This window comes from Mesorhizobium sp. M1428 (genome assembly GCF_040317515.1).
Lineage (GTDB): Bacteria > Pseudomonadota > Alphaproteobacteria > Rhizobiales > Rhizobiaceae > Mesorhizobium.
The window spans coordinates 281,149-337,014 of the sequence record NZ_JAMYKT010000001.1 but is presented as its reverse complement, the minus strand read 5'-3'; the positions used below and the strand labels follow the sequence as shown (position 1 = coordinate 337,014).

Below are 55,866 nucleotides of genomic sequence, written 5' to 3'. Positions count from 1 at the left end.
CGCTGCCGTAACGCGCAAGCGCATGGTCTTCGAATATTGGGCGCACGAAGCCTCGTTCCTGCCGGTCGAGACCTATCCGCTGATGCGCTGGCGCATGCAGCGGGCCGAGCGCGGCGACGAAATGTACAGCGGACTGGCCAAATGGGGCCGCGAGCACCCCGCCTATATCGAGGAGATCTATCGCCAGGTCGTCGATCACGGCCCGATCGCCGCTTCAGCCCTCGAAGGCCAAAAGGGCAATGGTGGCTGGTGGGGCTGGAGCCATGCCAAGCACGCCTTCGAATGGCTGTTCTGGGCCGGCCGTATCACCACAGCGCATCGCCGCGGCTTCGAGCGGTTCTACGATCTGCCGGAGCGCGTACTGCCGCCGGCGGTACTCACTCTGCCGGTTCCCTGCCCCGAGGATGCGCACCGCGAATTGCTGCGTATCTCCGCCCGCGCCCACGGCGTCGCCACGGCAGGCGATCTGCGCGACTATTTCCGCCTCTCGCCCGCCGATATCAAGGGCCGCCTCGAGGAGCTGGTCGAGGCCGGCGAGCTGTTACCGGTGAGCGTCGAAGGCTGGAACAAGCCGGCCTATCTCCACAAGGACGCCCGTTTGCCGCGCAGGATCGAGGCGCGCGCCTTGCTCGCGCCGTTCGATCCCGTCGTCTTCGAGCGGTCGCGCACCGAGCGGTTGTTCGACTTCCACTACCGCATCGAGATCTACACGCCGGCCAAAAAGCGCCAGTATGGCTATTATGTGCTGCCGTTCCTGCTCGGCGACAGCATCGTCGGGCGCGTCGACCTCAGGGCCGACCGTCCGGCCGGCGTATTGCGCGTCCATGCCGCCTATGCGGAGCCCGGCGCCCCGCCGCAAACTGCCGCCGAACTCTTCGAGGAATTGAAGCAGATGCAGGGCTGGCTCGGGCTTGAGCGCATCGAGGTGACGGCTGCCGGTGATCTTGGGCCGGCGCTGGCCAGTCAGATAGATGGCCAACCCCCACAGCGTCTGTCATAGACGCTCCAAGAAACCTGGTAGGTTTGTAATGGCATCGCACGAAGTGCTCGACATGATCCATGGTGCGCTGATTGCACATGGAATAGATGCAATACGTAGAGAGCAGGACGTCACGCTCCAGTCGAGGCAACTTCGGTTTGAGGCTGAGGTGTTCGAGACGGGTTCTAACGGTCGGCTCGTTCTTGAAATCTACATATTCTCTCCGCTGCTTGATGTTCAGCCGGTCATTGAATCATTTGCTGGCTTCGGCGACACGCGCGAAGAAGAATTGAATCAGGCGTTTGAAAAATTTATCCGTGGTGTTTTCCACGTGGCCATTGAGGGGCTGGCTGATCATGTCTGCGACGACATACAGGCCGAGGTAGAGATTTGGCAGCGAAGCAGCGCCCGTTGGAACATCTGGCGCAACAATGCCCGTTGGAAAATCTATGGCGGACCCGTCATTTCCCAAGCCACTACCGAGCTATGCTCGCTAAGCCGAGGCTACCAGCATTCTATGCCAAGCTGGAAAAGCTGTTCACAGCTTCGGTACCCCCCGGAGGCCATTTTGTACGGACCTTTCTGGCAGGCTTGAACGGCACGCTTATTAGTGGCGAAGTCCTTCTGGACAACGCGGTTTGGCAAGAAGGTCAAAATCTGGCGATCAGTCATGATTGGGACTATGGCGATGGCTATCAAGCAATCCGGCAAGTTATCCTGGCACTGCCGGAAGGCGGGACATGACAGCCTTTGGCCGACATTGCCGCGTCGTAGACGTGCGTTGACACGACTGCCTCCACAAGCCTAAATCCATTCCAGACGGTCCCCTGCCCGCAACGGCAGGGGCCAAGAGGGAATGCGGTGCGAAATCTCGATTTCAAATCCGCGGCTGTCCCCGCAACTGTAAGCGACGAGCCAAGGCCGAAAACCACTGGGATATTCCCGGGAAGGCGGCACCCAGGCGATGACGCGCGAGCCAGGAGACCTGCCGTCTAGGACATAAGAATCCGATCGCCTGGCGGGTTTTCCGGGCAAGGAGCCTGATTTGGAACGCGACAGCAGTTTCCCGGCTGAGACAGCGGATTTATTGTCCGGCCATGGTGATTCCCCGGCCGGCGTTACCGTCATCGTCTGCTCGTCCTGCCGTGACGAGACCGGTTCGGACGCTCGTCCGCGCGCCGGCGAACTGCTCGCCGAGGACACGCGCCGCGCCGCTTCCAGCGAAAACATTAAAATCCGCACCGTCGAATGCCTCGGCAATTGCAAGCGCCGGCTCAGCGCCGCGATTTTGCGCGACGGCTGCTGGAGCTACGTCTTCGGCGACCTGACCGCGACCAGCGGCGCCGATCTCGTGACCGGCGCAAAGCTGTTCGCCACCTCGACGGATGGGCTCATTCCGTGGCGCGGCCGTCCCGATTGCCTGAAGCGCGGCCTGGTTGCCCGCATCCCTCCCCTTGACCTTTTGAAGGACCTGATATGACCACTGCCTCCCTTTCGCGCGTTCCCTGCACCGTCGTTACCGGCTTTCTCGGCGCCGGCAAGACGACGTTGATCCGCCATTTGCTCGAAAACGCCGGGGGCAAGCGGCTGGCCATCATCGTCAACGAGTTCGGCGACATCGGCATCGACGGCGAGATCCTGAAGGGCTGCGGCATCGACAGCTGCCCCGACGAAAACATCGTCGAGCTGGCCAATGGCTGCATCTGTTGCACAGTGGCCGACGATTTCGTCCCGGCGCTCGACCAGATCCTGTCGCTGACGCCGAGGGTCGACCACATCCTGATCGAAACATCCGGCCTCGCTTTGCCCAAGCCGCTGGTCCAGGCCTTCCAGTGGCCGTCGGTGAAAAGCCGCGTGACGGTCGACGGCGTCATCGCCGTGGTCGACGGACCGGCGCTGGCTGATGGCCGCGTCGCCAACGACATGGACGCCCTGCAGGCGCAGCGCGCGCAGGACGAGACGCTCGAACACGACGATCCGGTCGAGGAAGTATTCGAGGACCAGCTCGCTTGCGCCGACCTGATTATCCTGTCGAAGAGCGACCTGATGGACGCAGCCGGCTCGGCCCGCGCCAATGCCGTCATCGGCAAGCATGTTGCGCGGGCGGTGAAGATCGTGCCGACTTCGCAAGGCAAGGTCGACCCGTCGGTGCTGCTCGGCCTCGGCCTCGCCGTCGAGGACGACATCGAGAACCGCAAGACCCACCACGACGACGAGCTCGACCACGAGCATGACGATTTTGACTCGTTCGTCATCGACATCGCGTCCGTGTCCAACCCGGACGAGCTCGCACGACGCGTCGCCACGGCGGCGGAGGAGGAAAACGTGTTGCGCGTCAAGGGTTTCGTCGAAGTCGGCGGCAAGCCGATGCGGCTCCTGCTGCAGGCCGTCGGTCCGCGCGTCAACCACTATTACGATCGCGCCTGGACCGCCGAAGACGATCGCCGCTCGCGCCTTGTCGTCATCGGCCTGAAGGGGCTGAACCGCCCGGCGATCGAGCGTATCCTCGCCGGCTGACCCCAGGTACGAGCCGCGATGCACATCCTCACCACCACATCCGCCTCGCTCGACGATCTCGCCGAGCCTGTCGATCTCAGGCAAACGCCTGCGGATGTCGTGGCGCTGTCCTTCACCGACAGCGACCTGGCCGGGCTGGCGACGGCGTGGAAGGCAGATGCGCACCACCTGCCATCGATGCGGCTCGCCGCCTTGCGCGACCTGCGCCATCCGATGTCCGTCGATCTCTGGATTGACAGCGTCGCCCGCCACGCCAAGGTCATTCTGGTCCGCATCCTCGGCGGCTATGACTGGTGGCGCTATGGCTGCGATCAGCTCGCCGTTATCGCGCGAAATCGCGGTATCAAGCTCGCGCTCCTACCAGGCGAGAGCCACGACGAGGACTTGCGACTGATCGAAGGCTCGACGCTGCCGCGCGAGGAGTTGGACAGCTTGCTCGACTATTTCCGCGAAGGCGGTCCGGCAAATATGGCGGCGCTGGTGCAGAGGTTGGCAAGTCTCGCTGGATCGGGTGTGGCGGTCGCTGAACCGGTCAGCGTGCCAAAGGCGGGATTTTACGAGCCGGGACTGGGGGTCGTAGAACGCGGCGTCCCCCTCCCCCTTGAGGGGAGGGTCCGGCCGCAGGCCGGGGGTGGGGTCCTCTCCGAAGCGCGCCAACACTTTGAAGCGCACCAACAGGAAACGTCGAGCACTGCCGCGACGACCCCACCCGGCCCTTCGGGCCACCCTCCCCTCGAGGGGGAGGGGGACGTCGTGCCAATTCTGTTCTACCGCTCGATGCTGCTCGCCGCCGATGTCGCGCCGATCGACGCGCTTTTCGAAGCCCTGCGCCAACGCGGCATCACCCCCGTCCCCATCTTCGTCTCCAGCCTGAAGGACCCAACATCCCTCGCCTTTGTCGAAACTGCGCTTGCAACCCTGAAGCCTGCCGCCATCATCACCACCACTGCTTTCGCCTCCGGGGCCGAGCCTGGCATCGAAACCCTCTTCGACCGCGCCGGCGTACCGGTGTTCCAGGTCATCGTCGCGACCACCCGCCGCGACATCTGGCAACGTAACCAGCGCGGCCTGGCGCCCGCCGACCTTGCCATGCATGTCGTCCTGCCCGAGCTCGACGGCCGCATCCTGGCCGGCGCCATTTCCTTCAAGGATGAAAGCGAAACCGATCCCGCATTGGCCTTTCGCGCCTTCGCCAACCGGCCTGAGCCCGCCCGCGTGGCGCAAGTGGCGAACCGTGTCGAGGCCTTCGTGCGCCTGCAGCGGACGCCCCGCGCGGAACGCAAGCTGGCCATCCTGATCCCCGACTATCCGAGCGCCCCCGGTCGCACCGGCTACGCAGTCGGCCTCGACGTCCCGTCCAGCGTGCTGGCAATGCTGCATGACCTGAGGGAACAGGGCTACGCCGTTGAGGGGATTCCGCAAACGCCGCGCGAGTTGCTGGAGAGGTTAGAGCGCGGTGATAACGGGTTGACCTTGCACGATTACATCGCATTTTCGGCAGAATTGCCGACGGCGGCAATTGCTGCGGTGGAGGCGGCATGGGGTAAGGCGGAAGATGAGACAGGTTCGCGCGAGGCACCCCCCTCTGTCCTGGCGGGGGGCTGTGGGCCGGGCGGGGGGGGGGGGTGGAGCGCCGCCGGCCCGCCAATAGGCGGGGCCGCGCCCCCCCCCGGCCGCCCCCCCCCCCCCCCCCCCGCGGCCCCCCGCTACTTGGCCCCCCCCAAATAGGGGGGTGTTCAAGCGCCTGCCGCCGCAAAATTCGCCTTCCGCGCAGCCACCTTCGGCAACGTCACCGTGACACTCGCGCCTGACCGCGGGCGCTCAGTTGACCGCCGCGCCGACTATCACGACCCGACGCTGCCGCCGCGGCATGCGCTGGTTGCCTTTGGCCTCTGGCTGCGCAAGTCGCTCGGCATCCATGCAATTGTCCATGTCGGCGCCCACGGCACGCTGGAATGGCTGCCCGGCAAGACCGTCGCGCTCAGCGAAAACTGCTTTCCCGAAATCGTCACCGGCGCCCTGCCCGTCATTTATCCGTTCATCGTCTCCAACCCCGGCGAGGCAGCACAAGCCAAGCGGCGCATTGCCGCCGTCACGCTTGGCCATCTGCCGCCACCGCTGACCGGCGCCGGGCTGGACGAAAACCAGCACAGGCTTGAACGACTGGTCGACGAATATGCCCAAGCCGACGGGCTCGACCGCCGCCGCCGCGACCGCCTGGCCAAGCTGATCGTCGAAACCGCGCAAAAGACCGGGCTCGCCTTTGAGGCGGGCGTCGCCAGGACCGACGCAGCCGACGAGGCTTTGCGCCGCATCGACGCCTGGCTCTGCGATCTCAAGGATTTCGCCATCAAGGACGGCCTGCACATTTACGGTCGCTCGCCGGAAGGTGAAACCGATCCGTTGCGCCGGCAAAGCGCGGCAGCTGAAAAGGCCGCACTGCTTGCGGCTCTCGACGGCCGTCACGTCGCCGCCGGTCCGGCCGGTGCACCAGCGCGGGGCCGGCGCGATGTGCTGCCAACCGGCCGCAATTTGTTTACCGCCGACCCGCGCACCATGCCGACGCCGACCGCCTATGATCTGGGCAAGGTGGCAGCGGAAGAAGTCGTCCGCGCCTACATGCAATCGCATGGCGACTGGCCGCGCTCGCTGGTTATCGACCTCTGGGGCTCGGCCTCGCTGCGCACCGGCGGCGAGGAGATCGCGCAAGGCCTGGCGCTGATGGGCTGCCGGCCGCAATGGGATTCCGCCACCGGCCGCATCACCGGCATCGAGGTGCTGCCGCCGGCAACGCTCGGCCGTCCGCGCGTCGACGTCACCTGGCGCATATCAGGCCTGTTCCGCGACATGTTCCCGACCCAGATCGCGCTGATCGATGCCGCGGCCAACGCGGTCGCCGCCCGCGAAGAGGACGATTCGGAAAACCCGCTCGCGGCGAGAACCCGTGAAGACGGCAAGATCAGCCCGCGCATTTTCGGCACCTCACCGGGCACTTACGGCGCCGGCGTCGAGGATTTGTTGTCGAGCGGCGACTGGGCCGCGCGCGAAGAGATCGGCCGCACCTATCTCGCCGCCACCTCGCACGCCTATGGCGGCTCCGAGGGCGAAGGTGTCTCGGCGCCCGGCGCTTTTGAGGGCCGCATCGCTGAGGCCGACCTTCTGGTTCATACCGGCGACGACCCCGGCCGCGACATCCTCGAAGGCTCGGCCGACGTCGCCTTCATCGGCGGCTTTTCGGCAGCACTTGCCGCGCTCGGCAAAAACGCCGATGTCATCGTGCTCGACACCACGGACCCGCAAAAGCCGAAGCCGCGCTCGGTTGGCGACGCCGTATCCCGGGTAGTTCGCGCCCGCGCGGTCAACCCGCGCTTCATTGCCGGCCAGATGCGGCACGGGCCGCGCGGTGCTTCGGAATTCGCCGAGACGGTCGACCGGCTTGTCGGCTTTGCCGAAACTACCCATGCCATATCGGGCACGCTGATCGAGGCCGTGCACGACGCCTATCTTGGCGACCCCTTGGTCCGCGCCTTCATCCTGCGCGAGAACCCGGCAGCGGCGAAGGTGATTGCCGAGCGTTTCCTCTCGGCCCGGCGGCGCGGGCTCTGGCACCCCCTGCGCAATTCGATCGATGACGATCTCGCCGCACTGATTGCCGAAGCCCAGGCGCTTGGAGTGGCGGCATGAACGCCTTCTCCCGACGCGGCGCCTGCCCTGCTTTGTCCGCGCCGATGCAGACCGGCGACGGGCTGCTGGTGCGGCTCAATCCGGTCGCTGGAGGATTGTCGCCAAAGTCGTTGATCGGACTCGGCGAATCCGCCCTGCGGCATGGCAACGGCATCATGGAAGTGACCGCGCGTGGCAGCCTGCAGATACGCGGCCTGACGGCGGAGAGCGCGCGGCTGCTGGCGATGGAGGTCGATGCGCTCGGCATCGCGGTGCGCACCGGCGTGCCGGTCGAGACCGGCCCGCTGGCCGGGCTGGATCCCCAGGAGATCGCCGACCCGCGTCCGCTGGCTGAGCGTATTCGTGCTGCGATTGGAGAAGCCGGGCTGGCGCAGCGCCTCGGTCCGAAGGTTTCGGTGGTTGTCGATGGCGGCGGGCAGTTGGCCATGCATGCGGTGACGGCCGATGTGAGGCTGGCTGCGATGCGGACCGGTGCGCGAACGCAGTGGCAGGTGGCTGTCACTGACGACGGTCAGACTGCGATGCTACTCGTTATGGCCGAGCAAGATGCGGCTTGTGACATCGCCATCGCCATTCTCAGGATGATTGCCGAAAAGGGCCGCGATGCTCATGCGCGGGATTTGACGGAGAGGCAGCTGAGATCTCTGGCAAGCTGGCGTTCCTTCGCACCCCCCTCTGTCCTGCCGGACATCTCCCCCGCAAGGGGGGAGATTGCGCCCTCATCTCGGTTTTCGTCAATTTCTGCCGAGGAAGAGCTGGCGGTGAAGTTGCCGATCTCCCCCCTTGCGGGGGAGATGTCCGGCAGGACAGAGGGGGGTGTGCAGGATCGCCTGCCCCTTAAACTGTCCGAGTCAACGCCTTCGCCGATTGGCCTCTTCCCTCTCAACGGCAGCGCAATCGCCCTCGGCATCGGCCTCCCTTTCGGCAGTATGCCAGCGCAAAAGCTCATCGGCCTGACGCAATACGCCCTCACCCTCGGCGTCACCGAAATCCGCCTGGCGCCAGGTCGCGCGCTGCTTTTGCTTGGCCTCTCCCAAGCCGCATGTCTTTCACTCCAGAAAACCGCCGCAACCGTCGGCTTTGTCACCGACGCAGCTGATCCGCGCACCAGGATCGCCGCCTGCCCCGGCGCACCCGCCTGCGCCTCCGGCCGGATCGCCACCCGCGACATCGCCGAGATCATCGCTACAGAAAACCGCGACCTCCTCGATTCCTCGCTCACATTGCACATCTCCGGCTGTGCCAAGGGCTGCGCCCGTCCCGGCCCGGCGGCGCTGACCCTGGTCGGCGGCGAAAACGGAGCCGGACTTGTCGTGGACGGGACGGCAAAGGCATTGCCCGCCGGATACAGGCCGGGCTACGACGCTGCGCACGGCATCGGCCGCATTGCAGCGGCGATCCGCAGCGCACGACATCCCGGCGAAACTGCTGCTGCTTGCCTCGCAAGGCTCGGCGCGGCCGGCATCACCGAAATCTACCGACAGGAATGAGCATGCCCGCCCAGAACGCCTACGACTACATCCATGATGGCACGGCGATCTACGAGCGCTCCTTCGCCATTATCCGCGCCGAGGCCGACCTGTCGCGCTTTTCCGAAGCCGAGGCCGACGTCGCTATCCGCATGATCCACGCCTGCGGCCAGGTCGAGGCTGCGCGGCATTTCGTTTTCTCGCGCGATTTCATTGCCGCTGCGCGCACGGCGCTGGGCGCCGGCGCGCCGATCTTCTGCGACGCGCAGATGGTCTCGCATGGCGTCACGCGCGCCCGGCTTCCGGCCGGCAACGAGGTGATCTGTACGCTGCGCGATCCGCGGACCGCCGACATCGCGAAAAAGATCGGCAACACCCGCTCGGCCGCGGCGATCGACCTGTGGGGCGAGCGCGTGGCCGGTTCGGTCGTCGCCATCGGCAATGCGCCGACAGCCCTTTTCTATTTGCTGGAAAAGCTGCGCGACGGCGCGCCAAGGCCGGCGGCGATCATCGGCATGCCGGTCGGGTTTGTCGGTGCCGCCGAATCGAAGGATGCGCTGGCCGAAAATTCCTATGGCGTGCCTTACGCCATCGTGCGCGGTCGGCTGGGCGGCAGCGCCATGACCGCCGCCGCACTCAACGCTTTGGCGAGGCCGGGCCTATGAATGCGATCGCAAAAGGTCGGCTGGTCGGCGTCGGCACCGGTCCTGGCGACCCGGAACTTTTGACGCTGAAGGCAGTGCGTGCTCTGGCCGAGGCCGATGTTGTTGCGCATTTCGCTAAGCGCGGCAACAACAGCAACGCCCGGGCCATCGTCGAAACCCATTTTCGCCCCGATTTGATTGAACTGCCGCTGCTCTATCCAGTGACGACCGAAATCGACAAGGATCACAGCGATTACCGCTCGCAGATAACCAATTTCTATGAGCAATCGGCCGAAAAGCTTGCCGAGCACCTCAGCGCCGGCAGGATGGTCGCGGTACTCTCGGAGGGCGACCCGCTTTTCTACGGCTCCTATATGCATCTGCATGTCAGGCTGGCGCACCGCTTTCCGACCGAGGTCATTCCCGGCGTTACCGCCATGTCCGGCTGCTGGTCGGCGACCGGCCTGCCGATCGTCCAGGGCGACGATGTGCTGACGGTGCTGCCGGGCACCATGAGCGAATTCGAGCTGACGCGCCGCCTTGCCGACACCGATGCCGCGGTGATCATGAAAGTCGGGCGCAACCTGCCCAAGATCAGGCGTGCGCTGGAGGCAACCGACAAGCTGGCGCGGGCAATCTATGTCGAGCGCGGCACCATGCCGGGCGGTGTCTCGATGCGGCTTGCCGACAAAAAAGACGACCAGGCGCCCTATTTCGCCATCGTGCTGGTGGCCGGCTGGTCGGGCCGGCCAAATGCATTGAGAGCCGAAGCATGAGCGGCCGCCTGACCGTCATCGGCCTCGGGCCAGGCAATGCCGACCAGGTGACGCCGGAAGCCAGCCGCGCCGTTGCCGAGGCGAAATTCTTCTACGGCTACCAGCCTTATCTTGACCGGCTCGACCTGCGCGCGGACCAGACCCGCATCGCCTCCGACAATCGCGAGGAACTCGCCCGCTCCAGGGACGCGCTGATGAAGGCTGCGGAGGGCCACGATGTCGCCGTCGTGTCGGGCGGCGATCCCGGCGTCTTCGCCATGGCGGCGGCTGTCTGCGAGGCGATCGAGGCTGGCCCGCCCGAATGGCGCGCGGTCGACATCGCTATCGTGCCTGGCATCACCGCCATGCTCGCCGTCGCCGCCCGCATTGGCGCGCCGCTCGGCCATGATTTCTGCGCCATCTCGCTGTCCGACAATCTGAAGCCGTGGGACCTGATCGAGCTGCGCCTGCTGGCGGCAGCCGGCGCCGGCTTCGTCATCGCGCTCTATAACCCGATCAGCAAGGCGCGCCCATGGCAGCTAGGCCGCGCCTTCGAATGCCTTGCTGCGATCCTGCCCGGCACCACGCCGGTGATCTTCGGCCGTGCCGCCGGCCGTCCCGACGAGCGCATCGAGGTTTGTCTACTGGCCGACGCCGATGCCGCGAAGGCCGACATGGCGACCTGCATCATCATCGGCTCGCCGGAAACCAGGATCATCAAGCGGGGTGACAAGGCCGCCCTGGTCTACACGCCGCGTTCGGCAGCGGGCCCAAGAACATGACCGACCAGAAAATGATCGACCATCGCGGCAAGTGCATCGACGGTCTCGGCCGACGCGACGTCCGGCAGCGCCGGCCTGCGGATCATGACCACCTCGATTCCCAGCGCTCGCGCTGCCGCGATCTTGCCGTAGGTCGCCTCGCCGCCGCTGTTTTTGGAAACAACGACATCGATGTGGCGTTGCAGAAGCAGTGCATGTTCGTCGACTTCCCGGAATGGCCCGCGCGCCAAGAGATAGGTCGCGTCGGGCACAGCGAGCCTGGGCTCGACCGGGTCGACACTGCGGATGAGATAATGATGCTGGGGAGCTGCCTCGAAGGCAGCGACCTCCTGCCGCCCGAGCGCCAGGAACACGCAGCGCGGCACCGATCCCAGAGCCGTCACCGCGCTGGCAACACTATCGACCAACATCCAGTGATCACCCTCGACCGCCTCCCATCCGGGGCGCCTGAGCGCAACGATAGGCACGCCGGTCATGCGCGCTGCTTCCGCCGCATTGGCGGAGATTTGCGCCGCATAGGGATGCGTGGCGTCGATCAGCAGGTCGATCTGGTTCTGGCGGAGATACCCCGCCAGCCCGCCGGCACCGCCGAAGCCCCCGGCCCGTACCGGCACCCCTTGCGCGGCCGGGCTTTCGGTGCGGCCGGCCAGCGACAGCATGACCGAAATATCCGCGCGCGCGGCCACCTTTCCGGCCAGTTGCCGGGCTTCGGTGGTTCCGCCGAGGATCAGAATGCGGTGGGTCATCATGCCTGCTGAAGGTCCGCGCGTCGCCGTGCTCACTCCAAAATGGCTCACGATCATCGGCATCGGCGAGGACGGTGTAGCGGGTCTCGGCGACGAGGCCAAGCGGTTGATCGCGGAGGCCGAATTCGTCTTCGGCGGCAAGCGCCACCTTGCCCTCGTCGCGTCGCTCGCCAAAGGTGAAGCGTGCACCTGGCCGACGCCTTTCGATGCCGAGCTGCGCGACGTGCTGGCGCTCTCCGGCAGGCGCGTCTGCGTGCTGGCCTCTGGCGATCCCTTCCACCACGGAGTCGGCGTCACCCTCGCCCGCAAGGTCGCGGCGGAGGATATGCGGGTGATCCCCGCGCCCTCGGCCTTCTCGCTGGCCGCCTCACGCCTTGGCTGGGCGCTGCAGGACGTCGAGACCATTTCGCTGCATGGTCGCTCGCTCGACCTGATCCGGCCGTTGCTGCATCCTTGCACCCGCATTCTCGCGCTGACCTCGGACAGCGATGCGCCGGGAGCGATTGCCAGTCTGTTGACAGAGCTCGGCTTCGGCGCCTCGCGGCTGACGGTTCTGGAGGCGCTTGGCGGCCCGAACGAAAGGCTGCGCTCGGCGAGCGCCGGCACCTTCGACCTCGCAAAGATCAATCCGCTCAACGTGCTCGCGATCGAAGTTGATTCGACTCTGCAAGCACGCATCCTGCCGCTGACAGCGGGACTTGCCGATCATTTGTTCGAGCATGACGGCCAGATCACCAAGCGCGAAGTACGCGCCGTCACCCTGTCCGCTCTCGCGCCAAGGCGCGGCGAACTGCTATGGGACATCGGCGCCGGCTCCGGCTCCATCGGCATCGAATGGATGCTGGCGCATCCGTCGATGCGCGCCATCGCCGTCGAAGCCGATCCGGCCCGCGCCGCGCGCATCCGACGCAACGCCGGGGCCTGCGGCGTTCCCGGTCTCACCGTCGTCGAAGGTTCGGCACCGCAAGCGCTTGCCGGCCTGGAAACGCCGACGGCGATTTTTATCGGCGGCGGCGGCGGCGATGCCGGCGTGCTGGAAAGAGCCCTCGGTGCCTTACCTGCCGGCGGCCGCCTCGTCGCCAACGCGGTGACGCTGGAGATGGAGGCGCTGTTGCTTTCCCGTCACGCTGCGCTCGGCGGTGAACTCAACCGCATCGCTGTATCCCGTGCTTCGCGGGTCGGTTCGATGCAGGCCTGGCGGCCAGCTATGCCGGTTACCCAATGGAGCTGGGTCAAACCATGATGGTCGCGGGCATCGGCAGCCGCAAAGGCGTCAGCGCAACGGACGTGCTTGCCGCGGTAGAAACCGCGCTGGAGGCGCACGGGCTTGCCTTGCCCGCGCTTTCGGCCCTCGCGACCGCGTCTCTCAAGCAGGATGAAGCGGCAATCTTCGCCGCCGGACGCGAACTCCGCCTTCCGGTAATCGTTGTCGAGCAGGACGAACTCAAAGCTGCATCTACGACCAGCCACTCCGACCTATCGCAGGAGCACGCCGGCACCCCGTCGGTTTCCGAAGCCTCGGCGCTTGCCGCCGCCGGCAAAGGCGCAAAACTGCTCGGGCCGCGCACCGTGCTCGGTGCTGTCACCTGCGCCATCGCCATCAGCGGAGATGCGCCATGACCGTCCATTTCATCGGCGCCGGTCCGGGTGCCGCCGACCTGATCACCTTGCGCGGCAGCCGCCTGCTCGGCAGTTGTCCCGTCTGCCTCTATGCGGGATCGATCGTTGCGCCGGAGCTGTTGCAGCACTGCGCGCCCGGAACGAGGTTGATCGACACCGCACCGATGTCGCTCGACGAGATCGAGGCAGAATATCTGGCCGCCCACGCGGCCGGCCATGACGTCGCCCGCCTGCATTCCGGCGATCTTTCGGTCTGGAGCGCCGTTGCCGAGCAGATCCGCCGGTTGGAAAAGCACGGCATCCCTTACACGCTGACGCCTGGAGTGCCGTCTTTCGCCGCTGCGGCGGCAGCGCTGCGCCGCGAGCTGACCATTCCAGAAGTCGCGCAAAGCCTGGTGCTGACCCGCATCTCCGGCCGCGCCTCGAAAATGCCTCCCGGCGAAACCCTGGCCGGCTTCGGCCGCACCGGCGCCACGCTCGCCATCCACCTCGCCATCCATGCCGTCGACCGCGTCGTCGCCGAGCTGACGCCGCATTACGGCGCCGACTGCCCGGTCGCGGTCGTTTTCCGCGCCTCCTGGCCGGACGAGCGCGTGCTGACCGGCACGCTGGCGACAATTGAAGTGCAATTGGCCGCCGATCCGATGGAGCGCACGGCAATCATCTTCGTCGGCCGCTCGCTGGCGGCGGAAGGCTTTGGCGAAAGTTCACTGTATGACGCGCACTACCAGCGGCGCTTTCGCGGACGGGACGGATTGTGAGCGGCAGCAATAGAAACACTACGGTCGAGCAGGCGCTCACCCGGCTGAACTTCAAGCCGCGCCAGCTTGAGCCCGGGCATGTCTGGCTGGCCGGCGCCGGTCCTGGCGATCCCGGCTGCCTGACGCTGGAAGTGCTGGCCGCCCTCGGACAGTGCGACGCGCTGGTCTATGACGCGCTGGTCTCGCCGGAAGTCGTCGCCGTCGCCGAGGGCGCGCAACTGTTCTATGCCGGCAAGCGCGGTGGCAAGCCCTCGATGAAGCAGGACGACATCACCGCCTTGCTGGTCCGGCTGGCGCGCGCGGGCCGGCGCGTCGTCAGGCTGAAGGGCGGCGACCCCTATATTTTCGGGCGTGGCGGCGAAGAGGCGCTGGCGCTGGCCGGGGAAACTATCCCGTTCCGCATCCTGCCCGGCCTGACGTCCGGCCTCAGCGCGCTGGCCGCGACCGGCATTCCCGGCACCATGCGCGGCATCAACAAGGCGCTGATCCTGGCGACCGGCCATGCCGCCGGCACCGATGACGATCTCGACTGGGCGGCCATCGCCCGTACCGGCCAGCCGGTGGTCATCTATATGGGTATGGCCAACCTGTCGCTGATCGCCGCTTCGCTGCTCGAGGGCGGCCTGCCATCTTCGACACCCGCCGCGGTCATCGTTGCCGCGACGACGCCGCAGGAGCGTATCGTCGTCGCCACGCTCGCCACAATTGCCGAGGAAGCGGCGGCAGCCGGCTTGACCTCGCCGGCGTTGATCGTCGTCGGCGGCATCGTCGGGATGCGCGCGGCACTGGCGGGTGAGCCATGACCCGCGCCATCATCATCGGCGCGCCGCGCTCGGGCTCGGGCAAGACCAGCGTCACCATCGGCATCTTGCGCGCGCTCGCCCGGCGCGGGCTGAAAGTGCGCGGTGCCAAATCCGGCCCGGACTATATCGATCCCGGCTTTCACACCGCCGCCACTGGCCTGTCCGGCATCAATCTCGACAGCTGGGCAATGCCACCCGCCCTGCTCAACGCACTGGCCGGCGAAGCGACCGAAGATGCCGATTTTATCTTGCTCGAAAGCGCCATGGGCCTGTTCGACGGGATTCCGGCTGCTCCAGGTCGTTCCGGTTCGGCTGCCGATCTCGCCCGGCTCTACGGCCTGCCAGTGCTGCTTGTACTCGATGTCTCCGGCCAGTCGACCACGGCAGCGGCCGTCGCCAAGGGTTTTGCCACCTATGACCCGGATGTACGCATGGCGGGGGTCGTGCTCAACCGGCTGGGCAGCGAGCGCCACCGCCGGCTATGCGGCGATGCCATCGAAGCACTCGGCTTGCCTGTCGTCGGCGCCATCCTGCGCGATCCCTCGCTCAACCTGCCCGAGCGCCATCTCGGCCTCGTCCAGGCCGGCGAATATGAGAATCTGATGGCGCATCTCGACCGGCTGGCCGACATGGTCGAGCGCTCGCTCGACCTCGACGCGATTATGGCGCTGGCGGCGCCATTCACGCCGGCGCCGGGCAATTTCGGCGACGCGCTGCCGCCGCCCGGCCAGCGCATTGCACTCGCCGAGGACGCCGCCTTCACCTTCCTCTATCCGCATGTCGCCATGCATTGGCGCAAGGCCGGCGCCGAGATCGTTCCGTTCTCGCCGCTCGCCGATGAGGCGCCTGGCGACAATTGCGATGTCTGCTGGCTGCCCGGCGGCTATCCCGAGCTTCATGCAGGCCGCCTCGCGGCCGCGGCGAATTTCAGGGCCGGCATGGCGCGGTTCGCCGCCACGCGGTCGGTGCATGGTGAGTGCGGTGGCTTTATGGTGCTCGGCGAGGCACTCGAGGACGCGTCGGGCGAGACGCATCGGATGCTTGGCCTCCTCGGCCATTCGACCAGCTTCGCCAAGCGCAAGATGAATCTCGGCTACCGCGAGGCGCGGCTGCGGTCCGGCTGTCCGCTCGGCGGCCAAGGCACCCTGATCCGCGGCCATGAATTCCACTACGCGCAGATGATTGCGACCGGCAATGACGAGCCGCTGGCCGATCTCGCCGACGGACAAGGCAATCCGCTCGGCGCCTCTGGCTACCGGCGCGAAAATGTCAGCGGCACCTTCTTCCATGCCATTGCGAGGGGCGAGAGCATGATCCCGAAAAGTGGTAGCCGGTTTTCGGAATAGATCATGCTCAAACTCCAGATCCCCTCGCAACAGCAAATTCTCGATGATATCGCGCTTTGCCTCGTCTTCTTCACCCGGCTGCCGCTGCCGAGAGCCGACTTCCGTGGCCGCAGCCTTGCCGCTGCGATCTGGGCAGCACCCGTTGCCGGTCTCGCCGTCGCTCTGGCCGGTGCGCTGGTCTACGCCGTCGGCACAGGGCTCGGCCTTGCCGCTGGCCCTGCTGCAGCGTTGACCCTTGCCGCAATCTTGCTTGCCACCGGCTGCCTGCATGAGGACGGGCTTTCGGACGTCGCCGACGGCTTTGGCGGCGGAAAGACGCGCGACAGGAAACTGGAGATCATGCGCGACAGCCGCATCGGTGCCTACGGTGCCTGCGCGCTCGGCATCTCGCTGCTGATCCGCTGGAGCGTGCTCTCTGGATTCGCCGGCCCGGCTCATGTCCTCTGGGCCCTCATTGCCGCACAAGCGGCTTCGCGCGGCCTGCCCGGCGCCTTCATGCACCTGCTGCCGCCGGCTCGCAGCGACGGCCTCTCGGTTGATGCAGGCGCAGTCACGGCCGAAACCGCCGGTATCGGTGCCGTACTCGGTGCGATCGCGCTGCTGGCGCTTGGGTTCGGCGCCGCCGTTTTCGCCCTCATCCTGCTTGCGATTTTGTTTGCCGCCTTCCGCACGCTTTGCCTCAACCAGATCGGCGGCCAGACCGGCGACACCGTCGGTGCCCTTCAGCAGCTGGGCGAGATCGCGATCCTGCTCGTCGCTTCCGTTTCCCTTTCTTGACTCTGTTTCGGAGATTTTGCCCCCATGCCTTTCAAATCACTCGATGAACTGCGCGCCGCCTGCCTCGACCTGCCCAGTGGCAGCGACGCCGCGGCCATTGCCGTCGCCCGCCGCCAGGACACGCTGACCAAGCCGCAAGGCAGCCTCGGCCGGCTGGAGGCAACAGCCGCCTGGCTGGCGCGCTGGCAGGGCCGCGACATGCCAAAGCTCGACCGCGTCAAGGTCTTCGTCTTCGCCGGCAACCACGGCGTCACCGCGCAAGGCGTGTCGGCCTTCCCCTCGGAGGTCACCGTGCAGATGGTGGCGAATTTCGCCGGCGGCGGCGCTGCCATCAACCAGCTTGCCCGCATCGCCGGCGCGGAGCTGGACGTCATCCCGCTCGACCTCGACCGTCCGACCGGCGACTTCACGCAAGAGCCGGCGATGGACGACGAGGCCTTCCTCACCGCCGTCTCGGCAGGCTACGACGCGATCAGCAGGGATCTCGACCTAGTCTGTTTCGGCGAAATGGGTATCGGGAACACCACGCCGGCGGCAGCCATCTCGACCGCGCTGTTCGGCGGCGGCGCGGAAAGATGGACTGGGCGCGGCACCGGCGTCGACGACGCCGGCCTCGTGCGCAAGATCGTCGCCATCGAGGCCGGCCTGAAGCGCCACGCCCCGGCGCTGGCCGATCCCCTGAAGATAGCGGCAGCCCTCGGTGGGCGCGAGCTCGCCGCAATACTTGGCGCGACGCTGGCCGCGCGCCATCTCGGCGTGCCGGTGCTGCTCGACGGCTTCGTCTGCACCGCCGCCGCGGCACCCTTGGCCGGGCTGCATCCCGCCGGCCTTGCCCACACCATGGCCGCTCACGTCTCGGCCGAGTCCGGCCACCGCCGCCTGTTGGAGGCGCTCGGCCTGCCGCCGCTGCTCGATCTCGGCATGCGGCTCGGCGAAGGCTCCGGCGCCTGCCTCGCGGTCAACATCGTCCGCTCGGCATTGGAGTGCCATGCCCGCATGGCAAGCTTTGCGGAGGCGGGGGTTTCGGAGAAGTAAGCGCTCGCAAAGTTCGGGCTGCGTCGATGAACCAACCTTCACAAATTTTCGGAGACCCCAAACAGGGGCTTCGCGATATTCTTGCTCGGATTATCGGAGATTTCGACAGCAAGAGCGGAGCTTTTGCCGGGCTGAAATACAATTCGCCGTGGATAGTGGCCACGGAGGATTGGGCAGAGCGATCAGGCCATACGGTCGAAGAGCTGTGCGAGATGATTTCTCGATGGCGGATTTCAGTCCGCTCTGGGAATCCGACGAATCCGCGAATCGTCCAGATTTTTGAAGATCTTCGCAATGCCGCAGAAGAATGGCGAGCAGAAACCGGCTATTACGATCCGCCAACCCATCTAACTCCAGAAATGACGAAATTCCCTAATCGCAAAGAACTGAAAGCCCATACCCTGAAGGCATGGAGTTCTTTGGGATTGGCGAGGCAATGGCATAACTACAATGCCAGGGACCTTGGTTTCTGCGGAATTTTTGAGGACAGATTTGGTCACAATGTTACAGTCAGAATGACCTTCAAGCTTGGATATGGTGGGGCGATTCAGCTGAATTTTCACTTTCCTTACTACGCAGACGATGAACCTACATTCTTTGAACTGGGCGGTCTCTCGGGCGAGGCGCTATTCCATGCACTTCGACTGCCCAGGCATCCTGAACTCGAATGGATCGCTGGCAAAAGCAAAACGAGTTTCGAAGCTGTCGATGGCGTCCTCGCCATAACGCGGGCGATCCTCAGCTATCTGCGGCCAACTATCCAATAAAGGCCGAATGAGTGCAGCCACCGGGTGGCAGCGAAACATCCCGCTTTCAGGGTCTTTTCCACCAAGTCTTTGAAGAATTTGGTGGGTGCGCACAGGATTGAACTGTGGACCCGCTGATTAAGAGTCAGCTGCTCTACCAACTGAGCTACGCACCCACTCGGCCGGAAAAACCGGCGTTGGCGGGCATATAGCCGCCGACATCCGCCATGTCCAGCCCCGTGGGATTCATTTCCCGACAAATCGCCGAAGTGCCGCGCCCGTCAAACAAAAAGCCTGCCTTCCGCCACCTTGACTGCATGGCCGCCGATGCGGGCGGCCGCCAGTTTGCCACCTTCGACATTCAGTTCGAGGCGAATGCGCGAAGGCCGGCCCATCTCCAGCCCCTGCTCGATCCACAGTTGTGAAACGCCGTCGGTCGGGCCGTCGAAATGCATGATCGCGCCGGCGAACGCGGCCGCCGCCGAGCCGGTCGCCGGGTCTTCGTAGGACGGATTGCCGGGCACCATCATGCGGACATGGAAGGCACTGTCGTGGTGCACCGTCTCGCGGCAATAGATGTAGGGGCTGGCGAAGGCCCATTCGCTTTTGCGCGGTGCCAGTTCCGACCACGCTTGGTTGTCCAGCCTGATCCGGGCAGCCGCCTCCAGGTTGGCGACGGGGATGGTCACGTAAGGCACTCCAGCCGACCAGAATGAAACGCGGTGGTTCTCGAAGCCGATCTCGTGCGGCCCAAGGCCAAGGGCCGCGCCGATCGCCTCGGGATCGGCCGACAATTCCAGCTGCGCCGGCAGTTTCGCCAGGTCGAACTCGGCAAAGGTCGAACCATCGTGCTTGCTGACAGCGCAGCGCACCGGGCCGATATTCTCCTCCAGCACGAAGATGCCGGCGGCCTCTCCCGCCATTTCGGCGAGCGCTATCGCGGCGCCGACGGTTGGGTGGCCGGCGAACGGCATTTCATAGTCGGGCGTGAAGATACGGATGCGGGCCCGGTGCTTCGGGTTGTCCGGCGGCAGCACGAAGACGGTTTCGGACAGGTTGAACTCGCGCGCCACCGCCTGCATCGCCGCAACGTCCAGCCCGTCACAGTCGAGCACCACGGCCAGCGGATTGCCGGCCAGCCGGTTGGTGGTGAATACGTCGTAAAGCAAGTAATTCCGCGGCTGCATCTCAGTAAGTCCTCTGCCTCATTCCCAACATGAGCGAAATTTAATTTGAATTTTGAATCATTAAGCCTGATTTGTGCACTGATGGGATATCACTGAACATAGGGGTCCGGCGTGGACCAGATTGTCAATCTGCCAAAGACGGAATCCGCTTCCGCCATCGAGACGGCGCTCGGGCTCGACCACCAGGGCCTGAAGACAAAACGCCGCCGCGGTTGGTTTTACGCAGTGTTCGCACTGCTTGCCGTCGCCGCGAGTGTCGTCGGCTACCAGTGCTATGCGGGCTCGCCCGCCAAGATCGAGTATACCACGACACTGGCCGCCATGGCCGACCTTACCGTCGCGGTTTCGGCTACCGGCACGCTGCAGCCCCTCACCCAGGTCGATATTTCCAGCGAACTCTCCGGCGTCGTCCGCTCGGTCTCGGTCAACGAGAACCAACTGGTGAAGAAGGGCGATGTGCTGGCCGCGCTCGACACTGCCAAGCTGGAGGTGCAGATCGAGCGCGCCCAGGCCTCGGCCAAGGCAGCGGCGGCGAGCGTCGAGGACGCCACCGTGACCCTGGCCGAAAACGAAAAGGCGCTGGTGCGCGCGGCGCAACTGACCAAGCGCGGCATGGCGACGGACCAGTCGCTCGAAGCGGCAACCGCCACGCGCGACCGCTCGAAGGCAGCGATCGATATCGCCAAAGCCAACCTCGCCATGGCCAATGCCGATCTCAAGGCGCAGCAGACGGATCTTGCCAAGAGCACCATCTACGCTCCGATCGACGGCATCATATTGACGCGCTCGGTCGATCCCGGCCAGACGGTCGCCTCGTCGCTGCAGGCGCCGGTGCTGTTCGTCATCGCCGCCGATCTGAAGAACATGGAGCTGAAGGCTGCAGTCGACGAGGCCGACATCGGCGCCGTCAAACCTGGCCAGCATGCGCGCTTCACCGTCGATGCCTTCCCTGAACGGCCATTCGACGCCGAGATCCGCGACATCTCCTATGCCTCGGTCACCACCGACGGCGTCGTCACTTACGATGCAAGGCTGGATGTCGACAATAGCGAGCTTCTGTTGCGGCCCGGCATGACTGCCACCGTCTCGGTCGTCACCAAGCAGGCCAAGAACGTGCTCACGGTGCCATCGATCGCCTTCCGCTACCGGCCGGCGCAGACGGCGGAGCGCGGCTGGAGCCTCACCGACCTGTTCACCGGCCGCATGGGACGCCCCGGCGGCAACCGCCAGCGCCAGGCGGCGACGAAGCCCACCGACGGCTCGCGCACGCTCTACGTGCTGGAGAATGGGCGGCCGCATCCGGTCAACGTCAGGGTCGGCTCGACAGATGGCGAACTGACCGAGATCGTCTCCGGCCTGGAGGAAGGCGCACAAGTCATTACCGCCTCGCAGCAGCGGAGCTGATCGTGGCATCGGGCGCGACCCTCATCGGCTTCGACAAGGTCTGGAAAAGCTATGGCCAGGGCGAAGCCCAAGTGCATGCGCTGGCCGGCGTCGACCTCGCCATCAGGCGCGGCGAATTCGTCGCCATCATGGGCCCGTCCGGTTCTGGCAAATCGACGGCCATGAACATCATTGGCTGCCTCGACACGCCGACCGCCGGGACCTACAGCTTCGAAGGCATCGACGCCGGCCGTCTCGACCGCAACCGCCGCGCTCAGCTGCGCAATCTCTATGTCGGCTTCGTCTTCCAGGGCTATAATCTCTTGCCGCGCACTACGGCCGCGGAGAATGTCGAACTGCCGCTGATCTATCGCGGCGTCGGTGCCCGCGAGCGTCGCGGCCTTGCCATGCAGGCACTTGCCGAGGTCGGCCTTGTCGGCCGCGAGCATCATACGCCGGCCGAGCTGTCCGGCGGCCAGCAGCAGCGCGTGGCGATCGCCCGCGCCATCGTCACCAGGCCGACGCTGCTCGTCGCGGACGAGCCGACCGGCAATCTCGACACCGCCCGCACGCACGAGATCATGGAGCTCCTGACGCAGCTGAACAGCGATCTCGGCCTGACCATCGCCATGGTCACGCACGAAGCCGATGTTGCCGGCTATGCGCAGCGCACGATCCGTTTCCTCGATGGCCATGTCGCCTCCGACACAGCCAATCTGGAGATGGCCTAGCCATGATCTGGGAAACCGTTCGCCTCTCGCTCCGCTCCATCCGCCGCAACGTGCTGCGCTCGTTCCTGACGCTGCTCGGCATCGTCATCGGCGTCGCCGCCGTCATCGCCATGCTGACCATCGGCTCGGGCACCACCGAGAAGGTCAAGTCCGATATTTCCAAGCTCGGCAGCAATCTGCTCGTCATCCGTTCCGGCCGCCCTGCCGGGCCCGGCGGCCCGGGAGGGCTCGATCAGGTGGTCCGAGCGCTGGGCGACAAGGATCTTGCAGCGCTTGCCGCGCATCTGGACGGCGCGCGCGCCATCTCGCCGGCCTCGCAAAAGCAGGTACGCGTCATTTTCGGCACCGAAAGCCTGACTTCGGGCGTCACCGGCACCGACAGCGCCTATCTCGATGCCCGCGACTGGAAGCTGGTTTCCGGCCGCCCGTTCAGCGATTCGGAAACCCGCTCGGGCACCGGCGTCTGCCTCATCGGCGAGACGGTGCGCCAGCAGTTCTTCGGTGCCGGCGATCCCGAAGGCGAGATCATCCGCGTCAATCGCACCTCCTGCAAGATCATCGGCTTGCTCGAACCGAAGGGCTATACCGGTTTCGGCCAGGACCAGGACAATGTCGTGCTGATGCCGCTCGCCGCCTATCAGCGTCGCATTGCCGGCAATCGCGACATCGAATCGATCTATGTCGCCGCCGACGACCGCACGCCAACCACGGTGCTGCAGACGCGCGTCGAGGACATCTTGCGCGACACGCGCCGCATCACGCCCGACCGTGACGATGATTTCTCGATCCGCGACATGACCCAAATCGCCGATGCCATGGCCAGCGCGACCACCACCATGACTGGCATGCTCGGTGCCGTGGCCGGCGTCAGCCTGCTCGTCGGCGGCATCGGCATCATGAACATCATGCTGGTGTCGGTAACCGAACGCACGCGCGAGATCGGCATCAGGCTCGCTATCGGCGCCCATGAAAAGCACATCCTCATCCAGTTCCTGGTCGAGGCGACGGTGCTGTCGCTGCTTGGCGGCGTCATCGGCATCCTGATCGGCCTGGCGCTGGCCGGCCTCGCCTCGGTGACGCTGACGATCCCGTTTGCGCCAAGCCCGGCGGTGATCCTTCTTGCGGTCGGCTTCTCCGCGCTGATCGGCATGGTGTTCGGCTTCTTCCCGGCGCTGCGCGGCGCACGGCTCAACCCGATTGACGCGCTGAGGCATGAGTGAGCAGGTTGCGGAAACGGCTGACCTAATCCTGGCCCCGCGCAAAGTGCCATTCGATCAGCGGTCTCATATGCGGCATCAACCCGTCCGGCAGGTCGGCTGCATTGCGGATGATCACCGGGCCTTCGATTTCTGGCTCTGCCTCGGTGGCGACGAAAGCGCTGATCCGCTGTGCCAGGTCGTCGGCGGAGGCCCTCTCGCGGTAGCGGCGAAAGATCACCGTGCCGCTTGTCGTCGACAGGGCGTAATGGCGCCTGCCGCGTGTCGCGCCCGACAGATCGAGGCCAGTCTCTTCGCGCACCTCGCGGATCATGTTGAAGTCGACGTCGACAAGGCCGTCGCGGAAATCGGTTGGCTCGAACGAACCGGCGGCGAAGTAGATGCGCCCGGCATTGACCGTATGCGGCGCCATTCGGATCGCCACCAGCGCATTGTCGCCGGCGACCAGCATGGCATGCGCATAGGCATGCTCGGCCCCGGCCACCTGCCGATTGCCGCGCCAAAGCATGAAGGTCGAATAACGCACCGCATGGCAGCGGCCGACGAGGCGATTGTCGCGATAGCTGAGCGCGGAAAGCAGCACCACGGTGCCGTCGAAAAGCGCCGGCCTGGCTGCGGTCTCACGCCGCCAGTTCACCGCGATCGCCTCGGCATTGTCGCGCTCGAACGGATGCGGGCCGGGATCGAGCCTGACATCGATGGCATCGACCGGCAGGATGACGTTGCGCGGCAGGTCGAAACTCACGCCGGTCTCACGCCATGTCGAGGGCAATTGCTACCGGGCAATGGTCGGATGCCTTCGGCCGGTCCCACCCGGCGCGTGGGAAGCGCTCGACCTCCTGGCCCGCCGGAAATATGGTCCGCCAGGGCTGGCCATTGCGGATGATATCGGGAACGGCGGTGGCGTTCTGCCTGGCTAGCGCCCTCGACAAAAGGATGTAGTCGAGCTGGCAGAGATGCCGCTCTTCCGGTCCGCGTGTGTGATAGAAAGTCCAGCGGTCCATTTCCGGCCGCCGCTCGACCGCGTTTTCGCAAAAACCGCCGGCAGTGAGCACGTCGATGCAGGACCGGGTCTCGTCGATGACCTCGAAGCGATAGCCGTCGACGGCATCGCCGGTAATCTTCACGCGCTGCCGGTAGTCGTTCATGTCGCCGCAGATTGCCCAGCGCTTGTCGGCGGCATGGTCCTTGCCGAAGCGCTCCTCGATGATCCGGCGCACCGCTTGCGCCTCGGCGATGCGCAGCGGCATTGTTGCTTCACGGCCGTCGAGGCCGTTGCGGGGAGAGCCCATCGATTTGAAATGCACGAGATAGAGCGTCAACGGCGCTCCAGCCACCGTCAGATCGATTTCCAGGCAGTCGCGCCGGAAGATGCGCTCATTGGCCTGATGTCCAAGTGCTGCCAATTCCGCCGTGTGCAGCCCGAATTGCTCGAACGTGACATAGGCGTAGCTGGTCATGCGCACGAATTCGATCGGCTGGCCCTGCGCGGTCTCGTTGCGCATCATCACGGCGACGTCGATGCCGCGCGAATCATTGCCGGCGGTGGTGTATTTCTGCCGGTAGCCTTGCCCCACCATCTTGAATAGATAGCCATATTCGAAGGCCCTCAGCGCCTCGATATTGTCGACCTCCTGCATGCAGATGATGTCGGCGCGGGTGGCCGCGATCGCCAGTGCCGTCAACTGCCGCGTGTCGTCAGACTGCGCGATCGCCCGCGCCTGCTCGAGCATCTTGTATTCGGCCTCGCTCTGGATGTCGAAAAGCGCCAGCGTGCGATCTTCGTTGAGCTGATTGCGGTATCCGGAATAATCAAACCTGTTCATCAGGTTTTCGACGTTGAAGGTGGCAAGGCGCAGCGACATGGCTTTGACCTTTGCCCGCAAGCGCGCCCGAAAACAAGGGTGCCGAAACCGGCTCTGATTGATCGCGCGCTCGCCATGGTTGACGGAACCTTTTTGTTCATCTTCCGTTCAGATGGAAAGTTCCATCAATAGGCCCTTCCCCGGGGTATTCTGGGCGTGGGGCCTGAATCTTCGGAGAGTGCGATGAAACCGCTCTTTTTATCTTCCGTCGGATCCGGGCTCATGGCCCTCGGTCTGATAGCCGGCCTCTCGGTCCCCTCGCTTGCCGGGCCGATGCCCAAACCCCTGCTGCCGGTGGCGGGCAATGCCGCCGACATCGTGCAAATTCGTGAAGATTGGGCAGGCGGCAACGACAGGCAGATCTGGCGATGGCGCAACCACGGCTTCCGGCAATGGCACGGCGGCGACGATTGGAGATGGCGGTCCCACAATTTCCGCGGCCGTCATTTCTCGAGACACTGGGACAATGGCGGCTGGGACGACAGCTGGCGTTGGCGCCACCATCGCCGCCATTACCGCGGCGGCTACTATGATGATAGTGCGGGTGCCGCGATTCTTGGCTTGGGCCTGGGGCTCGGCCTTGGCAGCCTGTACAACAACTACAACTACTACGACGCGCCGCCACCGCGCCGCTACTATCGCGCAGGGCGGCTTTCCAGTGCACATGTCCAATGGTGTTACAATCGCTACCGGTCGTACCGCGCCTGGGACAACACCTTCCAGCCCTATAATGGGCCGCGCCAGCAATGCTATTCGCCCTATAGCTGAGCAGGCCGACAACAAGCATCATTCGGCGCCGTGCTTCGCGGCGCCTTTTTCTTCCCGCCAGGAATCTCGAAAATCGCCAGTCTCACTGGTGATAACGTTATTTTTATCAGGCCGGTCTAATAGTCCTCCCGATCAGAACGCCGAGACGCGAAGATGGCTGGATTGCGTGCAATGGCCGAGGACGAACAGAGGGACAAACGCCGGCAGCGCGTCTTCAAGGGCGCGACGATCCTGACCAGCATGACCAACTCCGAGGTCACATGCACGCTGCGCAACATGCATGCCGGCGGCGCCGAATTGAAGGTCTCGATCGACGCGCGCGTGCCCGATGAGTTCCTGCTCTATGTTCCGACCGACGGAATTGCCTACAAGGCCGTGGTCCGCTGGCGCCGCGAGGATCGAATTGGGGTGATGTTCACCGGCACCGAACCAAAGCCCAGTTGGCACTACGGCTGAGATCCCGGCGTTACCCGGGTGGCAGGACTTGCAGTGTCTGCTCGTCAAACAGCGGCTCTTCCTGGCCGACGCGAACGAATAGAAGCTTTCGCAGGTCGGGTGATTGCACCTCGAAATACTGAATGCCGTCCGGGGCTTCGCCCCATTCGCCGCAAGGCGGTTCGCCGACCTCGTCAGGGTTGGCGACGGTCTTCAATTCCTCACGATAGGCGGCATCGGGACTGAAAACATACCGGAGGATGCGCGCGGGCGTCGCCCCTTCGGTGTAAGGCGTGAGCACGCAACGTGTGCTGATGGCTTTCTCGGTCTTCTGCGTAAAAACGCGCTGCAACGCAGCGTCGGCGGCCTCGCCCGGCAGTATATCGAAGACTTCGACGACGGGATCGGCTGGCCCGCCGTCGCTGTATTTGATGGCAAGAGCATTGCCGCCAAGCTCGAAATGAATCTGGCGAAAACCGAAATCGCACCGCTGCACCCAGGCAGCCAGCCCGACATCCTTGTCCGCCAGCCGTTCCCAGCTGCATTTGTCGATAGGGGGACGCGACGGCTTGCTTTGGTCGGCACGAGCCCCGGTGGCCATGGCCATAAGCACCGGCAGGGCGCAGACGTAGGCCGGCAGTCTCTTGCTATTCATCGCTGCAACCCGACAAGGTAAAGGCATCCCAGGCTGAACCATCGGGATTGGCATTGGCGAAATCGGGCCATTCGGTAAAAATCGCGCCGAAGTCAGGCAACAGCAACCCTGCCGGTGCCGGCGAGGCTTCGCGGGAGCTCAACTGCTCGGCACCGCCTGCATTGAACGCATAGACCTGCCCATCCCACACTCTGCACAGCCCGGTGCCGTCCTCGAGACCCGCCTCACGATCGTCGTCGGTGCAGGTGTGCCGGATCGTGCCCACAGGAAACGAGTACTTGCCATTGGTCCAGGTGATGTCCGACGGCAGACGAAGGTCGGTGTTGGGCACGATCAGCGAAAAGACCTCGGTCGTCAGCGCGGCCGGCTCGTTGTTGATTGGCCGGAACCGTATCGTCGCTCCCGAACCCGGCTCGCGATAGGTCGCATGGCTGAGCGAACATTCTGTTGCGTTCGCTGCTTGCAACAGGCTCAGCATGCCCAGAAAAATAGCTGCTGCTTTGCGGATGATCATTTAAGTCCCTTGGAGCAGCATCATTGTGAAGTTTGATGCTTTAGCATGGCCCAAGGCCACGTCGAAAAGAAAGAATCGATGATGCGAAATCTCTTGATGCTCATTTCGATCCTAGGATTTTCGTGCGGCCACGCCTTCGCCGCGGAACAGTATGTGGGCACATGGTCCGGGAACAGATCGAACTGTACCGCCGTTGCGGATGTTCAACGCCAGACTGTCTACACATTGTATCGCGACGCGCTGTCGGTCCCTGCTCTCGGCTGCGAACACGCAACGTTCCTCAAGACGCCAACGGGCTGGGTGGCGCGGGCCAGCCAATGCTACGGATCCAACCCGTCGGCCGAAGAGCCGTTCTCCCGCGTCATCCATATTGTTGTCGACGGGGCGACGGTGAGATTGACATGGCCTGGCTTCGACAGCGGAATTCTTCTCAGATGCTGACGACAGGTGCCTTCCTCCGCTGGATATGCAGCATAGGACAGCAGCTTCAGATGACGCCTACCAGCAGCGCGGCTCCGCCGAGGAAGCCAGCGGCGCAGACCCACAGGAGCCAAAGCCCGCTCACCCTGCATTCGAGAACCGCTGCAGCCGGATTGGCGGGGTCGTAGCGGACCTCGACCTTGTCGCCCTCGAGATAGCGCTGCGATTGACCGCTGACGAGGCTCGGCAGCGAAGCCGTCACGTTTGCCCCGAAAGCGATGCGATCGGCGGCGTAGCGCTGGCCGGCAACGCTATAGCTGTAGACGATGCGGGATTTGAAGACTGTGTGCCAGGGCCGATAGCCGCCTCCGGACCTGTCGCGGGTCTCGAATTTCTGCAGACCCGAGGCATCGATGCGTCCTGCCGTGATGGGCCATTTGGCCGCCTGTTCGGCCAGTGACTTCTGGGCAAAGCCCATGCGCAGGACAAACAATCCCATGAAAAGCAGCAGGGCAGCGGCGCCGAGGTTCTGCGGCTTGGGCAAAAACGGCCGGATCGCTTCGAGGACGCCGCCGACGGCGAAGACCAATACCAGCGCGCCGACCACCAGCCCGGCCGAAAGCTGGACCATGAACTTGAAGGAGCCATCGGGCATGGTGCGTTCGATCACGGCCTTGGCTGGATCGGCCGGATTGTAGAAGACGGTTACGCCGGCCCCGTTTGGAAATTTCGCAAGGGTTTCCGCCACCGCAAAGTTTCCAAGGTTCTCCTGCACGCTGTAGTGCGAACTGCGAAATGTCTTGCCGTTCACCTTGTATTCGAAGGTGATTGCCGGGAAGTTGCGCATCTCGGTCGACCCTCTGCTGTCCGAACCGGATCCCGAACTGGTCACCTCGCGAGCCTCGACCCGCGACGAGATGATCTTTCCCGGCGTCGGAGACCAGCGGCTGGCCGCCCTTACCTCCCACCACTTCAAGAAGGTGACGAGAGAGAGCATGCCGGCAACCGCGCAGGCAAACCCGACCAACAGAAATTTGAGTTCCAACTCTCACCCCCTTGGCACTTTTGTGCCATGCCCCGCACAGGCATATCACGGTGATGAGGATAGTGCGCCTGTCCAGAAGCCTGGAAACCACACAATCTTGATGCGAAAAGGCCGGCGGATCGCTCCGCCGGCCTTTCTTGATCGGCAATGAAATTGCGATCAGTTCTTGGCCTTGTCGACCAGCTTGTTCTTGGAAATCCACGGCATCATCGCGCGCAGCTTGGCGCCGACTTCCTCGATCTGGTGGCTGTCGTTGTTGCGGCGGATGCCCTTGAAGCGCGACATGCCAGCGCGGTATTCCTGCATCCATTCCGAGGTGAACTTGCCGGTCTGGATATCCTTCAGCACCCGCTTCATCTCGGCCTTGGTTTCGGCGGTGATGATGCGCGGGCCCGAGACGTATTCGCCCCATTCGGCGGTGTTCGAGATCGAATAGTTCATGTTGGCGATGCCGCCTTCGTAGATCAGGTCGACGATCAGCTTGACCTCGTGCAGGCACTCGAAATAGGCCATTTCCGGCGCGTAGCCGGCTTCCACCAGTGTCTCGAAGCCGGCGCGGATCAATTCGACCAGGCCGCCGCACAGCACCACCTGCTCGCCGAACAGGTCGGTCTCGCACTCCTCGCGGAAATTGGTCTCGATAATGCCCGAGCGGCCGCCGCCAACGCCGCAGGCGTAGGAAAGCGCCAGGTCGAGCGCGTTGCCCGAAGCGTCCTGGTTGACCGCGACCAGGCACGGCACGCCGCCGCCCTTCTGGTATTCGCCGCGCACCGTATGGCCGGGTCCCTTCGGCGCGATCATCACGACGTCGACGGAGGCTTTAGGCTCGATCAGGCCAAAATGCACGTTGAGGCCGTGGGCGAAGGCGATTGCCGCGCCATCGCGGATGTTCGGCGCGATCTCGGATTTGTAGATGTCGGCCTGCAGCTCATCCGGCGTCGCCATCATCATCAGGTCGGCCCACTTGGCGGCATCGGCTACGCTCATCACCTTGAGCCCGTCGGCCTCGACCTTCTTGGCGGTCGCCGAGCCGGCCTTAAGGCCGATGGCGATGTCCTTGACGCCGGAATCCTTGAGGTTGAGCGCATGCGCCCTGCCCTGGCTGCCATAGCCGATGATGGCGACCTTCTTGCCCTTGATCAGGTTGAGATCGGCATCGCGATCGTAATAGACACGCATTTTTCTTCCTTCCCGTTTTGAATTCAGAGCATGATGCCGAAAAGTGTGAAGCGGTTTTCGGACGACATCATGCTCCATCGTTTAGTGTAGAGCCGGATTCAGATTTCAGGTCGATTCGACCTGAAATCATCCGGCTCTATGGGCCTTGCTGCCCGGTTTTTGCCCCGTAAAGAGCGAGAAACTGCTGCGTCGCCCGGACGGCATCGCCGCCGATCGCCGCATCAGTCAATTCCAGCCGGTCGCCAAGCAGCAGGCGGATCTGCACGTCACGGGCGACCAGCCCGAAAAAGGTGCGGAACGCCGTCTCAGCGTCGGAAAACTCGAGGAAACCAGCTTCCTTGCCTGCCTCCAGCACCGGCTTAAGGCGCCTGGCCAGCGCGAAGCGGCCATTTTCCAGCACGATGGCGCCGAGATCGTCCTTCCCCGAACTAGCATGGCCGACCGCCACCCGGTTCAGCGCGATCGAGGTGTCGCTCGAAATTACCGTGAGCCAGTCCGAAGCGAAGCGTTCGAGGCTCGCCGCCAGCGAAGCAAGGTCGAGCCCCTTGCGGTCGACCGGCACCACCCGGACCTTGGACGCCTGCCATTGTACCGTCGCGGTCAACAGCCCGTCGCGATCGCCGAACCATTTGTAGAGCGTCTCCTTCGAGCAGCTCGCCCGCCGCGCCACGGCGGTCATGGTCAACTGATCGCCCTCTTCGACCAGCAGGCGAAGGGCGGCGTCGAGCACGTCCTTCTGCCGCTCCGTCAGCGCCTCGCTGGTGTCGATGTCGGTCACAGCATGCAACACAGTCTTTCCTCAGGACGCAAACTCACCCGCAGTTCAGATACGAGCTCGACGGCGTACCGTACGTTACGGTTCGGCTTATGGCGCATTGCCCGACCCGGCGCAAGCCCTTATTTCTGTAGCGCGCTCCATACGGGGCATCACGGGAGACACGCATCATGCTCGCCGGATTGCTTGCCTTGGCCGTTGCCGCAGTGTTCGCGGGCGCGGCTATCTACGTCAGCGTCGCCGAGCAGCCGGCGCGGCTTCGCCTCGATGACAAGGCATTGCTGCAGGAATGGCAGCCTTCCTACAAACGCGGCGCCGCCATGCAGGCCTCGATCGCCGTCATCGCCTGTATTCTGGGCCTCGTCGCGTGGTGGCTGACCGGCAATCTCGCTTATCTGGTCGGCGCCGTGCTGATCATCCTGCCTTGGCCATGGACGCTGCTGGTGATGATGCCGGCAAATAGGTTGCTGGAGGCGATGGACGCGAACACCGTCAATCCTGAAGCTCGGACATTGATCGTCAAATGGGGCAATCTGCATATGGTCCGCGTCGGGCTTGGCGTTCTGGCGACGCTGGCATTCCTCTTGGGCAGTGCCTGACCTCGCCAATCGGCGCCATCTCCGTCATGAGGGCGCGTCACTCCAGGGCGGGCGGATCTCGCAGGCGCCCAAGCAGAGCTGACAGCCCATCGAGCTCATCATTGGAAAGCCGGGAGCCGACCAACTCCGCGATCGACCGGCCGTAGACAGCCCACATGCGGCGGCGCGTCTCGCGTCCCTTGTCTGTGACGCGGATTGTTTGCCCGCGGCCGTCATCGGCAACGGGAAGCTTCTCGACCAGCCCGTCCGCTTCGAGCCGCGCCAGCAGCCGGGAGATGTTGTATTGCGCAAACAGCGTGCGCTCGGTGAGCTGGAACGGCCGCAATCCGCCCTCGCCCGCCTCGGCAAGCTCATGCAGGACGTCGTACCAGGCAAGCGGCGGCAGGCCACTGTCCTTCAGCGCGTCCTCGGCTCGTTCCACCAACTGGCGCGAAACCCGCATCAGGCGGGCCCAGGCCTTGATGGCTGGAGGTGAAGGAATCCCGGTCATGATTGCATCGTAGGCGATAGATGCAATTGCATCAAGCTTGACGATCGATGCAAATGCATCTATATAGATGCAATCGCATCAATCATGAGAGGCAATTCCGATGAAGCATGAAATCTGCAAGATCGCCGACATTCCGGAAACAGGCAGCCTGATCGCTCCGTTTTTCGGCCGCGAGGTCCATGTCTACCGCAGCGGCGAGCGTATCCGCGCCGCCGCCAACGTCTGCCTGCATTTCGGTGGCCCGCTCGACTGCAAGGACGGCAAGCTCGTCTGCCAGTGGCACGGCGCCTCGTTCGACATGGGAAACGGTGATCGCCTCGAAGGCCCGGCGCCGAAGGGCTCCCGCCTGATGTTCCTCTCCACCCGCGTCGAGGACGACGTCTTGAACTATGTCTGGGGAGAGTGAGGTGACCGACAAGCTCATCCTCGTCAGCCATCATCTTTGCCCCTATGTGCAGCGCGCGGCGATTTCACTTCGCGAAAAGGGCGTGCCGTTCGAACGCATCACGGTCGATCTCGCCAACAAGCCTGCCTGGTTCAAGGCAATATCGCCGCTCGGCAAGGTGCCGCTGCTTCGCGTTGAGCATGACGCCCAGGAAACGGTAATCTTCGAATCGGCGATCATCCTCGAATTCCTCGAGGAAACCCAGCCCAATCCGCTGCATCCCACCGACCCCTATGCCCGTGGCCGGCATCGCGCCTGGATCGAGTTCGGCTCGGCAATCCTCAATGCCATCGGCCGCTTCTATTCAGCGCCGACCGAAAGCGCCTTCCGCGCCGAAAGCGGGGCTCTGTCGGCAATGTTCGATCGCCTGGAAGTGGAACTGGCGAACGGCGCGGCCGGGCCATGGTTCGCCGGCGAGCGCTTTTCGCTGGTCGATGCGGTCTACGGGCCGATTTTCCGCTATTTCGACGTCTTCGACCGGATCGGCGATTTCGGCATGCTGGACGGAAAGCCGCATGTCGAGGCCTGGCGCGAGGCATTGCACGAACGCCCATCCGTAAAGGATGCGGTCGCTCCCGACTATGCGCAGCGCCTCCATGCATTCTTGCAGGCCAAGGGTTCGCATCTTTCGGAAATCATCCGTCAAGGCGATTCGACCATAGCGCTTCCGCAAGCCCGATCGGCTTGAACGGATTGATCACCGTTCCTGTGACCATAGAAGCAAGAAACTGCGGCGCCGGCGGGACTTTTGCCAGCGTCGCCACCAGCCTGTCGCGAACGAACGGCATCACATTCGAATCCGATTGATAAAACGGCGTCAGCACCAGCGACAGCGCCTGGAAGACCCGCACATGCCATCGCCGCGCCCGGACGTAGGTTTCCAGCGCAGTATCGATACGGTCCGTTCCTATGAGTGCGTGGTTGAGCGCTGCCGCATCGAGCAGCGCCATGTTCGCGCCCTGGCCGAGCTGCGGGCTCGTTGAATGAGCCGCATCGCCGATAACGGCCAATCGCCGTCCGGCTGGCGTCTTCATCGTGTGATGCCCATAGCGCGCCAGCGAAAGCTGCTCGAAACTGTCGATCTGGTCGATGAAGGCCGCGCATTCAGGCCATAGCCCGACCAATCTCGCCTTCCATGCCTCGAGACCTGCCGCCAATACGCACTCGGCATCCGCCGGCTTCAGGCTCCAGAAGAATGCCGCCATCTTCCCGGCACCGGGCTCGGGCCGGCCGATCGGCAGCACGCGATCATCACGCTCGCGCTGTCGTAGCGCTGCAGCAGCGCGTGCTCGTCGAAACCCTCGCCGCGCCAGCCGAGCGATGCCCAGAACGCGCCATAGGCGAGCGATCGCGGTTCGCCCGGATTGTTCACGCACCGCCGCAGTTTGGAGCGCGAACCACTGGCATCCACTACCAGGTCGAACGGCCCTATCCGTCGTCCGTTGCCGCAGACCAATGTTGCCCGTTCGCCGGTTTCCAGCGTCTCGAGCTCGATACCTGTCTCGATGGTGATCGCTTGGCGCCGGACGGCGCGGAAAAGCACGCCGAACAGAGCCGTGCGGTGCACCGCCAGCCCGAAACGACCGCCCCGCCGCGCATCATAGCGGACGTCGAGTACGGTGCGGCCGGTCTTGGCGTCTGCACCATGCAGGCGATCTATGCGGCTGCCCAGCGCCAGAATGTCATCGAGCAGGCCGAGATCGGCAAGTACCGTCAGCCCGGTCGGCTGCAGGATCAGCCCGGAGCCGACCGGCTTTGGCTGCTCGAAGCGCTCGAAAACGGTAACCCGATGTCCGGCGCGCTTGAGATAGAGCGCGGCGGCAAGTCCAGCCGGCCCGGCGCCGGCAATCGCGATATCCAGAGAATTGCCCATTTGCCCGACCCAGCCCAGGCCGGACAATCCTTCAGCGCTGTCGCTAAATCAAGCCGCCGTCTCGGCCTGGAGGCTCAGCCTTCGGCAGCATCGAAAACCTTCCGCGCCTCGCGTACAGCGCCGTGATTGAGCTCGGCCCATTGGATCAGCTGATGCAAGGGTCCAAACATCGAGCGCCCGAGATCGGTGAGGCTATATTCGACGCTCGGCGGTTTGGTCGGAAACACCTGGCGATGCACATAGCCGTCGCGCTGCAGATCGTGCAACGTCTGGGTGAGCATGCGCTGTGAAATATCGGGCACGAGGCGCCGCAACTCGCCAAAGCGGTACGGCTTCTCGGCCAAGGCCTCCATCAGCAGCGAACTCCATTTATTGCTTATGCCCTGGATCACGTCGCGAACCGGGCAATCCGCAAGGTTTCCGCCACCGCTGCCTGCTTTATATATCTCGAGCTTCGATCTCAGATTGACGATCTTGCCGTCCATGGCTGGTTCCCTGGGTGTGCCTACCTCCCGCAAAACTGCCTTCTTTACGAGGATGGGTCAATTCCTATTTTAGTGCTGGTCTCTTTTTGAGACTAACATATGAACCCGCCGCTCCGGCGCAACGTCAGGACCTTTCATGACCGACACCCTTCTTGTCACCGGCGCCTCCGGCCAGCTTGGCCGCGGCGTCATCAATCATCTGCTTGACACGCTCAAGGTCTCGCCTCAGCGCGTCATCGCCGCTACCCGCAATCCGGAAAATCTGGCCGATCTGGCAGCCCGAGGCGTCACCATCAGGACGGTCGACTTCGACGACACCGCATCGTTGGCCAGTGCATTTACCGGCGCCGACAGGGTTCTGATCATTTCGACGAACGAGCTCGCCGTTCCGGGCAAGCGCCTGAAGCAACATGAGACCGCGGTCGCCGCCGCAAAAAGCGCCGGCGTTTCGCATCTGCTCTACACATCGATGCCCAATCCGGAGCCGGGATCGCCGGTGCTGTTTGCGCCCGATCACCACGGCACCGAGCAGGCGATCAAGGCGAGCGGTATCCCCTACACCATCTTCCGCAACGGCTGGTACCAGGAGAACCTGTTCATGGCGCTGCCGCACGCCGTCGCCTCTGGGCAGTGGTACACATCCGCTGGAGACGGCCGCATTGCCCATGGCGCGCGCGACGACATGGCCGGGGCGATCGCCGCCGGCCTCGCTTCGGGAGCAACCGAAAGCACCACATACACGCTGACCGGTCCGCAGGCCTATACGGTCACCGAGATTGCAGCCCTCGTCACCGAGGTTACCGGCAGACCGATCGAAGTTGTCCATCTTTCGGATGAAGCGCTGACCGAGGGATTGAAGGCAGCCGGCGTTCCCGAGGCTTTCGCTCCCATCGTCGTTTCCTTCGACACCAACACCCGCTCGGGCCGGATCGGCATGGTGACCGACGCGGTCGAGACGCTGTCCGGCAGGAAGCCGCAGCCGCTGAAGCAATTTCTTGAAGCAAACACGGCGGCTCTGGTGAGCTGAGCCTGACAATTGCCGTGCCCTTCGAAGGGCACGGCCGTTTGTTCAGATAGCCACCTGCGTCCCGATCTCGACGACGCGTCCGGTCGGGATCTGGAAATATTCCGTCGCATCTGCCGCCGTGCGCGCCAGCCCGATGAACAGCTTGTCCTGCCAGGCCGGCATGCCGGAATTGGGCGATGCCTTGAGTGAACGCCGCGACAGGAAGAACGACGTCGTCATGATGTCGAACTTCCAGCCCTGCTTGCGGCAGATAGCCAGCGCGCGCGGGATGTTGGGCTGCTCCATATAGCCGAAGGTCAGCGTCACGCGCATGAACAGTTCATTGACCGTCTCCATCTTGACGCGCTCGCTGTCGGGCACGACAGGCTGCGGCGCCGTCACCACCGAAAGGATGACATTCTGTTCGTGCAGCACCTTGTAGTGCTTGAGGCTGTGCATCAGCGCGGTCGGCGCGCTCAGCGGATCGCTGGTCAGGAACACCGCGGTGCCCGACACCAGATGCGGCTTCTTCTTCAGCAGATTGCCGGCAAGGAAATCGAGCGGAATCTCGTTCCGGCGCGTCTTTTCGAACAAATAGCGGCTGCCGCGGATCCAGGTCCACATCGCCAGCACAATGGTGAAGGCCACCGCCAGCGAAGCCCAGCCACCTTCGAACACTTTGACGATGTTCGAGGCAAAGAAGCCGATGTCGATGAACGCGAATACCACTGTCAGGGAGATGGCCAGCCAGAGCTGCCATTTCCAGATGCGGCTCATGATCACGTAGAGCAGCACCGTCGTCACCAGCATGTTGCCGGTCACCGAAATGCCGTAGGCTGAGGCAAGCTTGCTGGATTCGCCAAAGCCGACCACCAGCAGCATCACCACCAGCGCCAGTAGCATGTTGACGCGCGGCATGTAGATCTGGCCGGACTGTCTTTCCGACGTATGCAGGATTTCCAGGCGCGGCAGCATGTTGAGCTGCACCGCTTGCCTGGTCAGCGAGAAAGCGCCGGAGATCACCGCCTGGCTGGCGATAACGGTCGCAGCTGTGGCCAGGACGACCATCGGGATAAGCGTCCAGCCTTCGTTCATTTCGAAGAAGGGATGACCGACCACGCCGTTTTTCGCCAGCACGAATGCGCCCTGCCCGGCATAGTTCAGCAACAGGCAAGGGAACACGATTGCCAGCCAGGCGAGAACGATCGGCTTGCGGCCAAAATGGCCGAGGTCGGCATAGAGCGCTTCGGCGCCGGTGACGGCGAGGAAGATGGCGCCGATCGTCACGAAGGCGACGTCTGGTGAATTGATCAGGAACGCGACGATGTAATGCGGGCTGACTGCCAGCAGGATCTCTGGATCGGCGATGATGTGGTTGAGGCCGGAAAGGCCGATAGCCAGGAACCAGACCGCCGTGATCGGGCCGAAGATCAGGGCGACGCCGCCGGTTCCAAACCGCTGTGCCGAAAACAGAATCGCCAGGATGACCAGCGTCAACGGCACCACATAGGGCTGGAAGGTCGGCGTGACGACGTTCATGCCTTCGACCGCCGACAGCACCGAAATCGCCGGCGTGATGACGGCGTCACCGAAAAACAGCGAGGCGCCGACGATGCCGATGCCGAGGATCACCGCCGAGCGGGTCGGGAAACTGTTGCGCGCCAGCGCCATCAGCGACAGCACCCCGCCCTCGCCGCGATTGTCGGCCCTGAGCACGAACATGATGTATTTGATGGTGACGATGATCGTCAGCGACCAGATGATTAGCGACAGCACGCCGAGGATGTCGCCACGGTTGGCGACTTCGCCCCCCGACGATGCCACCAATGCCTCGCGGAAAGCATAGATCGGGCTGGTGCCGATATCGCCATAAACGACACCGAGTGCGCCCAGCATCAGCACCTTGGTGCTGTGCTGCTCGACCTCAGAATGGCTCGATTGTTCGACGGGTTCTGCCTCGTTACCAGCATTGGTAAGGGCCATGGACGACACTCCGATAAGCGCGCGGTGCTCTACGCTTGCTGCACTGCAATATCAAGTGCCGTCACGTAATGTCTGCGTGTCGGTATTGCGAGTCTTCCCGGCCTGGCAGGCTCGACCCCCTCGACAGACTGCCTGAAACGCTGCAACAGGCACGTTCTAAATAGCCACCTGCGTCCCGATCTCGACGACACGTCCGGTCGGAATCTGGAAATATTCCGTGGCATCGGCCGCCGTGCGCGCCAGCCCGATGAACAGCTTGTCCTGCCAGACCGGCATGCCGGAATTGGGCGATGCCTTGAGTGAACGCCGCGACAGGAAGAACGACGTCGTCATGATGTCGAACTTCCAGCCCTGCTTGCGGCAGATCGCCAGCGCACGCGGGATGTTGGGCTGCTCCATGTAGCCGAAGGTCAGCGTCACCCGCATGAACAGCTCGTTGACCGTTTCCATCTTGACGCGCTCGCTGTCGGGCACGACAGGCTGCGGCGCAGTCACCACCGAAAGGATGACGTTCTGCTCGTGCAGCACCTTGTAGTGCTTGAGGCTGTGCATCAGCGCGGTCGGCGCGCTCAGTGGATCGCTGGTCAGGAACACCGCGGTGCCTGATACCAAATGCGGCTTCTTCTTCAGCAGATTGCCGGCAAGGAAATCCAGCGGGATCTCGTTTCGGCGCGTCTTGTCGAACAAATAGCGGGTGCCGCGGATCCAGGTAGACATGATCAGTCCCATGCCGCAAGCGACCGTGATCGACACCCACCCGCCTTCGACGATCTTGACGACGTTTGCGAGGAAAAATCCGGTATCGATCGTGCCGAACAGGAGGGCCAGCGCGGCAGCGAGGGCAAGCTGCCATTTCCACCGGAACCGCATCACCACGAACAGCAGGATGGTTGTCATCAGCATTTCGCCGGTCACCGAAATGCCATAGGCGGAAGCCAGCGAACTCGAACTGCCAAAGCCGACCACCAGCAACATTACGCCCAGCGCGACCACCAGATTGACCCGCGGCATGTAGATCTGGCCGGATTGCATCTCGGACGTATGCTGCACCTCGATGCGCGGCAGCAAATTGAGCTGCACCGCCTGGCGGGTCAGCGAGAAAGCGCCGGAGATCACCGCCTGACTGGCGATCACCGTCGCTGCCGTGGCTAGCCCAACCATGGGCATCAGCGCCCAATCGGGCAGCATCTGGAAGAATGGATTGGTGGGTTTGCCGCCGTTGGCCAGAACGAACGCACCTTGTCCGAAGTAGTTGAGGAGCAGACAAGGGAACACCACCGAAAACCACGCCAGCACGATCGGCCTGCGCCCGAAATGGCCGAGATCGACATAGAGTGCCTCGGCTCCGGTGACCGCCAGGAACACCGCCCCGACGGTGACGAAGGCGCCGGTGGGCGTATTGGCCAGGTAAGCGACCGCGTAATAGGGATTGATCGCCAGCAGGACCGACGGGTCGTCCAGCAGATGGTAGACCCCGGCGGCGCCGATCGCCAGGAACCACACTGCCGTCACCGGTCCGAACACCGCCGCCACCTTGCCGGTGCCAAAGCGTTGCACGGCAAAAAGCATCGCCAGGATGATCAGCGTGATCGGAACCACATAGGTTTCCAGCGTCGGGGTCACCACTTCCAGGCCTTCGACCGCCGAAAGCACGGAGATGGCCGGCGTTATGATGGCATCGCCGAAAAACAGCGCCGCGCCGCAGAGCCCGATCCCCAGGATGAGCTTGGCTCCATTGGGATAAGCGCTGCGCGCAAGCGACATCAGCGACAGCGTGCCGCCCTCGCCCTTGTTGTCGGCTCTGAGAACGAAAGCGACGTATTTTATCGTGACGATGATCGTCAGCGCCCAGACGATAAGCGACAGCACGCCGAGGACGTCGTTGCGCGCTACCGGTCCCGACGATGCGTGCAGCGCTTCCCGAAACGCATAGATTGGGCTGGTGCCGATATCGCCGTAAACCACGCCCAACGCGCCCAGCATCAGCACCTTGGTGCTGTGCTGCTCGACGGTGGAGTGGCTGGATTGCTCGATGGGTTCTGCCTCGCTACCAGCGTTGGCAAGGGCCATGGACGACACTCCCATAGACGTGCGGTGCCCTATGCTGCGGGGATGGAAAGGACGCGCTGCCATGCCCGGAACCCACGGCCTATCGGCTCGCCTCTCTCTACCAGCCACAAGCCTTCAGAAACCGCCTGACCGTTGCGGCCATGCCATACTCCAACGCATCGGCTGTCAACCCATGTCCGATCGACACTTCGGCCAATGCCGGGATGCGCCTGGCCAGCGCCGGCAAATTGCTCACCACAAGGTCGTGCCCGGCATTGACCTGGAGCCCTGCGGCCAGTGCGGCATCCGCCGTCTTTCCCAATTTCTCCAATTCCTTCGCCGCTTTTGCCGAATCGGAATGATAGCTGCCGTATGGACCCGTATAGAGTTCGATCCGGTCGGCACCGGTGTCGCGAGCGGCATTCACGCCATCGGGGTCCGGATCTGAAAACAGCGATACGCGAAAGCCTCCCTTCTTCAGGCGCTTGACGACCGGTGTCAGGAACGCAGCCTCGGCCGCGAAGTTCCAGCCATGATCGGAAGTCGCTTGCGCCGGGTCGTCGGGCACCAGCGTCACCTGCTCGGGCTGATGCTTTTCCACAAGCGCCAGGAATTCCCCGGTCGGATAGCCCTCGATGTTGAATTCCGCATTCGGGAACTCGTCGTCGATCAGCGCCCTGATCTCAGGCAGATCGGAATGCCTGGTGTGCCGCTCGTCGGGTCGCGGGTGCACCGTCAGCCCATGCGCACCGGCGGCAAGGGCGATGCGTCCGAGCCCCGTCACGCTTGGCCACGGCAAGTCCCGCCGGTTGCGCAGCATGGCGATGGCGTTGAGGTTGACGGAAAGCTTTGCAGGCATTTGCACGGTTCCAGGCTGATCTCGGCGCGCATCTATACCGTCTTTAAGGGGAACAGACAGAGGGTTTCAGGTGTTCCAAGGGAACGAAGAAAATCGAGCGCAAGGAGTTCCCTGTTGAATTTTCTCGATGCCGTACCGGCGATCCGCCGCATCGATACCGATCGCGAAGACCTCTTCGCCATCGATGTCGTCGGCCATGTCGCAGCGGCCGACGCCGAAAACCTGTTCGGATTGCTGGAGGCAGCCTACGCGCTGCACCCAAAAATCGACGTGCTGGTGCGCCTGATCGATCATGAGGGTGTCGACTGGACCGATGTATCGGACGAGACGGTCGAACAGGGCATAGCTCATGCAGTGCAGCATATCAGGCGCTGCGCGGCGGTCGGTGAGCCGAACTGGATAGCGGAGGCAAGAGCCTTTTTGCCCGCCTCCTTGCCCATCGAACTCCGGCATTTCGAGGCCAAGGACGAAGCCGCCGCCTGGGAATGGCTTGGCGCCAACCCGATCGCCCAGCGCTGATACGGCCGCCCTATCGGACGATCGTCAGCCGTTCGGCCGCGCGCGTGATGGCGGTGTAGAGCCAACGCTGCCGGGTTTCCTTGAACGCCCAGCTTTCGTCGAAAAGCACGATCTCGTTCCACTGCGAGCCCTGCGCCTTGTGCACGGTCAGCGCGTAGCCATAGTCGAAATCGTCGAACCGTTTCTTCTGCTGCCAGGGAATGTCGGCGTCGGGATCTTCGAATGCCGCCTTGAGCAGCTTGATCTTGGCGACGCCGCGATCCGGGTCGTCTTCCTCCGGCGAAACCAGCAGATTGATGCCGGGCTTGACCGTCTCGCGCGACGAGGTCATCACCTTCCACAGCGAGCCGTTGAGCAGTCCCTTGGCCGGATCGTTGCGCAGGCAGACCAGCTTGTCGCCGGCTTGCGGATAATCGGCGTTGAACCCCTTCAGCTCGCGCAGCCGCTGGTTATAACGGCGGCGCGTACGGTTGGTACCGACCAGCACCTGGTCCGCCTTCAGCACCAGTTCCTGGGTGACGTCTTCCTTGCCGATCACTTGCGCCGCGCCATAGTCGCCGCGCATGAACTCGCGGCCCTCGCGCACGTCAAGCGCAAGCCGGATGATCGGGTTGTCTCGTGCCTGGCGATGGATTTCGGTGAGCAGAATGTCCGGCTCATGATCGGTGAAGAAACCGCCGCCGGAGATTGGCGGCAACTGGCCGGGATCGCCGAGCACCAAGATCGGCGTGCCGAAGCTCATCAGGTCACGGCCGAGTTGCTCGTCGACCATTGAGCATTCATCGATGACGACGAGCTTGGCCCGCGAGATCGGGCTCTGCCGGTTGAGCGAAAATGTCGGCGACATCGATGTCTTGCCGGTCACCTCGTCCGCTACCGATTCTTCGCCCTTCGGCCGGTAGATCAGCGAATGGATGGTGCGGGCATTGACCGCGCCCTTGGAACGCAGCACCTGCGCCGCCTTGCCCGTAAACGCGGCGAACTGCACCTGGCCATCGACATGCTCGGCGAAATAGCGCGCCAGCGTCGTCTTGCCGGTGCCGGCATAGCCGAACAGCCTGAACAGCTGCGGCTTGCCGGCTTTCAGCCAGCCGGCCACCGCCTTCAGCGCCTCGTCCTGTTGAGGAGAGAATTCCATCAGCGCGACAGACCGGATTCGCGAGGGAAAGACAAGGTGACTGCCGTCACCATCAATTTTCATCGCCGGCAATTACGCCGCTGCGACAGTGTCAGGCTATCAGTGACGAACAGGAACGTAAAGAGAACAAGACCAGGCGACCGCAGCTTACATAGCCTGCTGTGGATCGTTCTCCAGAAGGATCGGCTTGCCATGCGGCGTTGCGTGCGCGGCGCGCTCCCAGGCAGCGGCGATCGCGTCCACATCGGTCTTCGCGGCCAGACCTTTCGAAGCAAGCAGCTTTTCCAGCGCCGCCAGCCAGTGCTCGTAATAATCGCGGCCGTCGCGCGCGGCGCCCTGCCGCTTCACCTCCGCCGACAAAGCATCCGCCCATTCGCTCCACGAAAACAGCCCGTTATCGTGCAGCGCCACCGTCATGGCAAAGGCCTCGGCCTCCCACGGCTCGGCAAACACACGCGCCTCGACACCGGCGGGCAGCATGGCGACGACTGAGCCCGTCTCACGCCGGCTCAAGGTAGCTCTCCCAGGCATCGATCGACACGACAAGTGTCGGGTCGGCGCCCTCGCCCCAGATTTCCTCGCCTGTGAAGGCCACGGTATAGACCCATTGCGGGTTTTCGCCCTGGCCGTGCGCACTGGTGTCGGGAAAGACAAAGCCGTCGCGTACCGCCTCGACGACGCCTTGTTTGCCGCGTGCATAGCGCGGCAGCCTGGTGTGGCCGGTCGGATGAAAATTCCTGGTTCGCACGAGGTCGCCTGCCTTGAACCGCGCAGGCGCGGCGACAGGCCGGTCGCAAGGCCCGCCCTTGGCCAGCACCGCCGGAACATCCTTAGCCTTGAGCACCCGTTTGGGTGTCGCTGCCGGGTCGACCGCGTCGCCCGTAGCCAGGTCGCGGTCGCTGACGAAACCATGGCGTTTGAGCAGCACCTCCAGCGCCTTGATCCATATCTGATAATAGCTGGAGGCATAATAATCCGCTGGATGCAGCGATTCTCGCGCGTGCCGACTCTCGTCGATGGTCCAGGCGCCCATGGCGCCGGCGCACAACGTTACGCCCAGCGCCCGCCTTTCCCAATCGGCATGGAAATAGGGTTCGTCCGGTTCGGGCGCGACCGGCCCGAAACCCATCTGGCCGCCGAGATCCTGCGGCCCGTTCATGCCGGCTCCTGCGCCAACGCCGTTCCGATCATGGCATCGCGCGTCACCAGATCGGCGAGCCGCGCCTCATCCCAGCCCTCGGTGCCCCTTGGGCGCATCGGCACCACCAGATAGCGCAGCTCGGCGGTCGAATCCCACACCCGGATTGTCGTCGCCGCCGGCAAGGTCAGGCCGAATTCCTCGAGCACGCCGCGCGGATCGATCACCGCGCGCGAACGGTAGGGCGGCGCCTTGTACCAGACTGGCGGCAGGCCAAGCACCGACCACGGATAGCAGGAGCATAGCGTGCAGACGACGAGGTTGTGAGTGTCGGCCGTATTGAACACCGCCTGCATGTGCTCGCCTTGCCGGCCGGTGTAGCCGAGCGATTCGATGGCCGCCGTCGCATCACGCTTCAGCCATGCGGCAAACCCGGGATCAACCCAAGCCTTCGCCACCACCTTTGCGCCGTTGCGCGGCCCGATCTTGGTCTCGTAGGTGTCGACGATGACGTCGATCGCCGCCGGATCGATCAGGCCTTTGCGGGTGAGAATCGTCTCCAGCGCGCGCACACGCGCCGCAAAGGGATCAAGCTCGTTGTCGTGGTCGTGATTGTGCGGCATGGCGTCAAATTACGATCGCGGCCCCCCGGCCGCAAGCACCACGGCTTAGGCCAGCGCTATTCGGCTGCCGCCTTCTGCGGCACCGGTTCTTCCTCCTCGTCGAACAGTGACGGCTGCTCGACCACCTCGACCGGGCCCGGCTCGCCCCGGCGCCGCACCCACAACCTGACGAGCCAGCCGGAAAAATGCTCCATGTAGACGTAAATGACGGGCGTGACGAACAGCGTCAGTGCCTGCGAAGCGACGAGACCGCCGACCACCGCCACGCCAAGAGGCTGGCGCAGTTCCGCACTGGCACCGGTGCCGAGCGCGATCGGGATGGTGCCCATCAGCGCGGCAAGCGTGGTCATCATGATCGGCCGGAAGCGCATCAGGCAGGCCTTGTGGATGGATTCGACGGGCGACATCCCCTCGCGCCTGAGCTCGAGCGCCACGTCGATCATCATGATGCCGTTCTTCTTGACGATGCCGATCAGCATCAGGATGCCGATCACAGCGATCACCGACAAATCCATCCCCGCCAACCGCAGTGCCACCAGCGCGCCAAGCACCGCCGACGGAAGCCCGGTCAGGATGGTGAGCGGGTGGATGAAGCTCTCATAGAGCATGCCGAGCACGATATAGATGGTCAGGATCGCGCCACCGATCAGCAGTCCCTGGTTGGAAAGCGAATCCTGGAAGGTCTTCGCCGTGCCCGAGAAAGTGGTCGAGATCGTCGGCGGCATGCCGATCTTTTCCTTCAGCGCATTGATGTGGCTCACGCTGTCGCCCAGGGCCACGCCCTGCGGCAGATTGTAGGAGATGGTCACTGCCGGAAGCTGGCCGAGCTGATTGACGGTCAGGGTACCGGCGGTCCGATCGACACGCGCGAAGGCGCCAAGCGGCACCAGGCTGCCGCTCGCCGTTCTCACCTTGATCGCCAGCATCCGTTCGGGCGACCACTCGATCTTCGGGTCGAGCTCCATGACCACTTTATAGCTGTCGGCCGAACCGAAGATGGTCGACACCTGCTGGGTGCCGAAACCGCCATAGAGGCTGGAACGCAACGTGTCGGTATCGACGCCAAGCGTCGATGCCTTGTCGCGGTCGATCACCAGCGTCGCCTGCAACGCGTTGTTCTGCAGGTCATTGGTGACGTCGGTGAAGGCGCCATGATCGGCGGCCATCGCGTCCGTCAGCCTTTGCGCCCAGACGTTCGTCAGGCCGGTATCGAGGCCCTGCACGGCAAGCTGATAGGCACTCGCCGAAGCGCGCGCGCCGAGCCGCAGGTTCTGCACCGGCTGCATATAGGTTTCGATACCGGGCACATTGGCAAGCTGGCGCCGCAGATCCGAAAGCACCTTGTCGATGTTCGGTCGCTGGTCCTTGTCCTTCAGCTGCACAAACAGCTGGCCCTGGTTGAGCGCATTGTTTCCACTGCCCGCCGACCAGCCGACATGGGCGACGTAGGGCGAATGGGTGAAGACATCCGCCACTTGACCCTGAAGCTTCACCATGGCGTCGAACGAAATATCCTGGCGCGCGATGGTCGTCACCGAGACCTGGCCGATATCCTCCTGCGGGAAAAAGCCCTTCGGCGATATCTGGATCAGCCAGACCGACAGCCCGGCGGTCACCAGGAAGACAAGGAAAACCAGAAAATTGTGACGCAGGCAGAATGTCAGCAGCCAGTCATAGCCCCGCATGAAGACGTTTTGCCTATGGTCCTCGCCATGCGCCGCCTTCTGCTCGGCTTTCGATAATGACAACAGCCGCGAGCACAGCATCGGCGTCAACGTCAGCGAGACAAACATCGACGCCAGGATGGCGACCGTCACCACCACCGCGAATTCGTTGAAGATGCGCCCGATCACGCCGCCCATCAAAAGCACCGGAATGAACACGGCGACCAGCGAGATCGAGATCGAGATGATTGTGAAGCCGATTTCGCGGGCGCCCTTGAGCGAAGCCTCGAGGGCCGAGACTCCGTCCTCCTCCATATGGCGGAAAATATTTTCCAGCATGACGATGGCATCGTCGACAACAAGGCCGACCGCCAGTGTCAGCCCCATCAATGAGACGTTGTCGATGGAAAAGCCGAACAGGTACATCACGCCCAGCGTGGCGATGAGCGAAATCGGCACCGCCACGGCGGGGATGACCGTCGCCGTTACCCGGCGCAGGAACAGGAAGATCACCATCACCACCAGCGCGATGGTGAGCAGCAGCGTGAACTGCACGTCGTCGACCGCCTCGCGGATCGACGTCGAGCGGTCATTGAGCAACTGGATGCTCGCCGCCGCAGGCATCTGACCCTCGAAGGAAGGCAGCATCGCCTTGACGCGGTCGACGACATCGACGGTGTTTGCATCCGGCTGGCGCTGCACGGCCATGATGATGGCGCGGGTACCGTCGTACCAGCTTGCGGTAGTCGTGGTCTCGACCGAATCGATGACGCGGGTCACCTCGCCGAGCCGCACTGGATGGCCGTTCTTGGTGGCGATGATGATGTTGGAGAACCCCGCCGCATTGGTGAGCTGCGTGTTCGCGGTAATGGTTAGTTGCTGTTTGTTGTTCTTGAGCACGCCGAGCGGCGTGTTGCTGTTGGCCGAGGCAATGGCCGTCTGCAGTTGGTCGATCGAGATGCCGCGAGCGGCGAGCGCCGTCGGATCTATCTGGACGCGCACGGCATATTTCTGCTGGCCGTAGATCGAAACCTGCGCAACGCCGTCGATCGTCGACAGCGACGGCGAGATCACATTCTCGGCAAATGCGTCTAGATCGGTCAGCGGAATGGTGTCGCTGACCAGCGACATCAGCAGGATTGGCGCGTCGGCTGGATTGACCTTGCGATAGCTCGGCGGGCTGGTCATCTCCGGCGGCAATTGTCGTTGTGTGCGTGCGATCGCTGCCTGCACGTCGGCGGCGGCCGCATCGATGTCGCGGTTGAGCACGAACTGAATGGCGATCGAGGTCGAGCCGAGCGAGTTGGTCGTCGAGATCGAATCGATGCCGGCGATAGTGGCAAACTGCTTGATCAGCGGCGTTGCCACCGAGGTCGCCATGGTTTCCGGCGAGGCCCCAGGCAGCGAGGCCGAGACGTTGACAACCGGGAATTCCGCGCTTGGCAGCGCCGCGACCGGCAGGAATTTGTAAGCAAATAGCCCGCCCAGAACCAGGGCGAACGACATGAGCAGCGTGGCGACGGGCCTGCGGATGCAGAATTCGGAAATCATGGCTGTGTTCCGCCCGTCCGGTCAGCCTCGGCAACCTTCGGAGCCGCCTGATCGCCGGTGCCGGTGGAAGCCTTGCCTTCGCGCACCGCCGCGCCGTTTTTCAGCTTGGTCTGGCCCTCGACGACGACACGCTCGCCGCTTTTCAAACCCTGACTAATCGCGGTGTTGGCACCTTCTGTCAGCGCGACCTGCACCGGCTGCATTTCAACGGTGTTGTCCGGCTTGATCACATAGACGAACGGGCCCTTCTGGCTGGGCTGGACGGCAACCGTCGGAACCGACGTCATTTGCGGCATGATGCCGGCCTCGAGCACGACGTTGACATATTGGCCCGGCCACAGCGAAAGATCGGCGTTGGGCACGCTGGCCCGCGTTGCGATCGTGCCGGACGCCGTGTCCACGCTGGAATCGACGAAATCCAGCGTTCCCTTGCCGATCGGCTTCGGGTCACCGTCCTTGGTCAGCGTTACCGCACCTTGCTGCGGCGCCGCCAGCGCCTTGTGCAGCAAGGCGAGATCCCTTTCGGGGAGATTGAAGTTCACCTGCAGCGGGTCGACCTGCGTGATCGTCACCAGCGGGGTCGACGTGCTGCTGCCGTTGCTGGTGGTGACGAGATCGCCGACCGCGACGCTGACCGCGCCAAGCCTCCCGGAGATCGGCGCCCTGATCGTGGCGAAGCCAAGCTGGATTTGGTCCGCATCGATCGTTGCCTTGTCGGCGTCGACGGTGGCCGCGGCGGATTTCTGCGCCGCGACGGCCTGATCATAGGTCTGCTGTGTTCCGGCCTGCCTGGCGACGAGATTTTTGGCGCGCTGAAGATCGGCCGTTGCGCTGGCAAGCAGCGCCTGGTCTTTCGCGAGCGTCGCCTGATCGCGTGCCAGTTGCGCCTTCAACGAGCGATCGTCCAGCGAGAACAGAAGGTCTCCGGCCTTCACCATCTGTCCGTCCTTGACCGCGATTGCAACGATCTGGCTCGAGACCCGTGCGTTGATGCTGACCACGGCAGGAGAGGACACGAAGCCGATTGCATAGCGCCGGACCGGGAAATCGGCCGTCGTAGCGGTGGCGGCAACCACCGAAGTCGAACGCGCGGCATTTGCCGCGGCAGCGGGTTTGTCCGCCGTCGCCGTCTGCTTCGCCGACAGCATCTGCTGAAGACCGCTCATTGCGCTGGGCGAAAGATACAGCCACGCCGCCGCAACGCAGGCTGCAGCGATCACCGCAAGTACGATCTTTCCGCGCATCGACAAAAGGCCTCTTAATCCGACACGCCGCTATCCGGTGGCCGTAGTCTAGCTCAACTCGCAGCCTCTTGCCGCGCTTTTGCCAGATAATAGAGGATGCCGAAGGCGAAAAAGGGCCAAAACCCGTCATTACGAAGATTTAATGTGCAGTGCACAATAGAACGGCAGCTAACGCAGCATCGGCCACAGCGTCGCCGCAAGCATCACGCCCATGGCGATGTTGAACCATTTGAGCCGCACCGCATCCGCCAGAAAACCGCGCAGTGCCATGCCGAAACCGGCCCAGGTCGAAATGCTCGGCAGCATGACGACGGCGAACGCGGCCGCGATCAGCACCACCGACACAAACGGGCGTTCCGGATTGGTATAGACGGCCATGGCTGTAATCGCCATCACCCAGGCCTTGGGATTGACCCATTGGAACGCCGCAGCCTCGATGAAGCGCATCGGCTGGCCCTTCGCCTCGCCTTCGCCGCCGAGCGAGCGCGACATGGCGATCTTCCAGGCGAGATAAAGCAGGTAGAGGCCGCCGGCGATCTTCAACCCGGTGTGCAGCACCGGAAAGGCCGTCAACACGGCGCCAAGCCCGAAGCCTACGGCAAGCAACAGCACGAGGAAGCCGAAGCCGATGCCGAGCATGTGTGGCACGGTCTTGACCAAGCCGAAATTCACGCCCGATGCCAGAAGCATGAAGTTGTTCGGGCCCGGTGTGATCGAGGTCACGAAGGCATAGACCAGCAGGGCGAAGAATGCGTCGAATGTCATGCCGTTCCCCTAATCAATGCGATCGGTGGCGAAGCGACGAGATAGAGCCAAGTTGGATGACTACATCCCTTGCGGGCCGCGGTTCATCGCCGCCACCCCGGTACGGCAGATCTCGACGAGCCCGAGCGGTTTCATGATGGCGATGAACTGATCGAGCTTGGAGCCCTTGCCGGTGATCTCGAAGATGAAATGCTCGGTATTGGCATCGATGACGCTGGCGCGGAATGCATCGGCGAGCCGGAGCGCCTCGACGCGGGCTTCACCGGTGCCGGCGACCTTGACCAGCGCGAGTTCCCGCTCCAGTGGCCGCTCCTGTCCGAATTCCTGCGACCGCACGGTGAGATCGACGACGCGGTGCACCGGCACGATGCGCTCGAGCTGGTGCTTGATCTGCTCCAGCACGTGCGGCGTGCCGCGCGTCACGATGGTGATGCGCGACAGGTGCTTTTCGTGCTCTGTTTCCGAGACCGTCAGGCTCTCGATGTTGTAGCCACGTCCGGAAAACAGGCCGATGACCCGCGCAAGCACACCCGGCTCGTTGTCGACCAGGACCGAAAGCGTGTGATTCTCTGGTTTTTCCGTCTCCTTGGCGATAAAATAGGCCGAGCCGGTCGGTTGCAACTGTGCGTTCATGACATGAATCTCGATTTCAATCTTTTGCGCTAATCTGCTGTTTTCGCACAGCTTCCTTGAACCAGGCTACACCAGTTCCCTGCCCTTGGCGTCGATCGCGTTGGCCACAGCTTCGTCCGTCGCCTCGTCAGGCAACAGCATCTCGTTATGCGCCTTGCCCGACGGGATCATCGGAAAGCAGTTGGCGAGCGTCGCCACGCGGCAGTCGAACAGGACGGGCTTCTTGACCGCGATCATCTCCTTGATGGCGTCGTCGAGCTCGTCCGGCTTGTCGCAGCGAATGCCGTGGCCGCCATAGGCTTCGGCGAGCTTGACGAAATCCGGCATCGCCTCGGTGTAGGAATGCGACAACCGGTTGCCGTGCAGCAGCTGCTGCCACTGCCGCACCATGCCCATATACTGGTTGTTGAGGATGAAGATCTTGATCGGCGCCTCGTGCTGCACTGCCGCGCTCATCTCCTGCATCGTCATCTGCACCGAAGCGTCGCCAGCGATATCGATGACCAGCGCATCCGGGTGCGCGATCTGCACGCCGAGCGCGGCCGGCAGGCCGTAGCCCATCGTGCCCAGTCCGCCAGAGGTCATCCAGCGGTTCGGCTTCTCGAAGTGATAGTGCTGTGCCGCCCACATCTGATGCTGGCCGACCTCGGTGGTGATGTAAGTGTCGAGGTCCTTGGTCAGCGCATAGAGCCGCTGGACGGCGTATTGCGGCATGATCACCTCGTGGTTCATCTTGTAGGCGAGCGAATCCCGGGCGCGCCATTTGGCAATCTGCTCCCACCACGGGTGAAGCGCTTTCTTGTCGGCCTTGGCGGTTGCCCGCCACAGCCGCACCAGATCCTCCAGCACACGCCCGACATCGCCGATGATCGGCACGTCGGTGTGGACGTTCTTGTTGATCGACGACGGGTCGATGTCGATGTGGATCTTCTTCGAATTCGGCGAAAACGCCGTCAGCCGCCCGGTGATGCGGTCGTCGAAGCGCGCGCCGATGCAGAGCATGACGTCGCAATCGTGCATCGCCATGTTCGCTTCATACGTGCCGTGCATGCCCAGCATGCCCATCCAGTTCTTGCCCGACGCCGGATAGGCGCCGAGGCCCATCAGCGTCGAGGTGATGGGAAAGCCGGTGAGGTCGACCAACTCGCGCAGCAGATGGCTCGCCTCCGGGCCGGAATTGATGACGCCACCGCCCGAATAGATGATCGGCTTCCTGGCGCCGGCCATCAGCTCGACCGCCGCCTTGATCTTTTCCAGATCGCCCTGGACCTTCGGCTGGTAGCTGGTGCGCGGCGCCGTCTGCGGCGGGACATAGATACCCCTGGCGAACTGAACGTCCTTCGGGATGTCGACGACGACCGGACCGGGGCGGCCCGTCGTTGCCACATGGAAGGCCTCGTGGATCGTTGCCGCGAGCTCGTTGACGTCTTTCACCAGCCAGTTGTGCTTGGTGCAGGGTCGCGTGATGCCGACCGTATCGCACTCCTGGAACGCGTCCGAGCCGATCAGCGAAGTCGGCACCTGGCCGGTCAGGCAGACCAGCGGGATCGAGTCCATCAGCGCGTCCTGCAATGGCGTCACCGCATTTGTCGCACCCGGCCCGGAGGTCACCAGCATGACGCCGGCCTTGCCGGTCGAGCGCGCGTAGCCTTCCGCCGCGTGGCCCGCGCCCTGCTCGTGACGGACGAGGATGTGCTCGACCTCGTCCTGCTGGAAGATTTCATCGTAGATTGGCAGAACCGCGCCGCCCGGATAGCCGAAAACATGCTTGACGCCATTGTCCTTCAGCGCCTGCACCACCATTTCGGCGCCAGTCATTTCGGCTCTTGGCATTTCGGTTCTTGGCATTTCGCGCCGCTCATACTGTCCACTGCTCATCGGTCTGGTCCCATACTGTTCGCCGTCGGGCGATTGCTGGTCGTTTAGTCGTATTTCGGGCAATAAAAAAGGCCCCCGAGGGAGCCTGTGTCTTGCGCATGGGAGGTCATCGCCCGGCGGTTACACCGCCTTGCCCACGCGCTTTCCTACGAGAATGAGTGCCTTTTTCATGGTGCCGGACAATAGAATTGGTTTGACGCCCCTGTCAACGGCGAATGTGCACTTGGCCGGATCAGGCTGCACCAATGCGTTTCCAATAGATGAGGGTGGCTGTGAGCCCGCCATGCGGCTTCAGCGCATAATCCGGTATTTCGCCGGCCAGCGTGAAGCCGAGCTTTTCATAGAGGCCGGAAGCCCCCTCCTCTTTTGCCGTGTCGAGGACCAACAGGGTGCGGCCTTTCTCCATGGCAACGACTTCCGCCGCCTCCATCAGGCGGGTTGCTATGCCCTTGCCGCGGTAATCGGGGCGGGTCATCAGCTTGGCGATCTCGGCCCGGTGCGGCTGGTTGGGAGGGCAGTCGAGCAGCAAGGTAACGGTGCCGACCAGCGCCTCGCCGTTCCAGGCTCCAAGCACCGCCCTTTCGCCTCTGGCGGCCGCCTGAAGCGACTTGTTCCAGAAGGCCGCGGCCATCTCTGGCGCCAGCGGATGCATGAAGCTGACCGAGCCGCCGGCAGCGACTGTACCGATCAGCAGATCCGCCAGCATTTTTTGCGTCCCGTCAGTACCGGTGAGTGGCCTGATTTCGATCGAACTCATGTGGTTCCCCTGCGCCGTCTGTCACTCGAAATGACTGGTCCGCTTCCGCTTCCTGGCCCGGCGGATTTCCGCGATGCGATCGGCGTCTTCCTCTTGCAGATGTCGCCCGCGTTCCAGCAGTTCGAGCGTGTATTCCTCATAGGTCAGGCCCAGCCGCTCGGCCTTGTCCAGCCGCATCAGCATGATCTCGCGGCTCGGCACTTTCCATGCCTGGGCATAGGCGGTCCGCCAGGCAAGAAAGACATAGGGATCGCCCTTGCTCCAGGGCGGACCGTTATAGTCGTCGAGCGGCGGACCGCCATTGTCGGAGCGTTTCGGACGACGCGCCTTCACCTCAGCTCCTGGCCAACGCAACCAGATAGTCGGCGGCGTCCGGGCCCGGAGCGTGAAAGACGCAATCGGATGGCGCGCCGAGCGCCAGGCAGTCGCCGGGTTCGAGCCTGTGAACGATTTCGCCCTCGGTGAATTCCAGCCGCCCGGAGATCATCCAGATCTGTTGCCTGATGAAGGCATAGGACGCCGCCGGGAAACTTACCTTGGCGCCCGCCGGCAGTTGGACTCGGATCAGTTCGAGCGGCATGTCCGAAACCGGCGAAAGGTGCCGCCGCACATAACCGGTAGCCAGATCGCTCCAGACCGGCTGGTCACGTTCGCGAAGCAGGCCACCGCCTTGCAATTCCGCCCTTGCTATCAAAGTGGAGAGCGTCATGCCGAAGGCGGCCGCAATGCGCACGAGGAGTGCCGCCGTCGGGCTGGTCATGCCGCGCTCTATCGTGCTCAGCATGGCTTTCGAGACATCGGACCGCTCCGCCAATTCAGCCAGGGACCAGCTGCGAACCACCCTTTCGGCATGTATTCTTCTGCCGATGGTCGAAGATATATCGTTCGCTATATCATCCATTAATCCGATATATCGAAAATTCTTCTACGAAGCAACGACCGTTTCGTCCAGTTTTCGCAAACTCCTTAATGTCCGCTAAACCATCCCGCCTCATCCCACCTTAACCCCGTTCGCCTAGGCTCATCGCTTGGGAAAAGGGGACCCGGCCTGTCCATGCTCGTTGAACGCGAAGCCTCCATTGGAGAACCGACTTTGCTGGAGCGCCGCAGGGCGGAGCAGAACGACAAGCGGATTCTGGGCAATGTCGTGCAATGCGATGGCGCGCGCGCCACCATCAGCGCCTATGCCGACGATATCGAAGGCACGGTCACCGGCCTGTGGAGCGTCGGCAAGATGATCTCGATCAATCTCGGCACATCACGAACCGTCGGCCTCGTCTACGAAATCGGCAAGTCGGATCGTGCCTGGAGCAGCGAGGGCCAGAATCCGATCGAGGTCAGCATCGAATTGATCGGCGAGGTGCGCGACGGTGCCGAACCCGGCGCGAAGCCGGTCTTCGACCGTGGCATCACGACCTATCCGCATATCGGCGCCATTGCCCATCGAATCCGCAGCCGCGACCTGCAGGCCGTCTACGATCTCGCCGGTCGTCATTCGATCACCATCGGCACGCTGTCGCAGGACGAGGCCATCGACGCCAATATCGCCATCGACGATACGCTGGCGCGCCATTTCGCCATTGTCGGCACCACCGGGGTCGGCAAATCGACCGCCGTGTCGCTGCTCTTGCGCAAGTCTATCGCCGCCCGGCCCGACCTGCGCGTGCTAATCCTCGATCCACACAACGAGTTCGCCGCGTCGTTGCCCGAATATTGCGTCAGGGTCGATTCGACGACGCTCGACCTGCCCTTCTGGATGTTCAAGCTCGAAGAATTTGCCGAAGTGCTGTTTCGCGGCCGCGAGACGGTCCCGGAAGAGGTCGACGCCTTGCGCGATCTTATTCCCGCGGCCAAGAACCTCTACCGCAATCCTAACTCCGGCAACTTTCTACGGCGCAGCACCGATGCGCTGACCGCCGACGCGCCGGTGCCCTATCGCATTGCCGACCTCATCAAGCTGGTCGACGAGCGCATGGGATTGCTGGAAAGCAAGAACGATCGCCCGACCCTCAGGTCACTGAAGACACGCATCGAATTGGCGGCATCCGATCCGCGCTACCGTTTCATGTTCAACTCGCGCCTGATCGAAGACACCATCCACGAGACGATCGGCAACATTTTCCGCGTGCCGCATCACGGCCGCCCGGTGACCTGCTTCGAAATGGCCGGCATGCCGTCCGAGGTGGTCAATTCCGTTTGCTCGGTGCTGGCGCGGCTGGCCTTCGACCTGGCATTGTGGAGCGAAGGCCGCCTGCGGCTGCTCTTCCTGTGCGAGGAAGCGCATCGCTACATGCCCGCCGATCCGCGCCTCGGTTTCGCACCGACGCGGCATGCGCTGTCGCGCATCGCCAAGGAAGGCCGTAAATATGGCTGTTATCTCGGCGTCGTCACCCAGCGCCCGGGCGAACTCGACCCGACGATCCTGTCGCAGTGCTCGACGTTCTTTGCCATGCGGCTCGCCAACGAGCAGGACCAGGCGATCATCCGCTCGGCGATCGCCGATTCCTCGGCTTCGACGCTGGCGTTCCTGTCTTCCATGGGCCAGCGCGAGGCCATCGCCTTCGGGGAAGGCGTGGCGACGACGATGCGGATGAAGTTCGAAAAGCTCTCCGAGGATTTGATCCCCCGCACGGCCAAGCGTGCGGACGCCTTGCCGTCCGAAACCGGCGACGAGGTCGACCTCGTGGCGATCGTCGAACGGCTGCGCAACGTGCCGAAATCACAGCAGGCAATGCCTTTCGCGGAAGTCGTCGATCCGGGCCGGCAGGCCGGCGATTCGGACTATCGCAAACCGTCGGCCGCACGCACCCAGCGGAACGACGATTTCGACTTGCGCTACGGCCTCAAGCCGGCGACCTTCGGGCTGCGTCCCCCAGAATGATTGAGCCGAGCGACTTTTAGGCAGCGCTCGCAGATATCACAGCTGAGCTTCGATGGCTGTCTTGTCTATAACTGACCACACCTGGCGAATTTTCCCTCTCTGAAACTCATAGAATACGTTCTCGGCAAACGAAATTCTCTTCCCGCTTACATCGAGCCCAAGGAACGTTCCCCTTGGCGCGCAGTCGAAGCTTAGCCGGCTCGCTATATAAGGCGGATCGGCAACCAATAGCTGAATGTCGAAGTAAAGGTCCGGAATTTCGTCGAAGTCTCTCACCAACATTTCGAGATAGCCGGACAATCCGAGCTTGCGACCGTTGTGAGTCACCTCATCATGAACAAACCGCCCCAGATTTGGCCAATCCTGCTTGTTCAGGCATGCAATGTAGGCCCGGTAAAGATCGGAGAGGTCGGATTTAGTCACGGCAACACCTCTATTTCCGGCAAGC

At 63.6% G+C, this 55,866-nt stretch carries 56 protein-coding genes, 1 tRNA gene, 2 pseudogenes and 1 riboswitch (1 of these 60 only partly in view); of the genes and pseudogenes, 30 read left to right on the top strand and 29 right to left on the bottom strand.

Going from position 1 to position 55,866, the window contains the following annotated elements; translation table 11 throughout:
* The 10 genes and pseudogenes from NKG60_RS01645 to NKG60_RS01600 all read left to right on the top strand — a co-directional run.
* Positions 1-1,000, top strand: the 3' portion of a protein-coding gene (locus NKG60_RS01645) for a winged helix-turn-helix domain-containing protein (protein ID WP_352973915.1). The gene continues 221 nt to the left of window position 1, outside the view; only the last 1,000 of its 1,221 coding nucleotides appear in the window; the start codon falls outside the window, past its left edge; the stop codon is at positions 998-1,000.
* A gap of 28 nt (positions 1,001-1,028) precedes the next feature.
* Positions 1,029-1,574, top strand: coding sequence for a DUF6348 family protein (locus tag NKG60_RS01640; RefSeq protein WP_352973914.1), 546 nt, complete (start codon positions 1,029-1,031; stop codon positions 1,572-1,574).
* Entirely contained in the window at positions 1,466-1,723 is a 258-nt protein-coding gene (locus tag NKG60_RS01635; protein ID WP_352973912.1) for a DUF6348 family protein, read from the top strand. The genes NKG60_RS01640 and NKG60_RS01635 overlap by 109 nt, the downstream gene beginning before the upstream one ends.
* Positions 1,724-1,782: 59 nt before the next feature.
* Positions 1,783-1,986, top strand: a riboswitch (cobalamin riboswitch).
* Positions 1,987-2,024: 38 nt separating this feature from the next.
* Positions 2,025-2,459, top strand: a complete 435-nt coding sequence (locus tag NKG60_RS01630; RefSeq protein ID WP_352865152.1) for a DUF1636 family protein — start codon at positions 2,025-2,027, stop codon at positions 2,457-2,459.
* The gene (gene cobW / locus NKG60_RS01625; protein ID WP_352865150.1) at positions 2,456-3,496 is read left to right on the top strand and encodes a cobalamin biosynthesis protein CobW; all 1,041 of its coding nucleotides are present in this window, start codon (positions 2,456-2,458) and stop codon (positions 3,494-3,496) included. Before NKG60_RS01630 ends, cobW begins: the two co-directional genes overlap by 4 nt.
* 18 nt (positions 3,497-3,514) lie before the next feature.
* Positions 3,515-7,180 (top strand): annotated as a pseudogene (locus NKG60_RS01620) (cobaltochelatase subunit CobN).
* Positions 7,177-8,670: a precorrin-3B synthase gene (gene cobG / locus NKG60_RS01615; RefSeq protein WP_352973910.1), complete on the top strand. Its 1,494-nt coding sequence runs from the start codon at positions 7,177-7,179 to the stop codon at positions 8,668-8,670. The pseudogene NKG60_RS01620 and the gene cobG overlap by 4 nt, the downstream one beginning before the upstream one ends.
* The gene (locus tag NKG60_RS01610) at positions 8,667-9,314 is read left to right on the top strand and encodes a precorrin-8X methylmutase (RefSeq protein WP_502903423.1); all 648 of its coding nucleotides are present in this window, start codon (positions 8,667-8,669) and stop codon (positions 9,312-9,314) included. Before cobG ends, NKG60_RS01610 begins: the two co-directional genes overlap by 4 nt.
* Positions 9,311-10,069 (top strand): precorrin-2 C(20)-methyltransferase, encoded by a 759-nt coding sequence (locus NKG60_RS01605; RefSeq protein ID WP_352666892.1) that lies wholly within the window; start codon positions 9,311-9,313, stop codon positions 10,067-10,069. Before NKG60_RS01610 ends, NKG60_RS01605 begins: the two co-directional genes overlap by 4 nt.
* Positions 10,066-10,830 carry a precorrin-3B C(17)-methyltransferase gene (locus tag NKG60_RS01600; RefSeq protein WP_352666895.1) on the top strand — a complete coding sequence of 255 codons (765 nt, stop codon included), beginning with the start codon at positions 10,066-10,068 and terminating at the stop codon, positions 10,828-10,830. The genes NKG60_RS01605 and NKG60_RS01600 overlap by 4 nt, the downstream gene beginning before the upstream one ends.
* Here the strand turns inward: NKG60_RS01600 and NKG60_RS01595 are convergent.
* The gene (locus NKG60_RS01595; RefSeq protein WP_352666898.1) at positions 10,794-11,576 is read right to left on the bottom strand and encodes a cobalt-precorrin-6A reductase; all 783 of its coding nucleotides are present in this window, start codon (positions 11,574-11,576) and stop codon (positions 10,794-10,796) included. The two genes, NKG60_RS01600 and NKG60_RS01595, sit on opposite strands and share 37 nt — an antisense overlap.
* A gap of 1 nt (position 11,577) precedes the next feature.
* Here NKG60_RS01595 and cbiE point away from each other — a divergent pair, with 1 nt between their 5' ends.
* The 8 genes from cbiE to NKG60_RS01555 are packed head-to-tail and all read left to right on the top strand — an operon-like array spanning position 11,578 to position 18,685.
* Entirely contained in the window at positions 11,578-12,819 is a 1,242-nt protein-coding gene (gene cbiE / locus NKG60_RS01590) for a precorrin-6y C5,15-methyltransferase (decarboxylating) subunit CbiE (protein WP_352973907.1), read from the top strand.
* The gene (locus NKG60_RS01585; protein WP_352666903.1) at positions 12,816-13,196 is read left to right on the top strand and encodes a cobalamin biosynthesis protein; all 381 of its coding nucleotides are present in this window, start codon (positions 12,816-12,818) and stop codon (positions 13,194-13,196) included. The genes cbiE and NKG60_RS01585 overlap by 4 nt, the downstream gene beginning before the upstream one ends.
* On the top strand, positions 13,193-13,957 hold the full coding sequence (gene cobM, locus NKG60_RS01580) for a precorrin-4 C(11)-methyltransferase (protein WP_352666906.1): 765 nt from the start codon (positions 13,193-13,195) through the stop codon (positions 13,955-13,957). The genes NKG60_RS01585 and cobM overlap by 4 nt, the downstream gene beginning before the upstream one ends.
* Positions 13,954-14,760, top strand: a complete 807-nt coding sequence (gene cobA / locus NKG60_RS01575) for a uroporphyrinogen-III C-methyltransferase (protein ID WP_352666909.1) — start codon at positions 13,954-13,956, stop codon at positions 14,758-14,760. The genes cobM and cobA overlap by 4 nt, the downstream gene beginning before the upstream one ends.
* A complete protein-coding gene (locus tag NKG60_RS01570) occupies positions 14,757-16,106 on the top strand; it encodes a cobyrinic acid a,c-diamide synthase CobB (protein ID WP_352666912.1) in 1,350 nt (449 codons plus the stop codon). Before cobA ends, NKG60_RS01570 begins: the two co-directional genes overlap by 4 nt.
* A 3-nt stretch (positions 16,107-16,109) precedes the next feature.
* Positions 16,110-16,883: an adenosylcobinamide-GDP ribazoletransferase gene (gene cobS / locus NKG60_RS01565; RefSeq protein ID WP_352666914.1), complete on the top strand. Its 774-nt coding sequence runs from the start codon at positions 16,110-16,112 to the stop codon at positions 16,881-16,883.
* A gap of 24 nt (positions 16,884-16,907) precedes the next feature.
* On the top strand, positions 16,908-17,918 hold the full coding sequence (cobT, locus tag NKG60_RS01560; RefSeq protein WP_352666917.1) for a nicotinate-nucleotide--dimethylbenzimidazole phosphoribosyltransferase: 1,011 nt from the start codon (positions 16,908-16,910) through the stop codon (positions 17,916-17,918).
* Between the two features lie 26 nt (positions 17,919-17,944).
* A complete protein-coding gene (locus NKG60_RS01555) occupies positions 17,945-18,685 on the top strand; it encodes a hypothetical protein (RefSeq protein WP_352666920.1) in 741 nt (246 codons plus the stop codon).
* A 79-nt stretch (positions 18,686-18,764) separates the two neighbouring features.
* On the opposite strand, the gene NKG60_RS01550 is transcribed toward NKG60_RS01555, so the two are convergent.
* Together NKG60_RS01550 and NKG60_RS01545 are read right to left on the bottom strand one after the other, a co-directional pair.
* A tRNA-Lys gene (locus NKG60_RS01550) sits at positions 18,765-18,840 on the bottom strand.
* A gap of 105 nt (positions 18,841-18,945) precedes the next feature.
* On the bottom strand, positions 18,946-19,851 hold the full coding sequence (locus tag NKG60_RS01545) for a PhzF family phenazine biosynthesis protein (RefSeq protein ID WP_352666923.1): 906 nt from the start codon (positions 19,849-19,851) through the stop codon (positions 18,946-18,948).
* Positions 19,852-19,962: 111 nt separating this feature from the next.
* Between NKG60_RS01545 and NKG60_RS01540 the strand changes: the two genes are divergently transcribed.
* From NKG60_RS01540 to NKG60_RS01530, 3 genes are read left to right on the top strand one after another with little or no spacing between them, the layout of a single operon-like run.
* Complete coding sequence (locus NKG60_RS01540; protein WP_352863840.1) at positions 19,963-21,255, top strand: efflux RND transporter periplasmic adaptor subunit; 1,293 nt, start codon at positions 19,963-19,965, stop codon at positions 21,253-21,255.
* 2 nt (positions 21,256-21,257) lie between these two features.
* Positions 21,258-21,965 (top strand): ABC transporter ATP-binding protein, encoded by a 708-nt coding sequence (locus NKG60_RS01535; protein ID WP_352863838.1) that lies wholly within the window; start codon positions 21,258-21,260, stop codon positions 21,963-21,965.
* A gap of 2 nt (positions 21,966-21,967) precedes the next feature.
* On the top strand, positions 21,968-23,185 hold the full coding sequence (locus tag NKG60_RS01530) for an ABC transporter permease (protein ID WP_352863836.1): 1,218 nt from the start codon (positions 21,968-21,970) through the stop codon (positions 23,183-23,185).
* A gap of 22 nt (positions 23,186-23,207) precedes the next feature.
* Here the strand turns inward: NKG60_RS01530 and NKG60_RS01525 are convergent, their stop codons facing one another.
* Positions 23,208-23,927, bottom strand: coding sequence for a hypothetical protein (locus NKG60_RS01525; protein WP_352666933.1), 720 nt, complete (start codon positions 23,925-23,927; stop codon positions 23,208-23,210).
* A gap of 7 nt (positions 23,928-23,934) precedes the next feature.
* A complete protein-coding gene (locus tag NKG60_RS01520) occupies positions 23,935-25,047 on the bottom strand; it encodes an endonuclease/exonuclease/phosphatase family protein (RefSeq protein WP_023720773.1) in 1,113 nt (370 codons plus the stop codon).
* Positions 25,048-25,230: 183 nt separating this feature from the next.
* Between NKG60_RS01520 and NKG60_RS01515 the strand changes: the two genes are divergently transcribed.
* Together NKG60_RS01515 and NKG60_RS01510 are read left to right on the top strand one after the other, a co-directional pair.
* Entirely contained in the window at positions 25,231-25,815 is a 585-nt protein-coding gene (locus tag NKG60_RS01515) for a BA14K family protein (RefSeq protein WP_352973901.1), read from the top strand.
* 171 nt (positions 25,816-25,986) lie between these two features.
* Positions 25,987-26,271: a PilZ domain-containing protein gene (locus NKG60_RS01510; RefSeq protein WP_352863881.1), complete on the top strand. Its 285-nt coding sequence runs from the start codon at positions 25,987-25,989 to the stop codon at positions 26,269-26,271.
* A gap of 10 nt (positions 26,272-26,281) precedes the next feature.
* Here the strand turns inward: NKG60_RS01510 and NKG60_RS01505 are convergent, their stop codons facing one another.
* On the bottom strand, positions 26,282-26,905 hold the full coding sequence (locus NKG60_RS01505; protein ID WP_352863832.1) for a hypothetical protein: 624 nt from the start codon (positions 26,903-26,905) through the stop codon (positions 26,282-26,284).
* Positions 26,898-27,419: a hypothetical protein gene (locus NKG60_RS01500; protein WP_352863830.1), complete on the bottom strand. Its 522-nt coding sequence runs from the start codon at positions 27,417-27,419 to the stop codon at positions 26,898-26,900. The genes NKG60_RS01505 and NKG60_RS01500 overlap by 8 nt, the downstream gene beginning before the upstream one ends.
* Positions 27,420-27,464: 45 nt before the next feature.
* Between NKG60_RS01500 and NKG60_RS01495 the strand changes: the two genes are divergently transcribed.
* Positions 27,465-27,860, top strand: coding sequence for a hypothetical protein (locus NKG60_RS01495; protein WP_352666942.1), 396 nt, complete (start codon positions 27,465-27,467; stop codon positions 27,858-27,860).
* A gap of 46 nt (positions 27,861-27,906) precedes the next feature.
* On the opposite strand, the gene NKG60_RS01490 is transcribed toward NKG60_RS01495, so the two are convergent.
* From NKG60_RS01490 to NKG60_RS01480, 3 genes are all read right to left on the bottom strand, one after another.
* Positions 27,907-28,884 carry a DUF3592 domain-containing protein gene (locus tag NKG60_RS01490; RefSeq protein WP_352863828.1) on the bottom strand — a complete coding sequence of 326 codons (978 nt, stop codon included), beginning with the start codon at positions 28,882-28,884 and terminating at the stop codon, positions 27,907-27,909.
* Between the two features lie 159 nt (positions 28,885-29,043).
* The gene (ilvC, locus tag NKG60_RS01485; protein ID WP_023676662.1) at positions 29,044-30,063 is read right to left on the bottom strand and encodes a ketol-acid reductoisomerase; all 1,020 of its coding nucleotides are present in this window, start codon (positions 30,061-30,063) and stop codon (positions 29,044-29,046) included.
* Between the two features lie 136 nt (positions 30,064-30,199).
* Positions 30,200-30,853, bottom strand: coding sequence for a TetR/AcrR family transcriptional regulator (locus NKG60_RS01480; protein ID WP_352863826.1), 654 nt, complete (start codon positions 30,851-30,853; stop codon positions 30,200-30,202).
* Between the two features lie 155 nt (positions 30,854-31,008).
* Here NKG60_RS01480 and NKG60_RS01475 point away from each other — a divergent pair, with 155 nt between their 5' ends.
* Positions 31,009-31,437 carry an anthrone oxygenase family protein gene (locus tag NKG60_RS01475; RefSeq protein WP_352666951.1) on the top strand — a complete coding sequence of 143 codons (429 nt, stop codon included), beginning with the start codon at positions 31,009-31,011 and terminating at the stop codon, positions 31,435-31,437.
* Positions 31,438-31,474: 37 nt separating this feature from the next.
* On the opposite strand, the gene NKG60_RS01470 is transcribed toward NKG60_RS01475, so the two are convergent.
* Positions 31,475-31,927: a MarR family winged helix-turn-helix transcriptional regulator gene (locus tag NKG60_RS01470; RefSeq protein WP_352666953.1), complete on the bottom strand. Its 453-nt coding sequence runs from the start codon at positions 31,925-31,927 to the stop codon at positions 31,475-31,477.
* A 100-nt stretch (positions 31,928-32,027) separates the two neighbouring features.
* On the opposite strand from NKG60_RS01470, the gene NKG60_RS01465 reads away from it, so the two are divergent.
* Both NKG60_RS01465 and NKG60_RS01460 read left to right on the top strand, forming a co-directional pair.
* Positions 32,028-32,333, top strand: coding sequence for a Rieske (2Fe-2S) protein (locus NKG60_RS01465; RefSeq protein WP_352666956.1), 306 nt, complete (start codon positions 32,028-32,030; stop codon positions 32,331-32,333).
* A 1-nt stretch (position 32,334) separates the two neighbouring features.
* Positions 32,335-33,060 (top strand): glutathione S-transferase family protein, encoded by a 726-nt coding sequence (locus NKG60_RS01460; RefSeq protein ID WP_352666958.1) that lies wholly within the window; start codon positions 32,335-32,337, stop codon positions 33,058-33,060.
* Here the strand turns inward: NKG60_RS01460 and NKG60_RS01455 are convergent.
* Positions 33,008-34,245: pseudogene (locus tag NKG60_RS01455) on the bottom strand (FAD-dependent oxidoreductase). The gene NKG60_RS01460 and the pseudogene NKG60_RS01455 overlap by 53 nt on opposite strands.
* 74 nt (positions 34,246-34,319) lie before the next feature.
* Positions 34,320-34,730, bottom strand: a complete 411-nt coding sequence (locus tag NKG60_RS01450; protein WP_352466906.1) for a winged helix-turn-helix transcriptional regulator — start codon at positions 34,728-34,730, stop codon at positions 34,320-34,322.
* A gap of 136 nt (positions 34,731-34,866) precedes the next feature.
* Between NKG60_RS01450 and NKG60_RS01445 the strand changes: the two genes are divergently transcribed.
* Positions 34,867-35,757 carry an SDR family oxidoreductase gene (locus NKG60_RS01445; protein WP_352666962.1) on the top strand — a complete coding sequence of 297 codons (891 nt, stop codon included), beginning with the start codon at positions 34,867-34,869 and terminating at the stop codon, positions 35,755-35,757.
* Between the two features lie 42 nt (positions 35,758-35,799).
* On the opposite strand, the gene NKG60_RS01440 is transcribed toward NKG60_RS01445, so the two are convergent.
* The 3 genes from NKG60_RS01440 to NKG60_RS01430 form a co-directional block, all read right to left on the bottom strand.
* A complete protein-coding gene (locus NKG60_RS01440; protein WP_352666964.1) occupies positions 35,800-37,719 on the bottom strand; it encodes a potassium transporter Kup in 1,920 nt (639 codons plus the stop codon).
* Between the two features lie 156 nt (positions 37,720-37,875).
* A complete protein-coding gene (locus tag NKG60_RS01435) occupies positions 37,876-39,789 on the bottom strand; it encodes a potassium transporter Kup (RefSeq protein WP_352666966.1) in 1,914 nt (637 codons plus the stop codon).
* A gap of 97 nt (positions 39,790-39,886) precedes the next feature.
* A complete protein-coding gene (locus NKG60_RS01430) occupies positions 39,887-40,627 on the bottom strand; it encodes a pyridoxine 5'-phosphate synthase (protein WP_352666969.1) in 741 nt (246 codons plus the stop codon).
* 114 nt (positions 40,628-40,741) lie between these two features.
* On the opposite strand from NKG60_RS01430, the gene NKG60_RS01425 reads away from it, so the two are divergent.
* On the top strand, positions 40,742-41,146 hold the full coding sequence (locus NKG60_RS01425; RefSeq protein ID WP_352863816.1) for a SpoIIAA family protein: 405 nt from the start codon (positions 40,742-40,744) through the stop codon (positions 41,144-41,146).
* Between the two features lie 10 nt (positions 41,147-41,156).
* Here the strand turns inward: NKG60_RS01425 and NKG60_RS01420 are convergent, their stop codons facing one another.
* The 12 genes from NKG60_RS01420 to NKG60_RS01365 form a co-directional block, all read right to left on the bottom strand.
* Complete coding sequence (locus NKG60_RS01420) at positions 41,157-42,284, bottom strand: ATP-dependent DNA helicase (RefSeq protein WP_023720791.1); 1,128 nt, start codon at positions 42,282-42,284, stop codon at positions 41,157-41,159.
* A 147-nt stretch (positions 42,285-42,431) separates the two neighbouring features.
* Positions 42,432-42,764: a nitrile hydratase accessory protein gene (locus tag NKG60_RS01415; RefSeq protein ID WP_352667136.1), complete on the bottom strand. Its 333-nt coding sequence runs from the start codon at positions 42,762-42,764 to the stop codon at positions 42,432-42,434.
* A gap of 19 nt (positions 42,765-42,783) precedes the next feature.
* Positions 42,784-43,443 carry a nitrile hydratase subunit beta gene (nthB, locus tag NKG60_RS01410; RefSeq protein ID WP_352666974.1) on the bottom strand — a complete coding sequence of 220 codons (660 nt, stop codon included), beginning with the start codon at positions 43,441-43,443 and terminating at the stop codon, positions 42,784-42,786.
* A complete protein-coding gene (gene nthA / locus NKG60_RS01405; protein ID WP_352973895.1) occupies positions 43,440-44,045 on the bottom strand; it encodes a nitrile hydratase subunit alpha in 606 nt (201 codons plus the stop codon). Before nthA ends, nthB begins: the two co-directional genes overlap by 4 nt.
* A gap of 56 nt (positions 44,046-44,101) precedes the next feature.
* Positions 44,102-47,260: an efflux RND transporter permease subunit gene (locus NKG60_RS01400; protein WP_352863812.1), complete on the bottom strand. Its 3,159-nt coding sequence runs from the start codon at positions 47,258-47,260 to the stop codon at positions 44,102-44,104.
* Complete coding sequence (locus tag NKG60_RS01395) at positions 47,257-48,504, bottom strand: efflux RND transporter periplasmic adaptor subunit (RefSeq protein ID WP_352863810.1); 1,248 nt, start codon at positions 48,502-48,504, stop codon at positions 47,257-47,259. Before NKG60_RS01395 ends, NKG60_RS01400 begins: the two co-directional genes overlap by 4 nt.
* 168 nt (positions 48,505-48,672) lie before the next feature.
* Positions 48,673-49,269: a LysE family translocator gene (locus tag NKG60_RS01390; protein WP_352483004.1), complete on the bottom strand. Its 597-nt coding sequence runs from the start codon at positions 49,267-49,269 to the stop codon at positions 48,673-48,675.
* Between the two features lie 60 nt (positions 49,270-49,329).
* Positions 49,330-49,902 (bottom strand): acetolactate synthase small subunit, encoded by a 573-nt coding sequence (gene ilvN / locus NKG60_RS01385; RefSeq protein ID WP_023676680.1) that lies wholly within the window; start codon positions 49,900-49,902, stop codon positions 49,330-49,332.
* Between the two features lie 66 nt (positions 49,903-49,968).
* Complete coding sequence (locus tag NKG60_RS01380) at positions 49,969-51,720, bottom strand: acetolactate synthase 3 large subunit (RefSeq protein ID WP_352564512.1); 1,752 nt, start codon at positions 51,718-51,720, stop codon at positions 49,969-49,971.
* Positions 51,721-52,012: 292 nt separating this feature from the next.
* The gene (locus NKG60_RS01375; protein WP_352863808.1) at positions 52,013-52,537 is read right to left on the bottom strand and encodes a GNAT family N-acetyltransferase; all 525 of its coding nucleotides are present in this window, start codon (positions 52,535-52,537) and stop codon (positions 52,013-52,015) included.
* 21 nt (positions 52,538-52,558) lie between these two features.
* The gene (locus tag NKG60_RS01370; protein WP_352863806.1) at positions 52,559-52,870 is read right to left on the bottom strand and encodes a hypothetical protein; all 312 of its coding nucleotides are present in this window, start codon (positions 52,868-52,870) and stop codon (positions 52,559-52,561) included.
* A gap of 1 nt (position 52,871) precedes the next feature.
* The gene (locus NKG60_RS01365; protein WP_352863804.1) at positions 52,872-53,438 is read right to left on the bottom strand and encodes a helix-turn-helix domain-containing protein; all 567 of its coding nucleotides are present in this window, start codon (positions 53,436-53,438) and stop codon (positions 52,872-52,874) included.
* 153 nt (positions 53,439-53,591) lie between these two features.
* Here NKG60_RS01365 and NKG60_RS01360 point away from each other — a divergent pair, with 153 nt between their 5' ends.
* Entirely contained in the window at positions 53,592-55,418 is a 1,827-nt protein-coding gene (locus NKG60_RS01360; protein ID WP_352973892.1) for an ATP-binding protein, read from the top strand.
* Between the two features lie 36 nt (positions 55,419-55,454).
* Here NKG60_RS01360 and NKG60_RS01355 read toward each other — a convergent pair whose 3' ends face one another.
* Positions 55,455-55,841 (bottom strand): ester cyclase, encoded by a 387-nt coding sequence (locus NKG60_RS01355; RefSeq protein WP_352863800.1) that lies wholly within the window; start codon positions 55,839-55,841, stop codon positions 55,455-55,457.
* Positions 55,842-55,866 lie beyond the last annotated feature (25 nt).

Coding starts and splice junctions, on each gene's coding strand:
- NKG60_RS01635 (WP_352973912.1), top strand. CDS start 1,466: ATGCTCGCTAAGCCGAGGCTACCAGCATTCTATGCCAAGCTGGAAAAG.
- NKG60_RS01365 (WP_352863804.1), bottom strand. CDS start 53,438: ATGGATGATATAGCGAACGATATATCTTCGACCATCGGCAGAAGAATA.
- NKG60_RS01450 (WP_352466906.1), bottom strand. CDS start 34,730: ATGGACGGCAAGATCGTCAATCTGAGATCGAAGCTCGAGATATATAAA.
- cobM (WP_352666906.1), top strand. CDS start 13,193: ATGACCGTCCATTTCATCGGCGCCGGTCCGGGTGCCGCCGACCTGATC.
- NKG60_RS01610 (WP_502903423.1), top strand. CDS start 8,667: ATGAGCATGCCCGCCCAGAACGCCTACGACTACATCCATGATGGCACG.
- NKG60_RS01500 (WP_352863830.1), bottom strand. CDS start 27,419: ATGATCATCCGCAAAGCAGCAGCTATTTTTCTGGGCATGCTGAGCCTG.
- NKG60_RS01435 (WP_352666966.1), bottom strand. CDS start 39,789: ATGGCCCTTGCCAACGCTGGTAGCGAGGCAGAACCCATCGAGCAATCC.
- NKG60_RS01420 (WP_023720791.1), bottom strand. CDS start 42,284: ATGGAATTCTCTCCTCAACAGGACGAGGCGCTGAAGGCGGTGGCCGGC.
- NKG60_RS01505 (WP_352863832.1), bottom strand. CDS start 26,905: ATGAATAGCAAGAGACTGCCGGCCTACGTCTGCGCCCTGCCGGTGCTT.
- NKG60_RS01445 (WP_352666962.1), top strand. CDS start 34,867: ATGACCGACACCCTTCTTGTCACCGGCGCCTCCGGCCAGCTTGGCCGC.
- NKG60_RS01515 (WP_352973901.1), top strand. CDS start 25,231: ATGAAACCGCTCTTTTTATCTTCCGTCGGATCCGGGCTCATGGCCCTC.
- NKG60_RS01545 (WP_352666923.1), bottom strand. CDS start 19,851: ATGCAGCCGCGGAATTACTTGCTTTACGACGTATTCACCACCAACCGG.
- NKG60_RS01475 (WP_352666951.1), top strand. CDS start 31,009: ATGCTCGCCGGATTGCTTGCCTTGGCCGTTGCCGCAGTGTTCGCGGGC.
- NKG60_RS01585 (WP_352666903.1), top strand. CDS start 12,816: ATGATGGTCGCGGGCATCGGCAGCCGCAAAGGCGTCAGCGCAACGGAC.
- NKG60_RS01495 (WP_352666942.1), top strand. CDS start 27,465: ATGGCCCAAGGCCACGTCGAAAAGAAAGAATCGATGATGCGAAATCTC.
- NKG60_RS01395 (WP_352863810.1), bottom strand. CDS start 48,504: ATGCGCGGAAAGATCGTACTTGCGGTGATCGCTGCAGCCTGCGTTGCG.
- NKG60_RS01465 (WP_352666956.1), top strand. CDS start 32,028: ATGAAGCATGAAATCTGCAAGATCGCCGACATTCCGGAAACAGGCAGC.
- NKG60_RS01605 (WP_352666892.1), top strand. CDS start 9,311: ATGAATGCGATCGCAAAAGGTCGGCTGGTCGGCGTCGGCACCGGTCCT.
- NKG60_RS01400 (WP_352863812.1), bottom strand. CDS start 47,260: ATGATTTCCGAATTCTGCATCCGCAGGCCCGTCGCCACGCTGCTCATG.
- nthA (WP_352973895.1), bottom strand. CDS start 44,045: ATGCCGCACAATCACGACCACGACAACGAGCTTGATCCCTTTGCGGCG.
- nthB (WP_352666974.1), bottom strand. CDS start 43,443: ATGAACGGGCCGCAGGATCTCGGCGGCCAGATGGGTTTCGGGCCGGTC.
- NKG60_RS01375 (WP_352863808.1), bottom strand. CDS start 52,537: ATGAGTTCGATCGAAATCAGGCCACTCACCGGTACTGACGGGACGCAA.
- cobS (WP_352666914.1), top strand. CDS start 16,110: ATGCTCAAACTCCAGATCCCCTCGCAACAGCAAATTCTCGATGATATC.
- NKG60_RS01415 (WP_352667136.1), bottom strand. CDS start 42,764: ATGCTGCCCGCCGGTGTCGAGGCGCGTGTGTTTGCCGAGCCGTGGGAG.
- cbiE (WP_352973907.1), top strand. CDS start 11,578: ATGCCTGCTGAAGGTCCGCGCGTCGCCGTGCTCACTCCAAAATGGCTC.
- NKG60_RS01600 (WP_352666895.1), top strand. CDS start 10,066: ATGAGCGGCCGCCTGACCGTCATCGGCCTCGGGCCAGGCAATGCCGAC.
- NKG60_RS01390 (WP_352483004.1), bottom strand. CDS start 49,269: ATGACATTCGACGCATTCTTCGCCCTGCTGGTCTATGCCTTCGTGACC.
- NKG60_RS01470 (WP_352666953.1), bottom strand. CDS start 31,927: ATGACCGGGATTCCTTCACCTCCAGCCATCAAGGCCTGGGCCCGCCTG.
- cobW (WP_352865150.1), top strand. CDS start 2,456: ATGACCACTGCCTCCCTTTCGCGCGTTCCCTGCACCGTCGTTACCGGC.
- NKG60_RS01440 (WP_352666964.1), bottom strand. CDS start 37,719: ATGGCCCTTACCAATGCTGGTAACGAGGCAGAACCCGTCGAACAATCG.
- NKG60_RS01520 (WP_023720773.1), bottom strand. CDS start 25,047: ATGTCGCTGCGCCTTGCCACCTTCAACGTCGAAAACCTGATGAACAGG.
- NKG60_RS01555 (WP_352666920.1), top strand. CDS start 17,945: ATGAACCAACCTTCACAAATTTTCGGAGACCCCAAACAGGGGCTTCGC.
- NKG60_RS01360 (WP_352973892.1), top strand. CDS start 53,592: ATGCTCGTTGAACGCGAAGCCTCCATTGGAGAACCGACTTTGCTGGAG.
- NKG60_RS01380 (WP_352564512.1), bottom strand. CDS start 51,720: ATGACTGGCGCCGAAATGGTGGTGCAGGCGCTGAAGGACAATGGCGTC.
- NKG60_RS01570 (WP_352666912.1), top strand. CDS start 14,757: ATGACCCGCGCCATCATCATCGGCGCGCCGCGCTCGGGCTCGGGCAAG.
- NKG60_RS01430 (WP_352666969.1), bottom strand. CDS start 40,627: ATGCCTGCAAAGCTTTCCGTCAACCTCAACGCCATCGCCATGCTGCGC.
- NKG60_RS01530 (WP_352863836.1), top strand. CDS start 21,968: ATGATCTGGGAAACCGTTCGCCTCTCGCTCCGCTCCATCCGCCGCAAC.
- NKG60_RS01595 (WP_352666898.1), bottom strand. CDS start 11,576: ATGACCCACCGCATTCTGATCCTCGGCGGAACCACCGAAGCCCGGCAA.
- ilvN (WP_023676680.1), bottom strand. CDS start 49,902: ATGAACGCACAGTTGCAACCGACCGGCTCGGCCTATTTTATCGCCAAG.
- NKG60_RS01510 (WP_352863881.1), top strand. CDS start 25,987: ATGGCCGAGGACGAACAGAGGGACAAACGCCGGCAGCGCGTCTTCAAG.
- cobG (WP_352973910.1), top strand. CDS start 7,177: ATGAACGCCTTCTCCCGACGCGGCGCCTGCCCTGCTTTGTCCGCGCCG.
- NKG60_RS01640 (WP_352973914.1), top strand. CDS start 1,029: ATGGCATCGCACGAAGTGCTCGACATGATCCATGGTGCGCTGATTGCA.
- cobT (WP_352666917.1), top strand. CDS start 16,908: ATGCCTTTCAAATCACTCGATGAACTGCGCGCCGCCTGCCTCGACCTG.
- ilvC (WP_023676662.1), bottom strand. CDS start 30,063: ATGCGTGTCTATTACGATCGCGATGCCGATCTCAACCTGATCAAGGGC.